Below are 55888 nucleotides of genomic sequence, written 5' to 3'. Positions count from 1 at the left end.
ACCAGCCGAGGTGATGAACGTCGCGCTGACCGGCAACAATGGCGAGCTGCGCAGCGAGACGCCCGGCCAGAAGCAGAACACTGGCGGTGGCGGCCTGTTCGCAGGCCTGTTCGGCGGCACCTCTTCCGGATCGTCGATAAGCTATCTGCCCGAGACGCGCGCGCTTGACTCGGCCCTTGCCAAGCGAGACGCCAAGAAGCCGTTCAAGGTGAAACCGGAATTCGTGCCGCAGGACGTGGAGTTCACCGGTTACGAAGCAGGCACCATCGTCATCGACACCAGCGCCCGCCGTCTCTATCTCGTCGAATCGTCGTCCACCGCCCGTCGCTATGCGATCGCGGTCGGCCGTGAAGGCCTGCAGTTCAAGGGCACGGTCGCGGTCGGGGACAAGCAGGAATGGCCGCGCTGGATCCCGACGCTCGACATGCAGAAGCGCGAGCCCCAGCATTACGGCCAGTACAAGGACGGCATGCCTGGAGGCGGTCAGAACCCGCTCGGCGCGCGCGCCATCTACCTCTATGACGGCAAGAAGGACACGCATCTGCGCATCCACGGAACTATCGCGCCGCAGTCGATCGGAACCAGTGCCTCCAATGGCTGTTTCCGGATGATGAACGAGCACGTCATGGATCTCTACAGCCGCGTCAGAATCGGCACCAAAGTCGTCATCATCTGACGTTTCCACCATCATGCCGAAAGGGCCGGTTCAGCCGGCCCTTTTGTTTTGCCTCCTCCCCGGCGCCTTCTTGAGAAAAATCCTTCGCGGCGGTTTTTCCTCTGGCGGAATCAATCAGGCCGCGTTAAGCGATGAATCCCATGGCGCGATATGTATTCATCACAGGCGGCGTGGTTTCCTCACTTGGAAAAGGCATAGCCGCGGCGGCCCTTGGGGCTCTCCTGCAGGCGCGAGGCTATCGCGCACGCATCAAAAAACTCGACCCTTACCTCAATGTCGACCCCGGCACGATGTCGCCGTATCAGCATGGCGAGGTGTTCGTCACCGATGACGGCGCCGAAACCGATCTCGATCTTGGCCACTACGAGCGCTTCACCGGCCGCTCGGCCAATCAACAGGACAACATCACCACCGGCCGCATCTACAAGAACATCATCGAGCGCGAGCGGCGCGGCGACTATCTCGGCGCCACGGTGCAGGTCATTCCGCACGTTACCGACGAGATCAAGAATTTCGTCCTCAACGGCAATGACGACTATGATTTCGTGCTGTGCGAGATCGGCGGCACGGTCGGCGACATCGAGGCGATGCCTTTCCTCGAGGCCATCCGCCAGCTCGGCAATGATCTGCCGCGCAACAACGCCGTCTATGTGCATCTGACATTGATGCCCTACATCCCGACGGCCGGTGAGCTGAAAACCAAGCCGACTCAACATTCAGTCAAGGAATTGCGCGGCATCGGCATCGCGCCCGATATTCTTTTGGTGCGCGCAGATCGCGCCATTCCCAAGGAAGAGCGTAGAAAGCTCTCGCTGTTCTGTAACGTCCGGGAAAGCGCGGTCATCCAGGCGCTCGACGTGCCGCATATCTACGACGTGCCGATGGCCTACCACAAGGAAGGGCTTGATTCGGAAGTGCTGGCGGCCTTCGGTATCGACCCGGCGCCGAAGCCGCGCATGGAGCCCTGGCAGAAAGTGTCGGACCGGATCCACAATCCGGAAGGCGAGGTGACCATCGCCATCGTCGGCAAATATACCGGCCTCAAGGATGCCTACAAATCGCTGATCGAGGCACTTTCGCATGGCGGGCTGGCCAATCATGTCAAGGTCAAGCTCGACTGGATCGAATCGGAGATCTTCGAAAAGGAGGATCCGACGCCGTGGCTGGAAAAGGTGCACGGTATCCTGGTTCCCGGCGGCTTTGGGGAGCGTGGCTCCGAAGGCAAGATTCTGGCGGCGAAGTTCGCGCGCGAGCGCAAGGTGCCGTATTTCGGCATCTGTTTCGGCATGCAGATGGCCTGCATCGAGGCGGCGCGCTCGCTGGCCGGCGTCGAAGACGCGTCCTCGACCGAATTCGGCCCGACCAGGGAGCCGGTCGTCGGGCTGATGACCGAATGGCTGAAGGGCAACATGCTGGAGAAGCGGCGGGAAACCGGCGATCTTGGTGGCACGATGCGGCTCGGCGCCTATCAGGCTGATCTCGCCAAGGGATCCAAGATTGCCGATATCTATGGCGACACACAGATTTCCGAGCGCCACCGTCACCGCTACGAGGTCAACATCGACTACAAGCAGCGGCTCGAGGATTGCGGCCTGGTGTTTGCCGGCATGTCGCCCGACGGCGTGTTGCCGGAAACGGTCGAATACCCTGACCATCCCTGGTTCATCGGCGTGCAGTATCACCCCGAGCTGAAGAGCCGGCCGCTCGATCCGCACCCGCTTTTCGCCAGCTTCATCGAGGCGGCGGTGGAACAGTCGCGCCTGGTTTGAGCGATAGGCCGGAGGATCTGGCCATGCAAACTTATGTCACGCTGCTCTACAGCATTGGCCTCGGCGAGGGGCGGCGCCTTGTCATGTCCGATCTAAGGGCAATGGCGGAGGACCTGGGCCTCAAGAATGCCCGGACGCTGATTGCGACCGGCAATCTGGTCTTCGAAGCGCGGGCATACAAGATTTCCAGTTTAGAGCAGCGGCTGGAAACAGCCTTCGAAAAGACCTTTGGCCGCCATGTCGATATCATCGTGCGCGGCGCGAAGGACTGGCTAAAGCTTGCTGCCGGCAATCCATTCGCCGATCAGTCCGTAGATGCTGGCGACCAGGTGGCGGTGCGGGTGATGCGGGAGCCGGTGCCCCGGACGCTGCCGCGGCGCTGCAGGCCTATGCCGCCGCAGATGAGAAGGTGCTCTATGTCGGCGGCGACATCTGGGTGGTCTTTTCGCGCGAGCGACCAAGCTCGCGGCTGCTTGCGGCGACCAACCACAAGCGTCTCGGCATAGGCACGTCGCGCAACTGGAACACGGTGTGCAAGCTGGCCGAGATGGTCGCAGATAAGGGAGTAGGGCAGTAAGGCAATAAGGCAATAAGGGGTAGGGACGGTACTGCCCTACTGCCCTACTGCCCTACTGCCCTACTGCCTCATTCCCCTATTCAAGCTTTCGCCATTCTGGCCCCCGCACCCACTGCGGCGGTGCGCAGCACATAATAGATGATGCCGGCGATGGCGACGCCGAAGAACCAGCCATAGACGCCCCACCAGGACGGAAGCCAATTGGTGAAATTCGGCAGGATCGACGAGAAGACCGCGCCGATGCCGGCGGCGATGAAGGCATTGACGTGCCATCCACCTTGGAAGCGGAACTCGCCGTCCTCGCGATAAAGCGCCTCGACATCGACCTCGCCCTTCCGGATGAGGTAGTAGTCGACCATCATGACGCCGAAGATCGGCCCCATCGTCGCGCCGATGATGTTGACGAAGGACGCGGCGCTGCCTTCCCACGGGGCGAAGGGATAGAGCACAAGCGCGATGATAGCCGCGATGTAGCCGCCCTTCTTGAAATCGATCCGACGTGGGAAGACGTTGGAGAAGTCGAATGCCGGCGAGACGAAGTTCGCCACGACGTTGATGCCGAGCGTCGCGACGGCGAAGGTCAAGGCGGCGAGCGCGGCCAGGAACCAGCTGTCGAACTTGGCCGAGATCTGGTCAGGGTGCAGCAGCACTTCATGATAGACGTCATAGGCGGCGATGGTGGTGACGCCGGCGACCAGCGAGAACAGGATCAGGTTGATCGGCAGGCCCCAGATGTTGCCCTTGCGCAGTGACGCCTTGTCCGGCGCGTAGCGGGCGAAATCGCAGAAGTTGAGATAGAGCGCCGAGAAATAGGTCACCCAGATGGCGGCCACCGCGAACAGCGAGGTCCATGAACCCGGTTCGCCCGGCACGCCCGCGTCCTTGGTCTTTTCCTTCAGCACGTCCATCGGGATGTCGCTGGTGAAAGCGAAGGTACCGGATTTGACGCAGAGATAGACTGCCAGGATCAGCATCATCACCCAGACGGCAGGCCCGGCCCAGTCCTGGAAGCGGCGCACCGTTTCCATGCCCTTCTGGATGATCAGCAGTTGCAGCGCCCAGATGACCACGAAGCAGATCACCTCCAGGCCTGAATGGCCGAGGAAATGCGTACTGGCGTTGAAATCGGCGAACCATTGCGAGCGGATCAGCAGGGCGACGATCGCGCCGGAGGCGGCCGCCGTTTGCGCGCCGTACCAGAAGCAGGCGACGATAGCGCGTACCAGCGCCGGTATGTTGGCGCCCCAGATACCGAAGGAAGCGCGGGCAAGAACGGGGTAGGGCACGCCCGTCTTCACGCCCGCATAGCCGACCATGTTCATCAGCGCGTAGATGATCAGCGAGCCGATGCCGATTGCGATAATGAAGTTGACGAAGCCGCCGCAGAACAGAAACAGGCTGGCGGCGAGATAGTAGCCCCAGAGGCTATGAACGTCCGACGTCCAGACGTTGAAGATCGAAAACGGTCCCCAATTGCGGATTTTCGCGGGAGCGAGATCCTCGTTGTATAGGTCAGGCGATGCACCTTGTATTGTCATTGCAACGTCCCCTTTTGCCAAAACGCGCCCTCACGCGTTGACCGCAGAGATTAAGCCTGACGTCAGGGAACCGGCAAGCAATCCATTTGTCGGCTTTGGCCTTAAAGATATTCAATGCGAACCGCGATTATCGTGGGACCGCAATGGTGGGCCGCTGCCGAATCCCCGGTCGGGTGATTCGAATTTCGGCAACGGCGATGCTGTCCAGGCGATGCCCGATCGCAGCGGGAGCACTGCCGTTCGGGCGGCTGGAGGTAAAGGAATATCGGCCCGGCCACAAAGTGGCTTGTCATATCCCGACGATGTAGCCAGCTTCTTCGGTGGCCGCTTTCGACCGGCGGATTTTTTTAAGATTTTACCTTCTGCGTGGAACCAACCGCCAGATGCCGCGTTTCATTGGGTTCGATCGCACGCAATGCGATCGACCGGGAGGAAACTATGGACTACCTGCATTTCTTTTCGCCCGTGCGGATATCGCGCGGGCAGGGACACCCTGTAGAAGAAGTAGATAGTGTCGCCGAAGCGATGGTTTTCCTGCGCAAATGGCCAGCGGGAAGACGTGGGCCTGTGTATCAGTGTGCGCTGAACTGCTGCTCGGCTGCCCTGTCGGGCCAGATGTCGGCCGAAGAAGCAAGGAAAGCGTTCACTGGCTTTGCCCGGATCACGCGGCTTCTCGATGATGACATGGCGATGCCGATAGGCAGCGACAGTATGGCAAGCGTACACGCGCTACGGCGCTAGGTGCCCGCGCCCCTTTGGTGGGTCGCGCCCGTTGCGGGCGCGACGTTGCCGCGTTTGACCCTCAGGGCAGGTCGGCGGGTGCCGAGCCACTTGACCGGGAGTTAATCGGGCCTGCTAACCAGAGCCGGCATATGCGGTGGCAGCATCGCTCCGGTGCCTGCCAATCTGAACACGATCGCACGAGTTCTCACTGAAGTAGCCATTCATTGTGATGACGAGGCGTCAGCGGCCCGGTCGCCGCGTTGGGCGCCGCGTTGCAAGTGTATGCTTGCGGGTGCCATCTCGATCGACGCACTTTAACTCTTTGTCTTGTGCGCCATTACGTCATCTTTCCCTGAACGCCTCCGAAGCGACCTTGGCGAGCGGGGAGAGCAAGTAATCGATGACGCGGCGGCTGTCGGTTTTGATTTCCACGGTCACCGTCATGCCCGAAGCCAGAGGGATCATCCCCCCGTTTATGTTGATAGCCTGTTCCTGAAGCGCGATGGTGACCGGGAAGACGAAGTTCTGGGGCTGACCGGCCTGGCCGGCGGGCGCGGCGCCGGCCGTATTGGCGGCGGCTGCGGCGTTGGCGAAGCCACGCTTGGCCTCCTGCTCCTCGACCGCCGCGGAGGCGACGCGCGTGACCGTGCCGTGCAACACGCCGAAACGGGTGAAGGGGAAGGCGTCGACCTTGATGACCGCGCTCTGGCCGGGCTTGATGAAGCCGATGTCGAGGTTGGCGACGAGCGCCTCAACCTGAAGCGCCCGCGCCGTCGGCGCGACGACCAGGAGCTGCTGCCCGGTGGTCACGACTTGACCGACCGTGGTGACCGCGATCTCCTGTGCGATGCCGTCGATCGGCGAATAGAGCTTGGTATGCGCGAGGCGTGCGCTCGCCTTGATGACGGCCTGTTCGGCTTCGTCCGCTTTGCGCTCGGCGTCGGCGAGTTTGTTCTCGTTGTCGGCTGCGAATTGCGAGAGTGTCACAATCTTCTCGCTCGCGAGCTCTTTCAGCGCGGCATCGGTTTCGATCAGTTGCCCCTGATCCGAGGCGAGCGACGATTGTGATTTTTCCAGCTGCTCCGTTGAGTCGTAGAGATTGACCTTGCTGCCGACCTGGCGATCGAGCGCCTCCTGACGGGTGCCGACAAGCTTTGTCAGCGTTTCGATTAACTTGTTCTGGTAGGCGATGCTCATCCCGAGGCGCTGACGCGTCGCTTCCTTCTGCAGGCTCTGCTTGTCGAGGCTCTGCAAGGCGCCGATGAGCTGGTTGATGTCTGCCGTCAGCACTGAAGCCTCCCGCAGGCGTATCGCCTCCGGCAACTCGGTTCCCCACACGATTTGCGGCTGGGGGTCGGCCGCGGCTTGCGCCAGCTGCGCGACAATGACCTCGCCGGCGTTCGCCTCGTCTGACTTCGCAGGGCCGTCCAGGACGGCGCGCGCCGTCACGATGGCGAGGCGCCGTCGCGCGCTTTCGGCGAGGTTCGCATTAAGCGCGTCCCGCTGCGCGTTTTTCTCAGCCGCAGGTTCCGCGGGATCCATCTCCAAGAGTAAATCTCCCGCCCTCACGGGCTGTCCGTTCTCGACGCGTATTGCGGCGATCTTACCTGGATCGAGCGGTTGAACCACCTTGGCATGGCCGGCCGTGTCGATTTTGCCGGGCGCCACGGCGTGCACGTCGAGCCGCCCGTAGAACGACCAGGCGAGCGCGGCCGCGAAGAAGGCGCAAATCGTCAGCATCGTCACGACGGGCAGCGGCGGTGCCGGCGTTTCCAGGATCTCGATCGCCGCCGGCAGGAATTCGCGATCGCGGCCGGAGATGACCGCAGGTCGGGCGGCCGGCTGTGGCGATGCGGGAGGGGGCGGCTCGGTTCTCTGGTTCATGCCCCGCCCCTCGCCTGATCCGACTGCAGCGCCCAGAGCCGGGCGTAGAGGCCGCCTTTGCGCGCGAGGAGTTCCTCGTGGCTTCCGATTTCGACGATCGCGCCCCTTTCCATTCCGACGATGCGCGTGCATGGGCGCACCGCCGCCAAGCGATGGGCGATGATCAGCACCGTGCGGCCGCGCACGATCGCGCGCATGTTCTCCTGGACGATGCGCTCGCTCTCGTAGTCCAGCGCCGAGGTCGCTTCGTCGAAGATAAGGATGCGCGGATTGGTGGCGAGAGCGCGGGCGATGGCGATGCGTTGGCGCTGCCCCCCGGAGAGATTGGCGCCGCGCTCCTCGATAATCGTGTCGTAGCCCTGCGGCATCTGGGCGATGAACTCGTCGGCGCCGGCGAGCCTGGCCGCCTCAATAACCCACGCCCGCGCCACGGCGGGATCGCCGAGCGCGATGTTTTCGTGAATTGACCGGTTGAACAGGATGTTCTCCTGCAACACGACTCCGATCTGGCGGCGAAGCCAACCCGGATCGAGTTGGGCGATGTCGATGCCGTCGAGCATGATCTGGCCTGCCTGCGGCGAATAGAGCCGTTGCACCACCTTGACCAGCGTCGACTTGCCGGAGCCCGACGCCCCGACAAAGCCGATGACTTCGCCCGGGGCGATCGACAGCGTGACATTGCGCAGCGCCTCGGCCGCGTCGGGCCGATAGCGAAGCGACACGCCGCGCAGGTCGATCCCGCCCCTCGGCGGCGGCAGCGTCAGCAGGTTCTGAGGCATCGGTTCTGGCGGCGTGTTCAGGATGTCGCCGAGCCGCGCCACCGAAACCTGCACCTGCTGGAAGTCCTGCCAGAGCTGAGCGAGGCGAAGAATCGGGGCAACGACCTGGGAGGCGATCATGTTGAACGCGATCAGTTCGCCGACCGTCATCGCGCCGTTGATCACCGCCTGTGCGCCGAAGAGCAGGATCAGCGCCGTCGTCACCTTGCTGACATACTGGATGAGGTTCTGTCCGAGCGCGCCGGTGATACCGGCGTCGAACGAGGTGCGGACATAGGACGCGAGCCGCTCTTCCCATTGCGCCTGCATCATCGGCTCGACGCTCGCCGCCTTCAGCGTCGGCGCTCCGACAATCGATTCGACAAGAAACTGCTGCGACCGCGCGCCGCGGTTGAACTTTTCATTGATCTGCTCGCGAAGAATCGGGCGGATCAGCACCGCAATCAGGAGATAGACGGGGATCGTCCCGAGCACCACCAGCGTCAGTGTGGGCGAATAGATGAACATCACGACGAAGAAGACCAGCGTGAAGACGAGATCGAGCAGCGAGGTCAGGCCCTGTCCGGTCAGGAAGCCGCGGATCGTCTCGAGTTCGCGCACGCGCGCCACCGTCTGGCCGGTCGCGCGCGTCTCGAAATAGGCGAGCGGCAGGCGGAAGAGGTGATGGAACAGGCGCCGGCCGAGCTCGACATCCATTCGGTTCGTTGTATGGCTCAGCGTATAAGCGCGCAGGAATTGCAGGACCGACTCGAACAGTCCCAGCGTCACCAAGCCGACGATCAGCACCGTCAGGGTGGACACCCCCTTATGCACCAGCACCTTGTCGACGATGAGCTGGAAGAACACCGGCGTGATAAGCGCGAACAGCTGCACGAAGAGCGATGCGATCACGACCTGGGCGAGAGGCCGCCGGTAACGCAGGATCGAGGGCAGGAACCAGCGGAATCCGAAAGTTCTGGGATCGGTTCCCGCGCCGCCAAGGCGGCGCGTGACCAGAACCACTTCGCCGGACGACAGCGCGGCAATGTCCTCGATCGGCAATTCCCGGGCAATGCGGACGATCGGATCGAGCAGCCGCGCGAGCCCCTTCGTGGGGGAGGCCGCCAGCACGCCGAAGGTGCCGTCCTTGAGGCCGATCATCGCGGGATAGGGAATGGCGGAGAGGCGCTTCGACTTGACGCCGCGCAGGATGCGCGAGCACAGCTCCAGGATGTTGGCGCCGCGGACGATATCCTCGGCCGCTGCGAAGCGCCCCGTCAGCGCGAGCTGATGGCGCATTTGCGCCGGATCGGCGGCGATGCGGTAGTATCCCGCGATCACCGCCAGCCCGGCCAGGCCGGAGTCGATCGGCGTGAACTGCGGCGGCGCGGGTTCGACCCTTTGCAGCTCGGTCGGCGCGCGCGCTGCTTCGGGCGGCTCGGTCTCCGCGGTCACGCCGGTCATCTCGCTGCTCGCTTGGTCCACTGCCCACCCCCAAAAAAGGGCCGAGCCGGGTTCCCGGCTCGGCCGAAGCATCCCTAGACAGTGGGCGCCGTCAGGTTGATGTTGAGTGTGCCTGTCCCTGCCTCTAGGCCGGTGTTCGGCACGCTGTGGAACGCATCGTAGTCCTGTAGCGCGAGGTTGAAGGCCATGTGGACGTCCGAGCCTGCGACGAAGGTTCCGGCACTCACCGGGCCCACGTCGAACGAGTGATTGGCGTTGTTGTAAGTCGTGTCGACGTTGGTAGCGACCAGGCGGTCGAACCCGTCGGCGGTGCTGGCGAGGATATAGACGCCAGGAATGTATTTGAGGCCCTCCACATCCACGCCCTTGACGTCCCCCGTCGGTGCGAAATTGAACGTCACGGACTCGGTCTTGCCGCCGGAGGTGATCGATTTCGTCCCATCCCCGGTGAAATCGGCGAGGACTGTCTCATTGCCACTGCTGTCAAAGGTCACGAGCTTGACTTCGGTGATCGCGTCCTGACCCGAATCGCTCGGGAACGTCCCTCCTTGGGCGAGCGGGCCCTGAGCGACATCGTAGGCGTCGAGGCGGATGTCGACGGCCGCGTTCGGGCCGCCCGACCCATTGACTTGGGCCAGGGTAAAGCCGCTGTCGTTGACCTCGTAGTGACCGGCATAGCCGAGAGTACCGAGGGACTTCAGGTCGTTCGTGGTGTTGATCGAATGGACGTCGTTGACGAAGTCGATCCGGATGGCGTTGCCGTCCTTGACCGACTGGGCGTCAGTGCCGGTGCCGATCGAACTGGGGTTGACCGTGTCCGTGCCGGCAGTCTTGCCGGTGAAGACCACAGACATGCCCGGGGTAACCGGCTGCTTCGTCGTCGGGTTGAACGGCAGCGAGAACCAGGCGTAGTCACCGGCCGGAACGTCGGCGAAGTCGCTGAAGAGGGTATGCGAGCCGTTGCCGATCGCCTGCAGCATGTCGAACGTGTACTGATTGTTGCCCGGATCGGTCGTGATGGTGAACACGTCGTCCGCAGCGTTCACGCCGGTGGAGTCGGTCGTCGCAGTCAGCGTGCCCGTGCCGAAGCCGAACAGGTAGATGGCCGACCCGTCCGCTGTTGTCAGGGGGGTCCCGGTCGCGCCGCTGTCGAGCTGGCCCGTGAGTTGCGAGCCGTTCGTGCCGGTGAAGGTCAGGGCGCCGAAGCCGTCGGCCCCGGCGTGGTCATCGATGTTCAGGGCGGGGTACGGATCATTCGCACCGCCAGTCAGGTTTTTGGTGGCCGTCGAGCCGGCGGCGTCCTGGATGTTGTCCGCACTGGCGATCGGCACCGGCGTGAAGTTTTCCGGCACGTCGTCGACGACCGTCACCGTCAGCGCCGCGAGGGCGGCGGTGGCCGTACTGCCGTCGGCGTCGGTCGCCTGGACGATCGAGCTGAAGTCAATCGTGGTGACGCTCGAGTCGTCCGCGCCGGGCTCCTGATCAACGGGCGCCAAAAGCGTGAAGGTCCAGACTCCCGTCGCCTCGGTCAGCTCGAGCGTGAATACAGTTGTCGTGCCCGCCTTCGCGGTCAGGGTGTCGACCCCGCCATTGCTCGTCACTGGGTCGTAGGTCACCGCCGTCCCGTCGGATACCAGGTCCGTTGGTAGGCTGGAGGTGTCAGTCGAAAGCCGGTAGGAGAGCGGCGTATCGACGCCCGGATTGAACAGGGTCGTCACCGAGCCGGTCGCCATGTCGCTGCCGTCCTTGTCCGGAAGGAGATTGGTCGACAGCTTGTCCTCGTCGACCGCCCCCGTCACCGTCTTGTCGCTCGCGCTCGGCACGCTGTCCTCGAAGATGATGCGCGAGCCGACTTCCTGGGTCTCGGTGGTGGGCGTCGTCGTCGTCTGCGTTTGCGTGACGTTGAGAATGTCGAAGCCCGGATTGTTGCCCGGGGGCATGATGTTCTCGACCACGAACTGGTCGAATTGCGCGCCGCTCAGGGAGGTGAATCGGACCTTCTCGCCCACGGTGAGGCCGTTGACGATCCCATTGGGGGCGCTGGGGGTGCCGCCGAAGGTGATGCCGTTTTGTGCGCCAGCTATGGCCGAATCGGCGAGTAGGATCGTCCCTCTGTAGACTTGGATGTCGCCGAGCGCGACCAGGTTGGTGGACGTGCTCGTGTCCGTGCTGTTGAACGTTGAGTTGGTCTGGTTCTGGGCGATGATCTGCACGTTCACCGACCTGCCAGTGGGGGTTACCTGGCTGATGTCGAAGCTCGCCCCCGTTCCTTCTGTATAGGCGAGGGTGTTGAGTGACCCGGTGGTGAGGAAGGCCTTGTCCTTCGTCGAGCCGCCCGAGAAACTCGAGACGAAATCGAAGCGCAAGGCCCCGCCGGGAGTGATCGACTGGGTGTTGCTGCCGTCACCGACCGAACTGGTGTTGACGGTGTCGGGACTGGACGTGCTCGCGTCGAGCCCGGTCATGAGGACCTTCGCCGTAACGTCGCTGCTGCTCGTGAACGACAGCCAATAGTTTTGTCCGGGCTTCTTGGTGCCGATGTTGAATGATGTGGTGGTGGTGGAGCTGGACGATCCGCTGACGTAGACATGGTCGGAGAGATTGAGGGTGTTGGCGTCCTCGCCCGCCGCGGGGTTGGTGTTGGTGAGGGCTTCGTACTGCACGACCCAGATCGTCGCGCCGTTGCTCGTTGGCTGCAGCAGGAGGGCGAAGGCGACTGTGCCGGTGCTGTTCAGCTCGCGGCCGAGCACGATGTCGGGGTTGCTCGAGTCGGAGTAGAGGAAGATCTCCTTGCCGTCGATAGCCTTGAAGCCGGTGTCGACGCCGTTCAACGCCAATCCGCTGCTGTCGGTGAACTTCAAATTCTGGTCGGTCGTGCTGACGATCGTCGTGTCCTCGGAGATGCCGATCGCCTTGGTCGTACCGCTGGCGGTGGTCGTATCGGGATAAATGCCGAGCGCCGTCAGCCTGTCCCCGAGCGAGGATGAAATATTGGTCTGGAAAGTGGATAGCGTGACGTTGTCGTCGGAATCGGTGGCGTCGCTGTCCGTCGCAAGAGTTGTCAGTCCTAGGTTTTCGTCCTCAATGACTTTGCCGAAGATGGTAATTGACATGGTGTACCTCCCTGCTCAGCGGCCAATGCGCTGGAGCGTTCCTGTTTGCAGTTGATTTCCGATGATCACCCGAACCCATCCAAGCGGATGGGGCGGCGACGGCGCTGATGGTTTCCGCCACGTTTGCCGTGGCCTGCACGAAGTCGGCCTGAAAGATGACCTCCGGTGAGGTCAGTCCGCCCAGACCGTAGCGACTTGGAAGATATTGCGGTGTGGTGTTGGCGCTGTCCGGCGCAATGGACGGATCGACATCGTCGTCCGTTAGGTCGGTGGGCTCGTCGACTAGGATGTCCTGGGACGGGATGTCGAGCGACATCGAGATTCTCCCTGGTTTAATGCGGCAGGTGCAAATCGGCCCCAACGCCGGCAACCGGCCGCATGGGCGCGCATCCGCCGGCAAGGCCGGCGCTACGCGTCCTCGTTAAAGAAACTGGAGTAATGCAATGGATCGGGGGTAGGGCGTCGAGGGCATTCCAGGCCCTTCGCTCATGCCCCGATCAGGCATTTCTGCGAGGACGCATCCCGCGCGCGTGGATCATCCGCAGTCGGCGAATGCTATTAGGCAACAAATAGGCCATGATGATGACCCCCTCCGTGGCACGCCCCCAATGTGGATGCCTGCCTCCCTTTATTAGCAATAGCTAAAAAGCTACTCCAATTTGTGGATAATTCAATATGCCTCTTGCATTTTGAAATAAATTGTGACTCTAAACCGATTCAAACGAGCGGCAAACAAACCGCAGAGTCGCGGCATTGCTCGCCCGGCAAGCGTTTGAAAAGCAAAGACAAGATCATAGGCTTGGGCCGCAGTTCATTGGGTCAACACTGACCGGCCTTGCCAGAAACGAATACATGCTGGAAGCAAAACTCGCAATCGCCCCGATGATGGACTGGACGGACCGCCATTGCCGGTTCTTCCATCGCCAGCTGACGGGCCATGCGCTGCTTTATACAGAAATGGTGGTCGCCGACGCAGTTATCCAAGGTGCGCGCGAAAGGCTGCTCGGCTTCGATGCGGCGGAACATCCCATCGCCTTGCAGCTCGGCGGCTCTGATCCCGCAAAACTTGCCGAGGCGGCGCGCATCGGCGAGGCCTTCGGGTATGACGAGATCAATCTCAATGTCGGCTGCCCGTCCGACCGCGTTCAGTCAGGTATGTTCGGCGCCTGTCTGATGAAAGTGCCCGACCTCGTCGCCGACTGCGTCGCGGCGATGAAGGCGGCGGTAGCAATACCCGTCACGGTCAAGTGCCGGATCGGCGTCGACGAACAGGATCCGGAGCCGGCACTGGATGCGCTGGCCGACCAGGTGTTCGCTGCCGGCGCCGACGCTTTGTGGGTGCATGCACGCAAAGCGTGGCTCGAGGGATTGAGCCCCAAGGAAAACCGGGACATCCCGCCGCTCGACTATAACAGGGTCTATCGGCTGAAGGCTGGAAAACCGAACAAATTCATCGGCATCAATGGCGGTATTCAGTCGCTTGAAGAAGCGCGCGTGCATCTCGACCATGTCGACGGCGCCATGCTTGGCCGCGCCGCCTACCACACGCCCGGCATTCTGGCCGGCGTCGATGCCGCCTTCTACGGCGCGAAGCCCGAAGCGTTCGATTTCGCCGCGCTGATCGATGCGATGGCGGACTATGCGGCACACCACATCGAGCAGGGCGGGCGGCTGGGCCATGTCACCCGCCATATGGTCGGGCTGTTCCATGGGCTGCCCGGTGCGCGGCGCTACCGCCAAATTCTGTCGACGGACGCGACGCGGCCCGGTGCCGGGCCTGCCGTGCTGAAGAAGGCCTTCGAGGCTGTCGAGTTCGGCGGAGCCGCAGCCGAGGCGGCCTGACCTCAATCCCTGAGGATCATACGATCGCCGCGCACGTCGAAACCCGACAGCGAGCCGATGAAATTCATGCCGAGCAGGCTTTGGCTCAGCATGCCGGGCGCGGCGACCATCACCGACATGTCCTTGCGCACGATGCCGCCGATCGCCACTTGGTCGGTTTTGACCGCCGCGGCGCGTGCCATGCCGTTGGCTGTCGAAACCGGGATCGTGTAGTTGAGCGCGGCCGGATTGAAGCCGGCGGCTTGCGCATCCTCCGAAGTCAACACGGTGCTGGTCGCGCCGGTGTCGACAACGGCCCTTACCGGATTGCCATTGACCAGGATGCGCGCTTCGAAATGACCGTTGTCGGCCTTGTCAAGGGTCACCGTGGCATGGCCGTCTTCGACGCCGAGCGCCAGCGGGCTGCCGGGAACGAGGCCGGCAGTGACCCGGCTGGCGATATCTTGCAGTTCGTAGCGATACTGATAGCCTGCGACCAGCGCGAGCACGATGGCCACCCAAGCGCCGAGGTTGCGGGCCATGGCGCCCAAGGGGCGGCCGGAGCGAAGCAGGCCGGCGCCGATGAGGGCGCCGAAGGCACCAAGCCAGATCAGCCGGCCGAAATCATAATTCTCGATGCCGAGCGTGCTGCCGGCGGAATCGTTGATCATGAGCAGGACCACTCCTACCCCGATCACGGCCATCACTATCCAGAATAACCGGCCCATCAACGCCTAATCAAAGTGCGTCGCGTTCGCGCGCGATGCGGGTGCGGCGCGTTTCCCGGCGAGGCCGGCGCTCGACCGTTTCCAGCCGAGCCGGCAGTTCAGCCATCACATTGCGGCGTGCTTCCTGCGTCATGCTCATCCAGGCGCCGATTTCATCGCGCGTGCGGCCGCAACCGAAGCAGAAGCCGGTTTTCATATCGATCGAACAGACCAGGATGCAGGGAGATTCGATGGCCGTCATGACTTTCTCTCGAGGGATCCGTGCGGAATCCGCTCTTCCACTCCCACATGGTGCAACGGCAAAGCCAATGCAAGCCCTCGCGATCACGCCTTCCGCGGCCGCCTTTGCGGCAACCAGGGACAATGATCAGGGAAGGTTGTGCCAATCGCGCAACGCGGCTATGCCGCTCACCAACTCCAGGAATGATTGCTCACGACATGACCAGCGCGCTGCCTTTCGACGATTTTCGCAACCTGCTCGACAACCTGCCGGCTGCCGACCTCAAAGCTGAAGCGCGGGTGCGCGCGCTGTTTGCCAAGGCCGACAAGCCACGCAATTCGCTCGGCCGCATCGAGGACATCGCCGCGTGGCTTGCCGCATGGAGCGGCCGGGCTCCGCCCGCCGTGATAAGGCCGTTGATGGCTGTCTTTGCCGGCAATCATGGCGTTGTCAGGCACGGCATTTCGCCACGGCCGGTGGCGACTACCGCCAACGCGGTGGAGCTTTGCGCGGCCGGGGGTGCGGCTATCAACCAGATCTGCATTGCCAACGATCTCGGACTGAAGGTGTTCGATCTTGCCCTGCACATCCCGACCGGCGACATCATCGAGGATGCTGCACTCGACGAGCGTGGCTGTGCCGCCACGATGGCCTTTGGCATGGAGGCGATCGCCGGCGGCACCGACCTGCTTTGCCTTGGCGACCTCGGCGTCGGCAATTCCACTGTCGCCGCCGCCCTGCTCGCAGCGCTGTTTGGAGGTAGGGGTGCCGACTGGATTGGTCCGGGATCCGGCGCCGATGCGGCCATGCAGGCCCGCAAGGCGGAGGTGGTCGATGCGGCCCTGGCATTTCATGGCGGCCATCTCGAAGCCCCGTTCGAAGTGCTGCGCAGGGTCGGCGGCCGCGAGTTCGCGGCGATAGCCGGCGCCATCCTCGCCGCGCGGATGCAGAACGTCCCGGTGGTGCTCGACGGCTTTGCGGCAACCGCGGCCGCGGCGGTGCTGTATGCCGCGAACGCCGCAGCCCTCGACCATTGTGTTCTCGCCAGCCTGTCGCCGGAGCCCGCGCATGCAAGGGCCGCCGAGTTGCTTGGCTTGCGGCCGCTGCTCGACCTGGGTATCAGCCACGGCGAAGGGGCAGGGGCAGCGCTTGCCGCGGGCCTGGTCAAGGCGGCGGCGCTGACCAGTTCGGGAATGGCAGCAGCAGTGCGGTTATAGCCACCCGCGCACCGATGAAATCCTCTACCGCCTGCGCGCCGCCACCGCCGCGGTCGGCAGCGCCGGCAGTTCTTCCATCACTCGGCTCAGCGGGAAAATGGCGATCGCCTCTGTGCCTTCGCGCAGCTTGGAGTGCAACTCGAACTCGCCGCCATGCATGGCGAGCAAGCCTTGCACGATGGGCAGGCCAAGGCCGGTGCCCTGTTCGGCGCTCTTGATGGCGATCGAGCCCTGGCCGAAGGCCGAAAGCACGACAGGAATCTCGTCCTCGGGAATGCCCGGGCCATTGTCCTTGATCGAAATGTATTGCCCACCCCCAGCCGTCCAGCCGACGCGGACGCGGATTTCGCCGCCGGTGGCGGTGAACTTGATGGCATTGGACAGGAGGTTGAGTGTGATCTGGCGCACGGCACGCTCGTCGGCGAACAGCCGTGGCAATGTCGGTTCGAAATCCTGGACGACGCGGATGTCCTTGTTGCGTGCCTTCAACTCCATCATATGGCAGCAATCCTCGACGATGTTGAGCAACATCACCGGTTCCTCGTTGAGCTGGTAGCGGCCGGCCTCGATGCGGGACAGATCGAGGATCTCGTTGATCAGATCGAGCAGATGCTGGCCGGAATCATGCACGTCGTGGGCGTAGTCGCGATAGGTGGGATTGCTCATCGGCCCCAGCACTTCGTTCGCCATCACTTCGGAAAAGCCGAGAATGGCATTGAGCGGCGTGCGCAATTCGTGGCTCATCGAAGCGAGGAAGCGCGACTTTGCCAAGTTGGCATCCTCGGCCCGCCGGCGTGCTTCGTCCGACATCGATTTCGCTGTTTCCAGCTCAGCGATCAGCGCGTCCTTTTCGGAGCGGAACGACAACAGCATCAAGGAGGAGCGATTGATGTGACGGGCGACATAGGCGAAGAAAGGCAACGACAGGGCAAGCAGCGCCGCCATGATCGCCTCGACCGGCATCCACAGCTTGGCCCCGGTATAGGCATAGAGCGCCACCGGTACGGCGAAGGTTGCCAACAGTGCGCCGCTGAGGGACGAGGCCATGACCGCCGTCCCGGCCATGGCAAGCAGCAGCACCACCGCCTTGACCACCTGGAACTGGTCGAGGGCGCAGGCGCCGCAGCCGAGCCAGACGAACCAGGCCCAGCCGAGACCGCAAAGGAAATGGCCGGCCAGGAACTCCCTTCGCGCCTGCGAGGGATTGATCTCGGAAGCCTCCGTCCGCTCAATGCGCCGCGCCATTAAGGCGACGATCGTGTAGCAGGTGAGCGTGAACAGCGCCCAGAGCCCGATCTCGTTGCCGACGCCGGCGAACCGTCCCGTCGCGGCGATCGCCAGCACGAGTAGCGGGATGACCACGGCGCCGCTCGTCATGGCGCGGGCGTGGAGTTTCAGGAGTTCGCGGTCGAAATCGGGATTGCCCGCCTGCTGCGAAAGACGGTCGCGCGTCTTGCGCACCGCGCGCGCCACATCGCTGTTGCGATGCGGTTTCCTGCGGTCCACAATGAACTTGTCCGCTGTGTTCGAGCGTTGCAGGGGCATCAAAGACTTCAATTTATGCGCGCAGCGATTTCAAGGCGTTAAGCTACGTTCGAATGATTAACCAACCGTTTGCCATATGAGCCGTTCCTGGTCACCAAGGCCGCGCCGGCGGTATGCGGTGCCGCGCCCGAGAAGCCTGCGGCGTAAAATGCTGGACTACGGGCTGACCGTGATCATTCTCGGCCTGCTGATCCTGTTGGCGGCGCGCCTCGACCGGGTGGAGACACGCAAGACGCAAGGTGCAGCCGTCGTCAATGATGGCGATTCGATTACGCTCGGCACCGAACGCATCCGGATGCGCGGCATCGACGCCCCGGAATACACCCAAACCTGCCGCAAGAACGGCGCCGATTATCCCTGTGGTACGCTTGCGCGCCAATCGCTGGTGCGCCTGATCGCCAGCCGGCCGGTCACCTGCAGCGGCTGGCAACGCGATCGCTATGGCCGGTTACTCGGCCACTGCATGGCCGGCGGTACCGATCTTAACCGCGCTCAGGTCGAGGCCGGCTGGGCCGTCGCCTATGGTGACTTCGAAAACGAGCAAGCGATTGCGCGCGCGACAAAGGTTGGTATCTGGGCGGGTACCTTCGACCAGCCGCAGGACTGGCGCGCCAGCCATCGCGGCGAGCTTGTCGAGCGCAAGCACGGCACGCTGGCGTCGATCGGTGACGCCGTGCGAGAGATCTTTCGCTTCTGGTGAAGCGTATCTGGTGGAAGGGAAGGAGGATCGAATGAAACTCTTCGACGGCGGCCGGGCGCCCAACCCGCGGCGGGTTCGCATTTTCCTCGCCGAGAAGGGGATCTCGGTTCCGCTGGTATCCATCGACATGGGCGCGCTGGAGCACAAGAACGAAGCGGTGAGTTCGCGCAACCCTTTGCAACGCCTGCCAGTGCTGGAGCTTGACGACGGCACCGTCATCACCGAATCCGTCGCCATCTGCCGCTATTTCGAGGAGTTGCACCCGGAGCCAGCCCTGTTCGGACGTGGCGCGCTCGGCAAGGCACAGGTCGAGATGTGGCAAAGACGAATGGAGTTCAATTTGCTCAGTTGCGTCGCCCAGGCCTTTCGCCATATCCATCCGGCGATGAAGGAATGGGAAATCCCACAGATCCCCGAATGGGGCGAGGCCAACAAGCCGAAGGCGGTCGCGTTCCTGAAACTCCTCGACGGAGAGTTGGCCAATCGGGAGTTCGCCGCCGGCGACAGCTATTCGATTGCCGACATCACCGGCCTGATCGCGATCGACTTCATGAAGCCGGCACGGATCAAGGTGCCGGAGGAATGCAGCAATGTGCTGCGTTGGTATCAGGCGATCTCCAGCCGGCCGAGTGCCGCCGCTTGAGCGTGGAACTGGACAGATTCGCCGCGACGGTCCGCACCTGCCGCATCTGCGTCGAAAATCCCATCGGCAAGCCACTGCGGCATGAGCCGCGACCGGTGCTGCGGCCATCGTCCAGCGCCCGCATTCTGATCGCCAGCCAGGCGCCGGGAACCAAGGTGCACCTGTCGGGCATGCCGTTCACCGACGCTTCCGGCGACCGCCTGCGTAACTGGCTTGGTGTGACCAGCGACGAGTTCTACGACATCGAGAAATTCGCCATCGTGCCGATGGGCTTCTGCTTCCCTGGCCAGGACGCCAAGGGCGGTGACCTGCCGCCAAGGCGCGAATGCGCGCCGGCCTGGCGCGCGCCTTTGATGGCCTTGATGCCGAAGATCGACCTGGTGCTGACGATCGGCATCTATGCTCAGTCGTGGCATATGGGCGCCGCGCGCCGTCCCTCGGTGACGGAAACGGTGATGGACTGGCGGGCCATATGGGACAATTCTGTCGGCCCGAAAGTGCTGCCGCTGCCACATCCGTCCTGGCGAAACACCGGCTGGTTGAAGCAGAATCCATGGTTCGAAATGGATTTGCTGCCTTTCCTGCGGTCGGAAATCCGCTATCGCATCGGCTGAGCGTTCAGCAAGAAATCACCTGCTTTCAAGCCAGCCGGCAGAATTTCTTTCTTGTGAATGGCCTGAATAAAAGGGAATATAGCGAAACTATTCCTCAGGAGCCCCCGATGGACCGCCTTGACCGAAAAATTCTCCGCCTCCTGCAGGAGGACGCGACGCTCGCTGTCGCCGATGTCGCCAAGAAAGTCGGCCTGTCGACCACGCCATGCTGGCGCCGCATCCAAAAACTCGAGGAGGAGGGTGTCATCAAGCGGCGCGTCGCCATTCTCGACCACGAGAAGGTCAATGTGCGCGTCACCGTTTTCGTGTCGATCCGCACCAATTCGCACAGCCATGAATGGCTGCGGCGGTTTTCCGAAGTCATCCAGGAATTTCCCGAGGTCGTCGAGTTCTACCGCATGAGCGGCGACGTCGACTATCTGCTGCGCGTCGTGGTGCCCGACATCGCCGCTTACGACGCGTTCTACAAGCGGCTGATCGCCAAGATCGAGATTCGGGACGTGTCCTCGTCGTTCGCCATGGAGCAGATCAAATACACGACCGAAATCCCGCTCGACTACATGGTGCTGGACAAGGAATCGGGCGCGAACGCCGCCTGAGCTTTCGGTCGATCAGTTCTTCTTCTTGTTGAGGAATGTCCAGGGCGAGTTCACCGGCAGGGTGATGGTGTCAGACACAGTGTCGACCCCGACCACTTCCGCCTTGCGGACGGTGTAACCGGACTGAATGACGCTGACGCCATCGAGAATGAACAGCTGGCTTTTCTCCATGCCCGGCTTCAGGGCACCTGTGACGGCGACCGGCTGGTAAGCTTCCGACATCTTGTAGGGATGGGCTGGTGTGACCAGTACGATCTGGTTGGGCGGCGGCGTCGGCATGTGGCTGCATGCGCCCGTCCACGGTACCAACAGGAACTGATAGACGAGGTCGCCGTCGCGATCGACCGGCAATGCATAGCCGGCTAATTGTATGATCTTGTCCTGCAGGCCAACGGACAGCGTCTCGCCATGGTCGGGCAATTTTGCCGCGATCATCGGCAGGCCGGCATCTTCGGTAAGCGCCTGGGTGGCCGGGCGCAAATCCTTCCAGAAGATGTGCATGGTCGCGGCCGAGGCGCCGGCAACGGAGAGAGACAGCGCCGCCGCGAGCGCTATGATCGACTTGAAACAGTTCATGGCCGCTTCCCTTGCTGGGGAGTAAAGACTTCGAGCCCAATGGCGTCAATGCTCGAGCCTCATGTCGGCGAGAGCCGGCCATCCCGGTCTCGTTGAAACCGCGAGCAGCAAACATGTCGCGAAAGCCCATGAAACGGTAGCTCGGTGACGCCTCGTCCACCGGATAGGCCTCTGACGCGCGCCCCCTTGGTGAAGGCGTGCTCGATGGCCGCATCGAGCAATGCCGAAGCAAGCCCGCCGCCGCGCAAAGCCCTTGGCACGTAGAAGCAGACGATCGACCAGACGCCCGTCTCGGCGTCATCCTGCTGCCTTGAAAGCTTGCGATAGGTCTCGCGCGGCGCGACCGAGCACCAGGCGACGGCCTTTCCGTCGATATGGGCGAGGATGCCGACCGGCGTGCCGGCGTCGATGAGCGCCGTCATCCGACGTTTCTTCTCGTCGTTCTGGATATGCTCGCGACCGGCGTGTCGCCAGGCCATGCACCAGCAATATTTCGGCGCACCGGGCTGCTCGAACAAGGTCTCGAAGCTGACGCGTGTTGCCGGTGTCACCTCGGTGAAACGGATATCGGCGTATTCAGATTTTTCTGGCGGCGAGGCGTTCGAGCGTCTTGGCATCTGACAGTTCCTTCGCGGCATCTTTGCCGACCCAACGCCTGGTCTTGTCGCTGGAAACCGCAAATTTCTGCGCCAGGGCGAGGGCAGGAGCATGCAACGTCACCGATCGCTTACCGATCTGCCGCAGCGCCCAATTGACCGCTTTCCTGACGAAATTGCGTTCATCACCGGCATGGGCGTCGATCAATCGCAGATAAGGCAGGAACGTCGCGTCAGGTTCCTTCTTCAGATGCACCGCCGCCCATGCCAGCATCGCAAAGGCCGTGCGGCGGACGAATTCGCGCTCGTCGGCCGCGAACTCTTCGATCAGTTCACGCCAGAACGGCGTGTCCACGAACAAGTCCGACACAGTGTCGACAACTTCCCAGGAATCGAAATCGCCGGCCCAGCGGCGGCATTCCTCAATGGTGATCTCCTTTGGCTCACCAGTGAAAGCCGCGATCAGCCTCGCTTCGCGAATGCCGCTGTCCCACAGCGCCAGGGACCGTTCGTGGTTGCGCTTCAGCTTGCGCGCCAAGGGCCGCAAATCCACATTGCCAACACCGAGCGCGGTCGCGGTGTTGATGCCGAACCGCGCCATGCCGCGGCGATTCTCCTCGGTGCCGATCGAGCGCAGATGCGCGACGACCTCCTGCGCGGTCCAGCCTGGAGCGGGCAGGGACATGGGCGCCTACTTCTCCAGCCGCGCCAGCAGCGAGGACGTGTCCCAACGCTTGCCGCCCATGGCCTGCACGTCCTTGTAGAACTGGTCGACAAGCGCGGTCACCGGCAGCTTGGCGCCGTTGCGGTCGGCTTCCGCCAGGCAGATGCCGAGGTCCTTGCGCATCCAGTCGACGGCGAAACCGAAATCATATTTACCGGCATTCATGGTCTTGTGCCGGTTCTCCATCTGCCAGGAGCCGGCCGCGCCCTTGGAGATCACCTCGATCACCTTCTCGATGTCGAGACCGGCCTTCTTGCCGAAATGGATGCCTTCCGACAGTCCCTGCACCAGCCCGGCGATGCAGATCTGGTTGATCATCTTGGTGAGCTGGCCGGCGCCTGCCGACCCCATCAGTCCGACCATACGGGCGTAGGCGTCGATGACCGGCCTGGCTTTGTCGAAGGCAGCCTGGTCGCCACCGACCATGACCGTCAGCACGCCGTTCTCGGCACCAGCCTGGCCGCCGGAAACCGGCGCGTCGAGAAATGAGAATCCGCTCGATTGCGCGGCTTGTGCCAGTTCGCGCGCGACTTCTGCCGAAGCCGTCGTGTTGTCGATGAAGATGGAGCCTTTCTTCATCGCCTTGAAGGCGCCTTCGGGACCAGTCGTCACCGACCGCAGATCGTCATCATTGCCGACACAGGAGAAGACGAAATCCTTGCCCTCGGCAGCCTGCGCCGGCGTCGCGGCAAAGCTGCCGCCATGTTGAGCGACCCATTGTTCGGCTTTCGCGCGGGTGCGGTTGTAGACGGTGACGTCGTGGCCGCCCTTGTTCTTCAGGTGCCCGGCCATGGGGTAGCCCATGACGCCAAGACCGAGAAATGCCACCGATGCCATGCCTTTTCCTTCCGACGGAATAGAGATTTCAGTTGCGGAAGCTCTAGGCCATACGGCGAATTCGTCAAGGCGCGCGCCACCGCATCGACTGGTGCAGACTGATGACAGATCGCTTAAACGCGTGGCGTCGCACGCATCAGCGGTGTAGGTGGACCGTGATCCGCCGTTCGATCCATTCGACCCCGTGGCGCAGGATCTCGACCATCACCAGATAGACGATGGCGACCCAGACATAGGCCTGGAAGTCGAAGGATTTGGCGTAGGCGAGCTTCGCGTTGCCCATCAGGTCGTAGACTGTGATGATGGCGACGATGGCCGAGGCCTTGATCATCAGAACCAGTTCATTGCCGTAGGGTCGCAATGCCACGATGATCGCCTGTGGCAGGATGACCTTGCGCAATGTCTGCAGCTTGTGCAGACCAAGCGAGGCGGCGCCCTCCCACTGGCCCCTGGGCACGCTTTCGATGGCACCGCGCAGGATTTCGGCCTGATAGGCGGCGGTGTTGAGCGCGAAGGCAAACACACCGCAGTTGAAGGCGTCGCGGAAGAACCACCACAGTCCGACGGATTCGAGCTGCACCCGGAAAGAGCCCACGCCGTAATAGACCAGATAGACCTGTACGAGCAGCGGCGTGCCGCGGAAGAAATAGACGTAATAGTAGGCGATGCCGGACAGGATCCGGTTCTTCGACATGCGGCCAAAGGTGACGGGCAATGAAAGGATCGCGCCGACCACCATCGAAATCGACACGAGCGCCAGCGTGGTTCCCAGCCCTTGCAGATAGGCCGGCGCATACTTGGCGAAGAATTCGCCGTTCCAGGAATAGAAAAGATAGGCAACGATACCGAGGCCGAAGAGAATCCACAGGCCGACAAGCGCATATCCCACGATGCGGGTGCGCGGCCAGCCGCGAGCCGGCGGTGGAGGCCGTTCGACCGCGATCGCTTCCGTGATGCTCATCGCGCCTCCCTCCGCCCCAGCGAGCGCAAGATAAACCCGGTGGCGATCGACGACAGGATCGCCAGGACGAGGAAGACCAGCGCGGCGAAGCTATAGAAGAGGAACGAATGCTTGGTGACGCGCGCCGCCACGCCGGCGTTGCGCAAGGTCTCGGCGAGGTTGACCACAGAAACCAGGGCGGTGTCCTTGAGCAGGCTCAGCCAGCAATTCTCGAGACCGGGGAAGGCGATGCGTAGCAACTGGGGCAAGATCACCTTGCGCATGGTCAGCCACTTCGACAGCCCGATCGCATAGCCACCCTCATACTGGCCCTTTGGAATGGCGCGAAAGGCCGAAAGGAATACCTCGCTGGCATAGGACGAAAAGATCAACGAAAGCACGATCATGCCGGCGACGAAGCTGTCCACATCGATCGTCGCCTCGGGCTTGAAGAAGCGGATGATGTATTGCAGCAAGATGGGCATGCCGAAGAAGAACAGGAACAGCGTCACCAATTCCGGCAGGCCGCGAAACACGGTGGTGTATATGTTGGCCGCCAGCCGCAGCGACGGTTCTTCGGACTGCTTGGCCCAGGCGACGAAAAAGCCGATCGTCAGGCCGATCGGCAGTGTTGCAAGGGCGAGCGCGATGGTGACCATCGCGCCATAGGCAATATCGTCACTCCAGCCATCGGGGCCCCAACTGAGAAGTGTCCAAATGCTTTGGGCCGGCATTTACGAGTCTTGTCTCCGTGGCGATCCCGGGATGATTGAAGGGTGGCGAGGAATTCCTCACCGCCCTCCGCGCAATTATCAGGACTCGGCGCCGTAGACGTCGAACTTGAAATACTTGTCGTTGATTTCCTTGTATTTTCCATTGGCGCGGATGGCGTCGATGGCGGCATTGAGCTTGTTGACCAGGTCGGTCTCGCCCTTGCGTACCGCAATGCCGGCGCCCGGTCCAAAAATCTCGACCGGCTGCGGCTTCGGTTGACCGAGGATCTTGCAGCAGGCGCCGTCAGGCGAATCCAGCCATTGCTGCAGGACCACGATGTCGTCCTCGATGGCGTCAAGGCGTCCATTGGCGAGATCGGCCTGCTCCTCGGGGCTGCTCGGATAGCCCTTGACGGTGCTGTCGGTGTAGGTCTTCGAGGCATAGTTGAAGTGCGTGGTCGTGGTGGCGACGCCGATCGTCTTGCCGGCGAGGTCTTCCTTGGTCACGCCTTTCAACGTGCTGTCCTTCGGCACTGCGAGCGCCGATGGCGTGTTGTAGTATTTGTGCGAGAAGTCGACCTTCTGCTGGCGCTCCGGGGTGATCGACATCGAGGCGACGATGGCATCGAACTTGCCGGCCTGAAGCGCCGGGATGATACCGTCCCAATCCTGGGCGACGAAGGTGCACTTGACCTTCATTTCATCGCAAAGCGCTTTGGCGATGTCGATGTCGAAGCCGACGAGTTGGCCATCAGCGGTGAGATTGTTGAATGGAGGGTAGGCGCCTTCGGTGCCGATCCTCAGGGTCTTTTCCTGGGCCTGGGCTACGCCGAGCGTCAGCAGCGCAGCCGATGCGGCGAGCGCGATACGCAGTGCAATACGCATGATAGTCCTCTCTTTATGGTCCCGGCCGTCGTTCCGAAACGGCTCTGTGGGGCGGTGCTTTTGACCGCCCGCTGAAGCGATACTCCCATTCTTTCCAAGAAAAAAGCAACTGCAAAACCACCCAAATCGGTCATGAGGTTCTGCCGTTACGTTACATCTGAAGCAACGAGACCGGTCGTGCGTTCGATGAAGTCGACTATCGATTTTACGTCATCGAGGTCGAATACCGGCAGGCTCTTGTCCGCAACGACGAAATCCGCGGCGACCGCGATAACATTGGGATCACCCGCCGAAAGCGGGGTCCGGTCCTTCGCTTCCAGTCGCCTGGTTTCGATCTTGCAGTGGGATTCGCGCTTGTAGCCTTCGACCAGCACGATGTCGCATGGGGCAAGCCGTGCCAGAATATCGGTCAAGGAAGGTTCATTCTCGCCACGCAATTCGTGCATCAGCGCCCAGCGATTGCCGGACACGATCGCCACCTCGGAGGCGCCGGCCTGCCGATGACGGAAGCTGTCCGCGCCGGGCTTGTCGATGTCGAAATCATGATGGGCATGCTTGACCGTCGAGACCTTCCAGCCGCGCCGCACAAGCTCCGCGACCAGCTTTTCGGTCAGTGTGGTCTTGCCGGAGTTTTTCCAGCCGGTGATGCCGAAGACGCGTCTGTTCATGACATCATGCTCTGCAACAGACGCACGGCATGGGCAAGGTCGTCCGGTACATTGATGTTGAAGAAAGGGTCGAGCGGCTGGCCGGCGGATTGGAGGACCGGAAAGGCCACCTCGACATGGCCGTGCCGCTCGACAAAAGCCGAAACCCGCCGGTTGTCCTCATCGACCAGGAAATGCCGCAAGGCGTCGCGGCATCCGGTCGGCCACAGCGCGAAGGTCGGGTGTCGCCGGCCGGCCGAAGAGGCGACGGCGATCTTCCCGGGATACTTACCGGCTGCCGCGGCCAGGCGATCGACGAGATCGAGCGGCAGGAAAGGTGTATCGCCGGCAGCGGTGACGATCGCCTTGCAGGGCGTGCTGGCAACCGCCCATTCAAGGCCAGCGAGGATTCCGGCAAGCGGTCCGGCAAAGCCTTCGACCGTGTCGGCAAGCACCGGCAGTCCGAACCGGGCAAAGCGCGCCGGGTCGCCATTGGCGCTCAGCACCAGGCTTTCCATCTGCGGACCAAAGCGCGACAGGACATGATCAAGCACGCGGCCACTGCCAAGCGGCAACAGGCTCTTGTCGCCGCCTCCCATCCGCCTCGATTGGCCGCCAGCCAGAATGATCCCCGCGACATCTCGCTTCATGCCACCCAGCCTGTACGCCAGCCGCCGGAAATCGCAAGCAACTTCGAGGGCTAGATTCCATCCGGCGCCATGGCCGGTCCCGTGCTTTCAGCGACGATCCTTCGCCGGCCGACCACCCGCTCACGATAAAGCGCATAGAGGCCCGAGCCGACGACGATTGTAGCGCCGGCGGTCATCGGCATGTCCGGTATGTCGCCGAAGACGATCATGCCCAGCAGGATGGACCAGAGGAGCGCCGTATAGCGGAATGGCGCGATGAAGGAGATTTCGCCCGAACGCATCGCCATGATGATGAATTGATAGCCGATGAGCACAAGAACGGCCGCCAGCGCCAGCAGCGCCGTGCTTTTGCCGGTCATCGGCGTCCACCCGCCCATCGGCGACAGCAGCACCGCGCCGACGACGGTCATTGCGAGTGCGGTGGCGGTCGAGACCAGCATCGTCGGCACGGTTTGAGGAATGCGCTTGGTGGCGAGATCGCGCACGGTGCAGCATGCGACGCTGGCCAGCGCCACAAGGGAATAGACGCTGAAGCCATCGAAACCCGGCCGCACGATGACCAGCACGCCGGCAAACCCCGTGGCGATCGCCAGCCAGCGTCGCCAGCCGACCGCTTCGCCGAAGAATAGCGCGGCACCCATCGTCACCGCCAGCGGCAGCGCCTGAAGAACGGCCGAAACGCTGCCGATCGGCAGATGGGCGAGCGCCACGAGAAACGACACGGTGGCGCCCGCTTCGCCAAGCACGCGGATTGCCACCAGCGGCTGCAGCATCAGACGCGGCTGCGAAAGCGCGCCCCGTTGCCAGGCCAGCAGGCCGACGAAAAGCGAGGCGAATGCGCCTCTGATCAGCATGACCTGCGCCATGTTCATCGATTGCGAAGAATATTTGGTGATGGCGTCGTTGAGCGTGAAGCCAACCATCGCCACCATCATGAACAACGCGCCGCGAAGATTTGGAGAAAGAGGCAAGACATCTACCGGTTGCTTTGGCAGCAAGCCTGTAACAGTTCGCCAGGAAAGAGCAACGGCAAAGGACTGTACCAGGACAGGGGCATCCACGATCGCCGGCATGGAATCATATTCTGGATTGGCCGTGGTCGGGAGGCGGCTTCGCCTCCCGCAAGCTGTCCAGCCACGACGATGCTATTTCTTCGGCGTCAGCACCTCGGTGCCGTTACCTTCCTTACCGGCGATCGTCCACAGGCCATGCAGCGAGCCATCCTCCTCGACCTTGTAGACGACGAGGCCGATATCCTTGTCCATGACATAGCCGGCGGAGAATGCATTGTCGTTGCGCATGCAGATGCCGTCGGAAGAAGAACCGCCGGTCTCCCAATGGATGGTGCAGGTGGTCCCGCTGGTGAGCGTGATGGTGGCTTCGCCGCCATAGGACGAGCCGTCGAAATTGGTGCCGGCGACGGTGTAGGTCCCACCGATCGACTGGGCAGCCGCCGGCAGGGCGGCGAGGCCGAGCATTGCGAACGAAACAAGAATTTGGCGTCTCATGTAATCCCCCAAGAGCGATAACCGCTACAAGAGCGACGCTAGGCGGGAAAACACCGCCGGTAAATCAGACGGACATTCGCGAACAAAAATTTGTTTGCGGTGTGGCTAAAATGCTCTTGGTCTCGGCAGCGTTAATGGCCCCTTGAGACTGCTGGCAATGGCACCGACTATCGGGTCATATTTCGAGTTCAGGGCCGGTGGATAGTCGATCCAGACTGTGCGGATGACGCCATCGCGGCCGAACAGCCGCCGCTCATAAAAGATCTTACCATCCTTCCGGCCCGACAGCACCGCCCAGTCCTTGCCGGTCTTGCTGTAGGCGATTGTGTAGCTTTGCTCCTTGCTGGCTTTCTCGGCCGCAATGAAACCCTTCGGCGTGTCATTGTCGATGTTGAGAATGCCGGAGCACGTCAAGCTGGCGCCGTCCGCGCTCAGCCATACCTGCCCGTCGCCATTTTCCGGCTCGGGCTGACGATCGGTGAATATGTCGTCGGGAAAGGTGCAAACCGTGCCGAAGCGCTCGTTCACATAGGTGAAGGGGGCGGCAGTTGCGCTGCCTACTGTAATTGCCGCGAAACCCGCCATAATTGAGGAAAGCCGCCGCATGCATTGCCCAAAGCCGATGACCGAAAGGCGATCCTTGCAAAAAACGGCGCTGGTCAGCCGCCCGTCACGCTCATATGCCGTGACACCGATGGGCGGCTGGTGCGGCGGTCGATGATGAAATCATGGCCTTTCGGCTTGCGGCCGATGGCTTCGTCTATTGCGTCGGCGACAAGTTCATTGCCCTCGGACGCGCGCAACGGCGCGCGCAAGTCGGCCGCGTCTTCCTGGCCGAGGCACATATAGAGCGTGCCCGTGCAGGTCAGCCTGACGCGGTTGCAGCTTTCGCAGAAATTATGCGTCATCGGCGTGATGAAGCCGAGTTTCCCGCCGGTCTCGGCGACTTGGACGTAGCGGGCGGGGCCGCCGGTCTTGAAGGGAATATCGGTCAGCGTGAACTGTCGCTCGAGCGAAGCGCGCAGCAGCGACAGCGGCAGGTACTGGTCGGTGCGGTCGGCGTCGATCTCGCCCATCGGCATGGTCTCGATGACAGTCAGGTCCATGCCACGGCCATGCGCCCACCGCATCATGTCAGGCAGTTCGGCGTCGTTGAAATCCTTCAGCGCCACCGCGTTGAGCTTGACCTTCAGCCCGGCCGCCTGAGCGGCGTCGATGCCCGCCATGACCTTGCCGAGGTGCCCCCACCGGGTGATCTGGTGGAACTTGTCGGCGTCAAGGGTATCGAGCGAGACGTTGATGCGCTTGACGCCGCAATCGGCAAGCTCAGCGGCGAAGCGCGACAGTTGCGAGCCGTTGGTGGTCAGCGTCAGTTCTTCCAACGCGCCGCTGTCAAGATGGCGCGACAGCTGACGCACCAGATGCATGATGTTCTTGCGCACCAGCGGCTCGCCGCCAGTGAGGCGCAGCCTTTTGACGCCCTTTTGGATGAACACAGTGCAGAGCCGGTCCAGCTCTTCCAGCGACAGCAGGTCCTTCTTTGGCAGGAAGGCCATGTCCTCGGCCATGCAATAGGTGCAACGAAAATCGCAGCGGTCGGTGACCGACACTCTGAGATAACTGATCGTGCGACCGAAGGGGTCGATCATGTCCATGTTCGAACGTTCCGTGGCCGTTACCGCCGTCGTTATATATGGCTATGTGATACGATCCAACCCGCCATTCAAGATAGCCGGGCTTGATCTTTGGTAACATTCCCCGACCGACATCGCGCGTCGGCACCCTCCAAGCCTTTTCGCAGGGCGCGAAGCAGCGTAGGGAAGGGGCAATTCAAGCAGGACCGATCATGACGGCGCCAAAAGAACTGAGGGTCTCCAAGGACCGCAAGCTGCTCACCGTGACGTTTCCCGACCATCAGCCGTTCGAGCTGCCGGCGGAATTCCTGCGTGTGGTATCGCCGTCGGCGGAGGTGCAGGGCCATTCACCGGATCAACGGGTGACGGTTCCCGGCAAGCGCAATGTGGCCATCCTGAAGATCGAGCCGGTCGGCAATTATGCGGTGCGCATCACTTTCGACGATTTCCATGACACAGGCATCTTCACCTGGAACTACCTGCACACGCTCGGGCACGAGAAAGACGAGCGCTGGAGTGCTTACCTCACCGAACTTGCGGAAAAGGGCTTGAGCCGGGACCGCTGACCTCAGCGCCGAAATCAACTTCGGCGACCGGCTGTCGTCAAATCGTCATGGACGTAGCGTAGCGCCGGCAAAGGTTCGCGGGAGGGAAGAAGATGTCGGTCATTACGTCGGTCGAGCAGTTGGAGGCGCTCTACGGACTGCCCGGCGAAGCCTCGCTGGTCAAGGAACTCGACCATCTCATCCCGGAATACGCCGCCTTCATCAACGCCTCGCCGTTCGTTGCCCTCTCGACCAGTGGGCCGGAGGGGCTGGACTGCTCGCCACGCGGCGATCTCGCCGGCTTCGTGCGTATCGTTGATACGAAAACGCTGATGATGCCGGACCGGCGCGGCAACAACCGTGCGGATTCGCTGAGGAACATCATCAGGGATGCGCGCGTCGGCCTGCTGTTCCTGGTGCCGGGCTCCGGTACGACGCTGCGCATCAACGGCCGGGCGCATATCACCACCGACGCAGCACTTTGCGCGTCATTCACCGTCGACGGCAAGCCGGCGCGCTCGGTGACCGTCATCGATGTCGATGCGGTCTACTTCCAGTGCGCCCGCGCCATCGTGCGGTCGGAATTGTGGAACCCGGCCAGGCATGTCGACCCGAAGTCGCTGCCGACGCCCGGACAGATCCTGGAAATCACCAGCCGCAGGAATATCGACGGCGAAACCTATGACAAGGAATGGCCGGAGCGGGCGAAAAAATCGATGTGGTAAGTGGATGCGTGGCCAAGAGACGGTCAGGCTTCCTTCAGCACCTCGGTGATCTTGCGCATCTGCTCGCCGATCATGTCGCATTGTTCCGGCGTCGACTGGCTCATCGCCTTTTCGATCAGCGCCATATGCACTTTCAGCGCCTGCATCAGCAGCGCTTCGCCGGCTTCGGTCAGGGCTAGGCGCAGGATGCGCTTGTCCTTCTCATCGCCCTCGCGGCGTAGCAAGCCACGTGTCTCCAGTTGCGGCAACAGCATTGTGATGTTGGAGCGACCGACGAGCAGCTTGCGGGCAAGGTCGTGCTGCGACATGCCGGGATGGCGGTAAAGGTTCATCAGCACGTCGAGCTGCGCCGGCTTCAGGTCGAGCGGCGCGAGTTTCACCGCCAGCGTGCGCTCCAGCACATGACAGGCGCGCGCCACCGCGACCCAGTTGCGAAAACGCGGGTTGTCCCAGGGTAGCTCTTGTCTATTGTTCATCTTTGAACTATTATGTTCATGCTTGAACGTATGGATGGATTCTCACTATGGCATCATTCGGGCTGAAGGTCATCCGAGGTGTGTTTGGTGCGGCCGAACATATCGCGCCGCGTATCACCGGGCGCGCGGCTTTCGAACTGTTCTGCCGTACGCCAAGCACCAGGGCGCTCACCGACGGCGAGCGCCGCGCCATCGACCGGGCTGCCGGGTTCATGGCCGAAGCGCGCCATCACCGGCTGAAGACCGCGACCGGTTGCGTCATGGTGCATGAATTCCGGCCGGAGCCGGGCAGGGCTGCCGCCGGCACGGTGCTTGTCGTCCACGGCTGGCGATCGCGCACCGAATATATGCGTGCATTGATCGAGGGCTATCGCGCGGCCGGCTACAGGGTGGTTTCGCTTGACCTGCCTGGCCATGGCCAGTCGCAGGGCCGCAGACTGAACATGGTCAACGCGGTGGACGCGGTGCGGGTTGCCGGCGAGTGGTTTGGCCCCTTTGCCGCGGCGGTCGGTCATTCCTTCGGCGGTGCCATCGCCGCCAATGCCATTGCCGGGTCCGTCAAGAACATCCAGCCGCTGGCGGCCGGGCGTCTTGTGCTGATCGCGGCACCAAGCTCCTTGCCGGCGATCTTCGCCGACTTCAGTCGCATGCTCAATGTCGGCCCCCGCTCGCAGGTTGCCATGGCGGACCGCGTCGAACACCTTTCCGGCCGGCCCCTGCATGAATTCACAGGCGACCGCCAGCTCGCCCGGGCGCCCGTGCCGACCCTGGTCATCCACGCGCCTGACGACCGCGAGCTGCCGGCCGAACATGCAAGACGTTATGCCGGCGCCGGCCGCCATGTGCGGCTCCAGTGGGCCGAAGGGCTCGGCCATCGCCGCATTCTTGCGGATAAGGGCGTGGTTGAACACGCCGTCGCCTTCGTGGCCCGGGAACCGTCGCGGCTCCACTGAGCAGCCTCGGATTATTTCTTCTTTTCGCCAGGCTCCACAGGCAGTCCAGCCGCCTTCCAGGCGGTGTAACCGCCAAGAATATGCTTGACCGGCGTGAGCCCCATGTCCTGCGCGGTCTTGGTGGCCAGTGCGGAGCGCCAGCCGCCGGCGCAGAAGAAGACGAAGCTTTTCCCCGACGCGAAGAACGGCTTGTGGTAGGGACTTTCCGGATCGATCCAGAATTCCAACATGCCACGGGTGACATGCTTGGCGCCAGGGATCCTGCCGTCGCGTTCGATCTCGCGATGGTCGCGCAGATCGACGAAGATGGTGCCTTCGTCCTCGAGCAATCCTGCCGCCTCCTCCGGCGAAACCACTTCGATCTCGGCGTTCGCCTCGTCGAGCAGTTCGCGATACCCTTTTTTCACGGTCGTCCCTCTCTTGCTGGCAGGTTCGAATTTCGAGCACAACAGCCAGCGTTTGTCACGCGGCGTTGGTTGCCAGCCATCGCCTTCCACGCGGCCATCGCCCCGGCCTCGGCCGCCAGCAGGGCGGTGCACGAAGCGTGAAGGCGCCTGGATCCCGCGGCTGGAGCGGAAACATCTCCGCTCCGGCCGTCACGACGTTGTGAAACCGTTCTGCAACAACCCCGCCGAAATTTATGAAAGCTTAACGAAATCGGTATGAATCGGTATAGTCGCGCCTTACATCCGCCATGCGGTGAGCGAGACGGTTTAGCGTGCGGAACGGGAACCGGTTGCGGCCGGAGCGGGTGATTCATGAAAGTCCTTGGTAACAAAGCAACCGTGTTGTCGCTGATGGCGATGACGGCGACGCTTGCTTTCGGCGCGCCTCAGGCAGGCGCGCAAGGGCTCTTCGAGATGCTGTTCGGCGGCGGCATAAAGCACCAGCCGCAGGGCGAGTTTCCGCCGCCGCCGAAGCACAAGCCGAAAGCGCCGGGGGGCGGCGGCGATGGCGGGGTAAAAATCAGCAGCCCGTCCTACTACACATACAAGGCCGACAAGCTGGTGCGCGTCGACTTCTCGAAACTGTCCTCAGCGCCGCAGCCCGCGATGCCGCAGGATGCCGCGTTCGTTTCATCCACCACGGAGGCCGCTTTTCACGATGCCGTTGCCGGTCTCGGCGACTACGAACTCTATGCCGAACCCGACGTCGCCAAGGCGCTGATCGCGTACTATTCGGCCAACCCGGACTTCATCTGGGTGAGTGGAACCGGCCCCAACAACCGCGCCCAGGATGCGGTGCGGGTGCTCGGCGAGGCTGCAAGCTACGGCCTCACGCCCGCCGACTATACTGTTGACGTGCCTGCCGCGAGTTCGTCCTCGGCGGATGACGCGGCCAAGTTGAAGGAACTCGTCCGCTTCGAGATGGCGCTGTCGGCGCGCGTATTGCGCTACGCGCATGACGCCCAGAGCGGCCGTGTCGAACCCAACCGGATGACCGGCTACTATGATTTCCCGGCCAAGCCGCTCGACATGGTCGGCGTGCTGAAGACGCTGGCGCATACGCAGGAAGTTCGCACGTACCTGGAATCGCGGCATCCGCAGAATGCCGAATATCAGGCGCTGCGTGTCGAACTGGAGTCCCTGCAGGCAAGTGAGGAAAACGAGATCGTCGTCGATCCAAAGCTGCTGCTGAAGCCGGGCGAAACCAGCCCCGAGCTGCCGAAGCTCCTGTCGCTGATCGCGCGCAATCTCGATGACGAGATGGGCGGCACCTATGGAGAGCTGCTGTCGCGACTGGCGACCAGCGAGGTCTACGTTCCCGAACTGGTGCCGCTGATCAAGGCGGTGCAGCAGAAGAAGGGCATGAAGGGCGACGGCGTTATCGGTCCGCGTACCGTCGCCTTGCTGGCGGGCACGTCGAAGGCCGACAGATTGCTCAAGGTGCAGGTGGCGCTGGAAGAACTGCGCTGGCTGCCGTCCGATCTCGGCAGCCCGCGCGTCTTCATCAACCAGCCAGCGTTCACCGCCAGCTACATCGACAATGGCGAAGAGAAGCTGAAGACACGTGCCGTCGTCGGCCGGGTCACCAACCAGACGGCATTCTTCTACGACCAGATCAAGCAGGTCGACTTCCATCCCTATTGGGGTGTGCCGCAGTCGATTATCGTCAACGAAATGCTGCCCAGGTTGCGCAGCGATCCCGGCTACCTCGACCGCGCCGGCTATGAGGTGACCGATGCGCGCGGCAAGCACATTCCGTCCTCGGCGGTCGACTGGGGCGCTTACGGCGCGAACATTCCCTACAATGTGCGCCAGCAGCCAAGCGAGGCCAATGCGCTGGGGGAACTGAAGATCCTGTTCCCCAACAAGCATGCGATCTACATGCACGACACGCCGCAGAAATCGTTCTTCAAGCAGGATATGCGCGCGCTCAGCCATGGCTGCGTGCGCCTGCAGGATCCGCGCGGCATGGCGGCGGCGGTGCTCGGCACCTCGGTCGACTATGTCGCCGAGAAGCTGAAGCATGGGCACTCGACCGAGGATGTGATGCGCAAGATTCCGGTCTATGTCGCCTACTTCACCGCCTGGCCCGACATGTCCGGCAAGGTCGAGTATTTCAACGATGTCTACGACCGCGATTCCCGGCTGAAGCAGGCCCTGGACGCGACCGAGGCGGTGCGGTCGCCCTCGAGCTGACCAAAGCGTATTGCGCTTTGAGTTCTTGTTTTTGTGCATGTCGTTGTCCCAAAACCGTTGCGCACTTTTGGGCGACATGCGCTATCGCTCCGACAGCGGGCGCCGGAAGTCGGCGTCTCGGCCGGCGGAAAGGCCGGCATCATATTCCAAGGATGGACATTTCGTGGCGCGTCCGGGGATCCTCCACGGGCGCCCCGAGAACCGGGTATATCCATCCAATCCGAGGATATCTGCAGGCGGCCCTATTTGGGCTCGGCCGTCACCGGATCGTAGGTGATTTCGACCTTGGCCTTGTCCGAGGTGTAATAGGTGACGGTGTAGGCGCCACTGTCCCAGTCGACTTCCTTCACGTAGCGAAACCCATCGCGCTGCTCGACCTTGGCGATGATCTCCGACAGTTTCTTGGCATTGGCCGGCGGCAGCGGCTTTTCATCCGCGGCCAGAGCCGGAGCGGCAGCGAGAAGAACGGCGACGCTGGTCGCCAGAAGAAATCTGGACATGGTTTTCCCTCAAGTTTCGACGGAAGGAAACTCGCTGGGGTTGTGGTTGGTTCCAGACGGATGCGGTACGCGCCTGGCTATGGCCGCGCAGGCTGCAATTTGTCTCGCTTCGGCGCGAAAATAGAGCCGGATAACCATTTGGGAAAAATGGTGGGCGATGCAGGGATTGAACCTGCGACCCCACCCGTGTGAAGGGTGTGCTCTCCCGCTGAGCTAATCGCCCGCTCGTTGCCCGAAGGCCAAAGCGAGCCGCGATATAAGGGAGGGCAGCCGGTTAAGTCAAGGCGGTGTCTGGCGTTCTCACAGGGATCGGTTTTTTCGCCCTTTCGGGTCTGTCCTGGTGGGTGCCGACACCTATCCGCTCAGTGCCCTGCGGCGGCGATAAGCCTTTGCGCCAGATCGAGCGTCAGCGCGTCGAAATGCGAGATGACCGCCGAGGGTTCGAATTCGCGCACATGGCGGTCGGTATAGCCGAAATCGACAGCGACGACGGGAATGCCGGCGGCCTTGGCGGTGTCGATATCGGTTTGCGAATCGCCGACCATCAGGGCGCGGTGTGGATCGCCGCCCGCCAGCCGAATGGTTTCGGTCAGATGGCGCGGGTCGGGTTTGCGGAACGCGAACGTATCCTGTCCGGCGATTGCCGCGAAATGTCTGGTCAAGCCGAGCGCCTCGATCAATGCACGCGAATTGGCTTCGTATTTGTTGGTGCAGATGGCCAGCAGATAGCCTGCGTTCTCGAAGCGTGCGATCGCATCGATGACACCGGGGTAGGGACGGGATTTGCCGGGAATGTTGTCGGTGTAGTGATCAAGGAACAGTTTCAGGAGCCGGTCATGCTCCGCGACATCAAGCGATCGCCGCTGCGCGGCGTGTGCCCGCTCTATCATGACGCGGCCGCCATGGCCGACAAAGCGCCTGAAGCCGGCCTCATCGACGGCCGCGAGTTCACTGGCAGCCAGGCTGTGGTTGAGGCTGTCGAGCAGGTCCGGCGCCGTGTCAATCAGCGTTCCGTCGAGATCGAACACGATGATCGGGCGACTCATGATCCATCCTGCGCAGGGTTGTACATCGGCAGGCGATAGCGGCTGCGACGCGTCAAGGCAAGCAGACCGGTGGACAGCCGCCAAGGGCTTTGACCGCGCCTGCAAAAATGCTAGGAGCCCAAAACACCAAAGCGCGTGGCGTCCAATGGGCCATGCGGCGCGCTTTGGTTCTTTGTTTTATGCATGTCGCTTTCCCAAAACCGAGATCACTTTTGGACGGCATGCATCAGGTTCCGGGGCAGCAAAGCGCATGGATGCGAGGCAATTGAAGGTCGAGGCCGCGCGGGCGGCCCTTGCCCATGTCACGGACGGCATGCGGCTCGGCATTGGCACCGGCACTACAGCCGAGGAGTTCGTACGGCTGCTTGCCGACAAGGTCGCCACCGGAATGGCGATAACAGGTGTACCGACTTCGGAGCGCACCGCTTTGCTATGCCGCGAGCTTGGCGTGCCATTGTCGACGCTCGAGGAAACGCCCGAGCTCGATCTCACCGTCGACGGCGCCGACGAGGTCGACCCGGAACTGACCCTGATCAAGGGCGGTGGCGGCGCGCTGTTGCGTGAGAAAATCGTGGCCGCGGCCTCGCGGCGCATGATCGTGATTGCCGACCGATCGAAAATGGTCGAGACGCTCGGCCGGTTTCCCCTGCCTATCGAAGTCAACCAGTTCGGCCTGCGCGCCACCGAGATCGCGGTGGCCGCCACGGCTGGAAATCTGGGCCTTTCCGGTCCGGTTACATTGAGGATGACGGGAGGCCAGCCTTTTGTTACAGACGGCGGCCATTTTATCCTCGATGCATCTTTTGGCCGCATTCCGGATACAAGAGCGCTTTCGAATGCTCTCCACGCCATTCCGGGCGTGGTCGAGCATGGTCTTTTCATCGGGCTGGCGTCAGCGGCCATCATCGCCGGCGGCGACGGCATCCAAACCGTCCATGCCGCCCGAAAACCAGGGAGTTCTACCGACCATGATGTTGCATAACCGGGTTCGCGGCCTTTGCGCCGTTCTGGCGGCTTCGGCCGTCTTGGCCTTCTCCTCGCCGGCGTTTTCGCAGGATGTCACGGAATCGCACCTGAAGGCTGCCCGGGCAGCAGTCGCGGCGATCCATGCGACCGACTCCTTCGACAACATCCTGCCGCAAGCGGCGGCCGCCCTCGAATCGCAGCTCATCCAGAAGAATCCGGATATGCAGGAACTGATCGGCAAGACGGTCAACGAGAAGGCGATGGCACTCGCCTCGCGCCGCGCCGACCTCGAGAAGGAAGCGGCTCTTGCCTATGCGAAGGTGTTTTCCGAAAAGGAACTCAATGATATCGCGGCCTTCTACAGTTCCGAGTCCGGCAAGAAGCTGCTCGACAGCGGCCCAACCGTGACGCGTGATTTGGTCAAGGCTGCCGACATCTGGCAAAACGGCCTCGCCCGCGATCTCGCCCAGCAGGTCGGCGAGACCCTGGCAGCGGCTGCCAAGGCCAAGGCACCAGCCGCGCCCGCGCCTGCAGATGGAGCCGCACCTGCCGACAATGCAGCCCCGACAGATGGCGCGGCACCCGCCGACGGTTCGGCTCCTGCCGACGACACGCAGAATTGACCCTGCGTTTTCAAATGCGGCCTCCGCCGCCGTCTGTGAAGCCCGGCTTGCCCGGGCTTTTCTTTTGGCCGTTTGCGGCCTACCTGTCACTGACGTTTTCCGACGTTCAAGGAGCCGTCTATGGCCGGTTATGACTACGATCTCTTCGTTATCGGCGGCGGCTCGGGCGGGGTGCGGGCGGCGCGCGTCGCCGCGGCACTTGGCAAGCGCGTCGGCATCGCCGAGGAATACCGTTTCGGCGGCACCTGCGTCATTCGCGGCTGTGTGCCGAAAAAACTCTATGTCTATGCTTCGCAATTCCCGGAGCATTTTGCCGACGCGGCCGGCTATGGCTGGACAGTGCCGGAAGCCAGTTTCGACTGGCAGACGCTGGTCGCCAACAAGGATCGCGAGATCGGCCGGCTGGAAGCGATCTACAAGAAGAATGTGCAAGGCGCCGGCGGCGAGCCCTTCCATTCACGGGCTATGATCGTCGATCCGCACGTGGTGCATCTTCTGGGCGAGGACCGCACCGTCACCGCCGACCAGATTCTGATCGCCACGGGCGGCCGCCCGGCGGCGCATCCGGCGCTGCCCGGCCACGAGCACTGCATCTTCTCCAACGAGGCTTTCGACCTCACGGCGTTGCCAAAGGCGATCATGATCGAAGGCGGCGGTTATATCGCGGTCGAGTTCGCCAACATCTTCCACGGCCTCGGCGTCGACACCACGCTGGTCTATCGCGGCAAGGAGATTCTCAGCCGCTTCGACATGGACCTGCGGCGCATGCTGCACGAGACGATGGAAAAAAAGGGGATAAGGATACTGTGCCATTCGGTGACAGAGTGGGTGCGCAAGCGGCCGGACGGCCGGCTCGACGCTCTTCTCACCAGCGGCAAGGTGCTAACGGTCGACCAGGTCATGCTGGCCATCGGGCGCGTCCCCAACACCGAGAATATGGGCCTGGAAGGCATTGGCCTCGAGATGACCGCGGTCGGCGCGATCAAGGTTGATGACTATTCCCGCACCAATATCGACAACATCTGGGCGATCGGCGATGTCACCAACCGCGTGCAACTGACCCCGGTGGCGATCCACGAGGCGATGTGCTTCGTCGAGACGGCATTCAAGGACAACCCGACCGCGCCCGACCACGACACGATCGCCACGGCCGTCTTCTCGCAACCCGAAATCGGTACTGTGGGCCTGTCGGAAGACGAAGCCGTCAAGCGTTTCGCCGAGATCGAGATCTATCGCGCCAGCTTCCGGCCGATGCGCCATACGCTGTCGGGCCGTGACGAGAAGATGATGATCAAGCTGGTGGTCGATGGCGCCTCGCGCAAAGTGCTCGGCGCCCACATATTGGGGCCGGATGCGGGAGAGATGGCGCAACTGCTCGGCATTCCGCTGAAGGCAGGACTGACCAAGGATGATTTCGACCGGACCATGGCGGTACATCCGACCGCCGCGGAAGAACTCGTCACCATGTACAAGCCGACATACCGCGTGAAAGACGGCCAGCGCGTCTGATCTTTCTTCTGCCGCCAGCGCTTGCCTCAGAGGGGAGCAATCAGCACCGCTTGCTCGTGACTTCGGCGGCCGCATCGACCAGGCCTCGAGGAGGAGCGCACGTCGGCGCGCCTCCTTTTCGCTCGACGGGGCGAAGCTCTCTTCAGCCGCGCCGCCAGCCTTGCCGGCGGCGGAGACAGTTGTCGTGCTACAGCAGCGTGCCGCGCAAGATGACCAGCGCCACCGAGAAATAGATCACCAGCCCGGCGACATCGACCAGCGTGGCGACGAACGGGGCCGATGCGCTGGCGGGGTCGAAGCCGATCCTTTTCAGGGCGAACGGCAGCATCGACCCGGACAGGGAGCCAAAGGTGACGATACCGACCAGTGCCGCGCCGACCGTCGCGGCAATCAGCGGCCAATGCGGGCCGTAATCGTAGAAACCCATATACTGCCAGAGTGCGATGCGGCAGATGCCGACCACACCCAGCATCGAGCCGAGCACCAGTCCGGTCGGCAGTTCGCGCAAGGCGACGCGCCACCAGTCGCGCAGCCCGATCTCACGCAGCGCCAGTGCGCGGATGACCAGCGAGGTCGCCTGCGAGCCGGAATTGCCGCCGGAGCTCATGATCAGCGGAATGAACAGCGTCAGCACGATCGCCTTTTCCAGCTCTCCCTCATAGCTTTGCATGGCGTTGGCCGTCAGCATCTCGCTGATGAACAAGGCGCAGAGCCAGCCGCCGCGCTTCTGGATCATGGCGAGGAAGCTCATCTTCATGTAGGGCTCGTCAAGTGCTTCCATGCCGCCGAAGCGATGCACGTCCTCCGTCGTCTCTTCGATCATCGTGTCGATGATGTCATCGATCGTGACGATGCCGAGGATCTTGCCGTGATCGACGACGGGGACCGCGAGCAAATCGTATTTCGAGATCGTCTGCGCCAGATTTTCACGATCGGTCAGCGGGGTGACCGTCACCGGCACGCGGTCCGGCGCCACGGACATGATGGAGTCGTCCGGCTCACCGGTGATGAGCCGGCGCAAACCGGTCGACCGCACCAGGAGATGCGTTTCCGGATCGACGATGTAGATCGCGTAGACGGTCTCGCGCGTCCGCTCGACCTTGCGGATGTAATCGAGCGTGCGCCCAACGGTCCAATCCGAGGGAACGCTGACGAATTCGGTCGTCATGATCGATGCGGCGCTGCCTTCGGGATAGCCCAGAATGGAAAGAAGGGTCGCGCGCAGGGGCGGCGCCAGCGCACCGAGCAGCTCGGATCGAGCCGGTTCGTCGAGCTCGCGCAGGATGTCGGCAGCCCGGTCGACCGACATGGCGGTGAGCAGCTTGCTTGCCTTGGGGCGGGGCAAGGCCTCCACGAGTTCGGGCGCGCCTTCGAGCTCAGGCTGATCGAATATTTCGACCAGCCGCTCGAAAGGCACGGCGCAAAGCAGATCCGTCGCCGTTTCGCGCGGTTCATGGTTGAGCGCCTCGACGACGTCGGCGACGTGGTCGTTTGCAAGGATGCGGGCGATGGCGACGGCCTCGTCGTCCGCTACGGGAGAAAAATCGTTCATGGCTCACTCCTTGCCGTCCGGCAGGACATGAACCACTCAGGTCACGTCTGGGCGGACGGCGGTTGCGTTCGACTAATACTGTCGCCAGGCATGGCGCGGTGACCTTTCCGCTTGCGGGTTCGGATTTGACTATCAGCAAGCCGGCGCAACATAGGAGCGCGCCTTGCCGAGTCAATCGCGGTGAGGAAGGAAAACGGTGCCTGATGGCCCCCGATCGCGAGACTGTGATCGCCGACTGCCGTATTGTCCGGCAAGTCGCGGTGAACTCATCGTTATTTCTGCTTGAGCCGGCGCGAGAAGCGCAGCCATTTGTCCTCGACTGGCTGTGGCTGAACCAGAATTGTGGTGAGTTCGACCGGCAGCGCCGGGGTCAGAGGCTTCTTGGTGGCGACGCCGTCTGCGATCAAGACCATGCTGTGGTAGAACTCGGTGCCGGCGACAGATCTCGGCGCCACGGCTTCGTGCATGACGCTGATCACGGTCACGTCGGGGCAATTGTCCTTGATAGCCTGGTGGAAGGCAATCTTGCCATCCGGGTCGAGCGCACCGGTCGCTTCATCGAGGAACAGCAGTCCTGGCTGTTGCAGTATGATGCGGGCCACCACCAGTTTCTGCTTCTGGCCGCCCGATAGCACCTGATCCCAGCTTTTGCCCTCACGGCTTTCATAGGCCATATGCTCGATGAAGTCGCCAAGGCCAGCCTTGTGCAGCGCCGCGGCCACTTGCGCATCGCCATGATCGTGTTCGGAGCCAGGTAGGCAAACGAGCTGTTTCAGCGAGACCTGCTGCAGCTTGACCTCCTGGGCGGCATAGAAGCTCTTCACCCCTTCGGGGAAGACGATGGTGCCGCGACCATAGGGCCACAGACCATTGATCGCCTTGATCAGCGAGGTCTTGCCGCAACCGGATTCGCCTTTCAGGAACGTCCACTCGCCGCGACGGAAGCGCAGGTTGGCAGCACTGAGGAACGGGGTCGCGTCCTCACCCTGATGCGCCAGTTCGAGTTTCTGGATGGTCAGGCCGAAGACCGGATTCTGGGAGGCATAGTGGAAGTCGCAACGGCCGCTCTGGCTGTAGAACTCCTGCGGGTACTGAACATTTTCGATCGCATTGGCGAGTTCCGTCACACGTTGGCTGTTGGCGCGCAGCGTGGCTATGGCCGGCATGACATGGATGAACCACGAGCATTGGCCGATCAGCGAATTGACCAGTTCGGAGCCGGTTATGTAGCCCTTGAGATCAAGACCATTGTGGATGAATGGTACGAGGCCGGGCCCATAGGCAACGATGCGGGCGCCGATGAAATTGTAGATCAGCTCGAACGACATATAGACGGTGTTGACGACGTTCAGCCGCGACCAGGTCCCGTCGATATCGACATAAAGTCGGCGATGCATGGTCTTCTGCACGCCTTCGCCATGGGAAGCCGCGACGTGGAAACTGCGGCGCAGGAAGGTGGTCAGTTCGCCGCGGTAGCTGCCCTCGGCCTGCTGCATCCGGACATTGAGGCGCTCGAGCAGGCCGCCGAGCTTGACCGCGATCCATGTGTTCAGCGGCACATAGGTGGCGACCGCCAGGAAGGCCAGGACGGCGCTGCCATAACTGCCTAGGAATCCCAGCCCCTTCACCTCGACGGAAGTCTCGAGCAGCTTCTGGCCGACGAAATAGAGTGAGGTCGCGACACCGAGCACGCCCATGGCGAGGCCGATGGCGCCGCCTGTCATGTCCTTGATCGATTCCTGGATGCGCTGGTCAATGTTGTCGGGAGCGGGCGTGCTGCCGCCTGGCGAAGCATGCTGGGCATGGAAATGGGTGTGGTTGCCATCCAGCAGGGCCTCGTTGAAGCGGCTGTCGAGCCAACCGCGCCATTTGCGGTGCAGCGTCACCGAGACAAGATTGCGGATCCCGGTAAAGCCGGCATCCTTGAGAACAACCAGCAAGGCAAGAATGCCGGCATTGATCAAGAGCGTCCGCAGCGGCGTGGTGTTTGCGGCATCGTGGAAGAAGGCGATCGAGTTGACCAGTTCACCGGAGGCTTCGGCGAACCATACCCCCGCCTTGCTGGAGAGAGCCGTGAGCAGCGCTATCACCAGCGTCAGCGTCCAGGCTTCCTTCCACCGGTCCGAAATCCAGTAGGCTCGCATGAGCCCCCAGAAACTGCGCATCGAGGATACCGGCGTCAAATGCGACTGCCCCGTGGCGTCGCTGCGTAGTCCATCCGGTACTGACTCTTGCGATCGTCTTCCGATCCGAATCACGATCCCGCCCAAACCTTTTTTGTTTTGTTACGGATGGTAACACCAATTGATCATTTTCTATTAATTTTTGTAGAGGGGCAGCGGGATTGAAGTTCCGGGCGTGTCGGCAATGCAACAGCACCGCCCTTCCAAATGTCGCGCCGAAGCTGACAAAAAGGCTGTTTAATATAATGATATCAGCTAGTTGTGAAATTACGCGGCAGGGCGCGCCTACTTTCCCTTGGGGAAGGCATTCACACGAATTCGTGACTCATTTGCTTGCCCGACCAGCCGATTTTTCATTGCGGGCCCACCAGAATTTCCGAAACAGCCGTCCTTAATGGCTGGTTCCTTGCCGGCATCATCCTTGCCGGCAGCCGAGAAATGGCGCGCGACCGTGTTGGCGGAGCGCCATGCTTGTGGATCACCTCACCGCGCCTTGAACCACATGCCTGACCATGGCGCCGGAATCGAGGATGTTGAAGTTACCGCCATTGGGCCGGAAATCCGTCGCCGAACGGGTAGATGCCGACGACTCGCCAAGTCGCCGTGCGAGGCATTGCCTGCTGTCCGATCCCTATGGGCCGTCCTTTGCTTGAGGGTGAAAACCTGGCCCGGAGGGCGTCAGCCGACTGCGTCCAACTCGCCGCGCGCCTTGGCCGCCGCGACCTGGCGAATGGCATCAGCCAGGGTGTCGACGTCCTGTGCGCCCATAACGGCATATTTGCCTTCGAGCAGGAAACAGGGCACGCCCGTTATGCCCATGCGCGAGGCTGTGGCGATCTCGGTGCGCACAGCTTCGACATCTGCGTCGGTCGGCAAGAGTGTAGCCACCACGGACGCGTCCATGCCGGCTTCGCGGGCGGCTTCGATCAACACGGCATGGTCGCCGATGTTGACGCCTTCCTCGAAATTCAACTGGAAGAGGCGACGCACCAGCCTGTTCTGTACCGCTTCGCCGGCAGCGCCAGCCCAGCGGATCAGGCGGTGCGCATCCAGTGTGTTTGGCGCCACCTTGATGGCATCGAAAGCAAAGGAAATGCCTTCTGCTTCGCCGAGCGGTTCGATACGGCCATGAATCTCGCGAATGCGCTCGTCGCTGCCGAATTTGGCCAACATATACTCCCGGCGGTCCTTGCCTTGCGGCGGAATGGTCGGATCGAGCTGGAATGGCCGCCAGCGTATATGCACGTCCACATCGCCAGCCGCGGCGACCGCCCTGTCCAGCCGCTTCTGGCCGATGAAGCACCAGGGGCAGACGACGTCGGAGACCACATCGACGGTTATGGCGTTCGCTTGCCTCATCTCGATCTCCGGATTTTCAGTTCGGTTTGCGCCACCAGCTTGGCAGCTGATAACCGAATATGGGCGTCTTCCGCGGATGTTCCAGATAATTCCAGTAAGCAAGCCACTGCTGTGTGTTGTACTGCATTGGCACGATGTAGTTGCCGGAGATCAGCAGCCGGTCGAGAACCCGGACGGCCGCGACATAATCCTCCTTCGAGCGGGCGCGCAGCATGGCGTCGATCGCCATATCGACGGCAGGATCAGCAACACCGGCGAGATTGAAGGAGCCCTCACGTTTAGCCTCCGTAGATGCCCAGCGTCCGATTTGCTCGCTACCGGGCGAGAGCGAGTTGGACGAACCACTTGCCCCCACCAGCACCTCGAAATCGAAACGTTGCTTGCGCGATTGGATCTGATCGCCATCGAGGCTGCGAATGCTGACGTTGATGCCGATCTTCTCCAGCGTGCGCTGATAGATGGCGGCAAGGCGCTCGTCGTCTTGTGAGGCGGTCAGGATTTCGAAACCGAAGGGTTTTCCCTCTGGATCGAGCATCACTCCGTCCTGCACTTTGTAGCCGGCATCTTTCAACATTTCGAAGGCGACTTTCAGCACCTTGCGATCATTGCCCGTACCGTCGGTAACCGGGGGCCGCCAGGTACCGTCCATCACATCGGCCGGCACACGGCCGGGGTAGGGTGCCAGCAGTGCTTTCTCCCGATCGTCAGCCGGATGGCCAAGTGCGGAAAGTTCGGAGTTCTGCCAAAAACTCATGGTGCGGCTATACCTGCCTCCATAAAGGTTCTTGTTGGCCCATTCGAAATCGTAAAGCATCCCAAGCGCGCGCCGCACCACGGGGTTCGAGAATTTCTGCAACCGCGTGTTGAACAGGAAACCTGTCACGACAGGCGGAATTCCGATGTCGAAGGTTTCGGCGATCACCTCGCCCTTATGGAATGCCGGAAAATCGATGTCGCGCTCGCGTTTGACCGGATCACCTTCGTCATCGATGGCGCACAGGCCCTTTTTGAAAGCTTCAATTTTGGCATTGGCGTTGAGAAAATATTCGATGGTGATCTGATCGTAATTGTCGAAGCCGCGCTTGGATGGAAGGTCCTTGCCCCAATAGTCCGGGTTGCGCTTGAAGACGATGCGCTGGCCGGGCTGTACCTTGTCGACCGTGTAGGGTCCGCTGCCGATCAACGGCTTTAGCGTCGTCTTGTCGAAAGTCTCCTTGTCGAAGGCATGTTTCGGGATGATCGGCGTCAGCGCGATGATTAGCGGAAATTCCCGGTTAGCCTTGTCGTTGAAGGTGAAGCGCACACTGTGGTCGCCAGTCTTCTCGAGCCTAGCGATCATGCTCATGCGATCACTATAGGGTGGACGCCCCTTCTCGGCGAAGACATCGTAAGTGAACAACACATCCTCCGGCGTCACCGGCTCGCCGTCCGACCACTTGGCTTTCGGATTTAGATGGAATTCGATGCTCTTGCGCTCGGGGTCTATGTCCGCGCTGTCGGCAAGCAGGCCATAAAGGCTGAACGCCTCATCGTAATTGCGCTGCATCAATGGCTCGAAGACGAGGTTGCCGTAGTCCTGGTCAATCATGCCCCGGGCAGTTGTGCGCAGGCTCTTGAGGATAAAAGGATTGAGGTTGTCGAAGCTTCCGACCCTGCAATAGGTGATGCTGCCGCCCTTTGGCGCGTCCGGATTGACGTAGCTAAAATGCGTGTAGTCCGGCGGCAGAGCCGGCTCCCCCTGCATCGCAATAGCGTATTTCGGCTCCGACTGCGCCGGCACCAGTAATAGGGCGAGAAATGATGTCGCGGTGATCAGCCAAACGAGAACGCGGCTCATGACCGTCTCCTTAACAGATCGGCTCGATGATTCGGTGCGCACCCTAGCATGGGGCAACTGTGTGCCGGCCAATGGTGTCATCAAGAATTACAAGTGGGCGGGCTGGATTCAGCACCGCTTGCAGTGTAACACGCCGTCCGAAGTCATTCTGTTGCCTCATTTCGGCAACAGGTAGCTGGACCACACGGCACGAAGAAGCCGGTCCCAGGATCATTTGAGAGGAAGTGCACGACATGACGAGCCTGAACAGCAATGCGTACCGCCTTTCGGTCATGGCCGCAGGCGTGGCCGGCTTTCTGGGCGCAGGACTTCCCTCTGCTTCCGCACAGCAGCAGCCGCAAATCCCGCAGGGCTGGTTCAAGGCCTGCACCAAGCAGGAGGACGTCGACATCTGCAACGTCCAGAACATCGTCACCGCCGGCAATGGCCAGCTCGTCACTGGTGTGAGCTTGATCGAGCTGAAGGGAAAAGTGAACCGTAAGGTGTTTCAGGTGACGGTCCCGACCGGCCGTCTGGTGCCTCCCGGCATCGGCCTGCAGATCGACACCGGCAAGGCGCAGAAGCTCGACTATGTCATCTGCTTCCCGGATCGTTGCGTTGCGGAAGTACCGCTGACCGACCAGCTCGTCGGAGCCTTCAAGAAGGGCCAGGCGATTACGCTGACCTCCGTCAATTTCCAGAACCAGCCGAACCCGATCAAGATCGCGCTGCAGGGTTTCAGCGGCGCTTATGACGGCCCGCCGCTGCAGCAGTCTGATATCGAAGACCGGCAGAAGAAACTTCAGGACTTCGTGGCCAAGAACAACCAGGACTTCGCCAAGAAGCTCAAGGACGAGCAGGACAAGGCGAAGACCGCCAACTGATCACCGGCATCGGGTCATTCCCGGGTCAAAAAGCGGGGTCATGCCCCGCTTTTTTCGTTCCCGGCCTTCCCTGGATTTGCCGGCGGATCAGTGCCGCGACTGGCGTTTCGGCTCGTATCGCCCGTCGGGCTTCTTGTCGAACATCTCCTTGATCTGCGGGTGGCGGACCGGCTCCCCGGACTGATCCTCGAGCAGGTTCTGCTCGGATACATAGGCGACATATTCGGTTTCCGAATTCTCGGCGAGCAGGTGATAGAATGGCTGGTCCTTGCGCGGCCGCACATCGGCGGGGATCGCCTCGTACCATTCCTCGGTGTTGGCGAATTGCGGGTCGACGTCGAAAATGATGCCTCGAAACGGAAACAGGCGGTGGCGAACCACCTGTCCGATTGCGAATTTGGCCGTTTTCATCGTACTCACCGCTGAATTCCTTGACTTTATTTGGCGTAGACTCCGACTCAATTCAATCCCGGAGCGTTTGAGCGTCCTCAATCTACGCGGATCGCGGCGCAAAGGTTTTGATCGACGTGATCAATCTCGACGCGCTCCGGCGTCGTGGGTCGCAGGGATGTCCGCAAAATTGCTACCGGCGCATTGGCTTTCGCAGGCCGCCCGCAAGCGCCGCGAAGCCGCTGCCGGGACGAAGCCCTTCGCGCATGAAAAACGCGCGGAGCGGCGCAAACCCGCCAAGCACGCCGAGACCGGCGCCACGTGCCATCTGCGCGGGCAGCATGTCGGAAAGCAGCGACATGTTGAGCAGATTGACGGCGCTGCTGCGTGCCAGAATATCGGGGCGGCGTTTGAAATCGTAGGCGGCAAGGGCCCGGGCCGCACCTGGATCTCGGCGATTTTCGTTCGCAATTCCAACCAGATCGTCGATATCCCTGATGCCAAGGTTGAGACCTTGCGCACCGATCGGCGGGAATACGTGGGCGGCCTCGCCGACAAGCGCCACACGCTGTCGCGCGAAGCGCAGAGGGGTCACGGTTGAAAGCGGATAAATCTGCCGGCCCGGCTCCACCGTCACCCGACCCAGCATCGACTGCATCCGCTGCTCGACCCGCAAGGAGAGCGCTGCATCATCCAATGCGGCAAGGTCCTTGGCGGTCTCGGGCTTCACCACCCAGACGAGGCTTGAGCGGTTGCCGGGCAACGGAACCTGCGTGAACGGACCGGTCTCGGTATGGAACTCCGTCGAAGCGAAGGCATGGTCGCGGCTGTGGCCGAAATTGAGCACCAGCGCTGCTTGCGGGTAGGAGCGCGCGGCGGTCGAAATGCCTGCCGCTTCGCGAGCCGGCGACTGGCGTCCATCGGCCGCGACTGCCAGCGATGCGTCAACCTCGCTGCCATCCGCCAGTTCGGCATGGGCCTTGCCGGTACCAAGATGCCAGGTCTTGACCATGGACCTCAGCCATTCGATCCCGGAATGATTGGCCACCTTGCTAGCAAGCGCCGGAGCAAAGACGCTGTTGGGCAGGTTCAGGCCGAACTGCTCCTCGTTGATCTCGCTGGCGCGGAAGGTGACGACGGGGCTGCGGATCAGCCGGCTGGTCGCATCGACGATGCGCATCACTTTCAAGGGTGCGGCTTTGGACTTGATCGCTTCGAGGACATCAAGTCGCTCCAGTACCTTCAGGGCAGGGCTCATCAGCGCCGTGGTGCGGCCATCGGGGGCTGAAGCCTCTGGCCCGACAAGCGTCACCGGGAAGCCGGCACCGGCGAAAGCGAGCGCCGCGATCAGCCCCGCCGGCCCGGTGCCGGCAATCAGTATGCGCGCTGTTTCCTGATGCTCCAAGATCGGCTTTCCGGCTTGCTGTGCGAGGCGGCCCAACCAGACCTGCCAGTGGAGGAGCATATAGGTCAGATCATGCGGCTTGATCAACGCGGCGATTCGGCCCATTCGGTTGTCATGACCGGCCACCAGCACGATTTCAGCCATCTCGACCGCGCCGGCCGCGCCATGGCGAATGTCGCGCGCAAGCCGCGCCTGACGGTCAACATCGTTGTCGGTGCCAGCATTCTGCTCGCTTGGCTGTCGCTGGCCGCGATGGCGATCCGCGGCGCCGAGGCTCGGGGCGGCGCGCCGGGCGATGCTCTCCTGCGTGGCCTGCCGCAACTGCCGCTGCCCGATTTTCTGGAACGGTTCTTCGCGCTCTGCCTTTCTCCGGCGCCGCTGAATGGAAGCGTCGGCCTGAGTGCCATGGCACTCATCCTCATGTGGTTCCTGATGGCGATCGCCGCGATGCTGCCGTCCGCTGCGCCGATGGTCCGCACCTATTGCGAGATCGCCGATACAGCCCGGATCAAGGGCGAGCCGGTCGTTCATCCGCTGGTGCTGGTCGCCGGTTATCTTGGCGTCTGGTTCGCCGCCTCGATGCTGTTCGCGGCACTCACGCTCGCGGTGCATACATTCGCCGCATCCGACGAACTGTTCGAGCCGCTGCTTGGCGTTGCCGGCGCAATCGCATTGCTGATTGCCGGTCTTTACCAGTTCAGCGGCCTCAAGGAGGCCTGTCTGAAGAAGTGCCGCAATCCGTTCTCGATCCTGTTTTCGAACTGGAGTGCCAAAGCGGGCCGCGTCTTCAGGCTGGGTATCGCCCAAGGCTTCTGGTGCCTCGGCTGCTGCTGGGCGCTGATGCTGGTGATGTTCGCCGTGGGCGTGATGAACGTCTTCTGGATGGCGCTAATCGGCCTGTTCACCCTGATTGAAAAACAAACGACGGGCAGTCTTCCAACCCGGCTGGGCGGTGCGATACTGCTTGTCTGGGCAGCCGCGCTGCTAGTAATCTCGCTGTGACTGGGGGAAATTCGATGACAGATCAGGGCTGGGCGATGAAAGGAGAGCTCGTACTCTCCTGCAATTGCACGGTTTTCTGCCCTTGCGTGCTGTCGCTTGGGAGTCACCCTCCGACCGAGGGCTATTGCCAGACCTGGGCTGGTTTCCGTATCGATTCCGGACATTTCGGCGAGGTCGATCTTTCCGGCCTCAACCTTGGACTGATCATGGAAATCCCCGGTTACATGAGCCGCGGCAACTGGACCGCGGGCCTGTTCATCGACAAACGCGCCTCGATCTATGCGGTCAAGGCATTGACGAAGATCTTCACCGGCGCGGCGGGCGGGACCACATCGCTGCTGTCGATCCTCGTCGGAAAATTCCTGGGTGTCGAACAGGTGCCGATCACCTATGAGACGCGGGACAAGACGCGTATCTTCCAGATACCGAAGATCATAGACGGGGCGGTCACGCCAATTCCGGGCAAGGATCGCGAGAAGGATACGGTGATCAGCAATTCGGAATACTGGATCGCGCCGGAGATCATCGTGGCCAGGTCCGACAAGAGCAAGATGCGGGCCTTCGGCCGCAACTGGAATTTTGCAGGCCGCTCGGCCGAAATCTGCAAGCTGGATTGGCGGGGCCCGTGAGCAAGAACACAACGGCCAGGAAAGCCGCTAAGAAGATCGCCGACCGGATTCCGCGACCCAAAAAGAAAGTCACCTGGCCGCAGGCGAGGGCGTTCTCCGTCCATCTGCTCACGGCATCAGGCTCGTTCCTTGCGTTCCTGTCGCTGGTGGCGGCGAGCGAGGAGCGCTGGACGGCAATGTTCTGGTGGCTTGGTCTGGCGCTGTTCGTCGACGGTATCGACGGGCCGATCGCCCGAAGACTCGAGGTCAAGGAAATCCTGCCGACATGGTCGGGCGAACTCCTCGACAACATCATCGACTACGTGACCTACGTGCTGATCCCGGCCTTCGCGCTCTACCAGCGCGGCTTCATGGGCGAGGGCCTGTCGTTTCTGTCGGCGGCGATCATCGTCGTCTCCAGCGCGATCTACTATGCCGACACCGGCATGAAGACGAAGGAGAATTTCTTCAAGGGATTCCCCGTCGTCTGGAACATGGTGGTGTTCACGCTGTTCGTCATCGAGCCGGGACAATGGGTTTCGTTCGCCGTGGTGGTGGTGGCCGGCATCCTGACGTTCATCCCGATCAACTTCATTCATCCGGTGCGGGTGGTGCGGCTGCGCCGCATCAATCTCACGATCACCCTTTTGTGGTGCGCCTTCGGCGCGCTTGCCCTTGCACAGGCGGCTCTCGCAGCCTTCTACGACCAGATCGGCGTGCTCGGCGAACAGGTCAGCACTTTCACCAAGATCGGCATCACCGTTACCGGGCTTTATCTGGCCTGCATCGGTGGCATCATGCAGTTCTTTCCAAATCTCGGTGCCAAGAAGACCTGATCGGCAGCTCCCAGAGGAAGCTCAATCCATGTCCAAAGCAATCCGCATCCACGCCCATGGCGGCCCGGAGGTTCTGACCTATGAGGACGCCGATCCCGGCCGGCCGGGAGCGGGGCAGATCCTGGTCAGGCATACGGCAATCGGCCTTAACTTCATCGATGTCTATCATCGCTCGGGCCTTTACCCGCCGCCCGGCGGGTTCCCGCTCATTCCGGGCAGCGAGGCCGCCGGCCTGGTGCTGGAGGTCGGGCAGGACGTCGACTGGCTGAAGCCGGGGGACCGGATCGCCTATGCCGTAACAACGGGCGCCTACGCGCAAGAACGCGTCATCGACGCCAGCCGGGTCGTCAAGGTTCCGGACGGCATCAGCGACGAGCAGGCCGCCGCCATGATGCTGAAAGGCATGACCGCCGAGTATTTGCTGCGCCGGACCTTCAAGGTCAAGACGGGCGACACGATCCTGTTTCATGCCGCCGCTGGCGGCGTCGGGTTGATTCTCGGCCAATGGGCGAAACATCTGGGCGCGACCGTCATCGGCACGGCAAGCTCGAGCGACAAGATCGAACTCGCCAAGGCGCACGGCTTCGACCATGTCATCAACTACAAGGAGCAGGATTTCGTTGCCGGCGTCGCCGCCATCACCGACGGCAGGAAATGCGACGTCGTCTACGATTCTGTCGGCAACGATACTTTTCCGGCCTCGCTCGACTGCCTGAAGCCGCTCGGCATGTTCGTCAGCTTCGGCCAGTCCTCGGGGCCGATCCCGCCGTTCTCCATGTCCCTGCTGGCCCAGAAAGGTTCGTTGTTCGCGACCAGGCCAACGCTCTTCGTCTACAACGCAAGACGCGAGGACCTCGACGCCTCGGCGGCCGCGCTGTTCGAGGTGGTGCTCAGCGGCGCCGTCGAGATCAAGATCAACCAGCGCTATGCACTGAAAGACGCCGGCAAGGCACATCAGGATCTTGAAGGCCGACGGACGACGGGGACGACCATCCTGGTTCCCTGAGGGGGGCTGCCTTGGTTTTCACCGTATTGCCGCGGTCGCGGGCACCGTTTGCACGAAAAGCCGGCCTGCTGCATGTTGAGGCAAGGAAGGCTGATCTTTACCCTTGAGTTTCCGCTGAAATTCTTGAAGCTCTTTCAAGTCGGGTGCTGCTTTCGCACAAGAGCTGGCCACGCATACGATGCTTGCGGGAACACAGAACATATCCGGCAATCCGGATGGGAGGCACTTGTGAGTGCAAATCATGATGGGGCGAACCTGCTTGAGGTTCGTGGCCTGACCAAGATATTCGGCACGCTGACCGCGTGCGATCATGTCGACCTCAACATTGCCAAAGGTGAGATCCACGCGCTGCTCGGTGAGAACGGCGCCGGCAAATCGACGCTGGTCAAGATGCTGTTCGGCTCGCTGGAGCCGAATTCCGGCGAGATTTTCTGGAACGGCCAGGCGGTGCGGATCACCAGCCCCGGCGCCGCGAAAAAACTCGGCATCGGTATGGTGTTCCAGCATTTTTCGTTGTTCGAGGCGCTGACCGCGGCCGAGAACATCGCGCTGTCGCTGGATGACGGCTCGCCGATCAGCAGCATCGCGGCGAAGGCAAGGGCGCTTTCCTACAGCTATGGCCTGCCGCTCGATCCGGAATCGCTGGTCGGCGACCTGTCAGTCGGCGAGCGCCAGCGCATCGAGATCATTCGCTGCCTGCTGCAGACGCCTCAGCTCATCATCCTCGACGAGCCGACCTCGGTGCTGACGCCGCAGGAAGCGGACAAGCTGTTCGAGACGCTGGAGCGGCTGCGCGCGGAAGGCAAATCGATCCTCTACATTTCGCACCGGCTGGAGGAGGTCAAACGCATCTGCGACCGCGCCACCGTCTTGCGGCATGGCAAGGTGGTCGGTCACTGCAACCCGCGCCAAGAGACTGCCGCTTCGCTCGCCCGCATGATGGTCGGCAACGAGGTGCAGGCCGTGGTGAGGGCGCCGGTAGAGGGGATCGAAACCGCGCAGCCACTGCTCGAAATCCGCAGCCTCAGCCGCAAGCCCGCGACGCCGTTCTCCATTCCGCTCAAGACCATCAGCCTCAACGTCCGTGCCGGCGAGGTGATCGGTATCGCCGGTGTCGCCGGCAATGGCCAGGGCGAATTCTTCGAATCCGTCTCCGGCGAAGTCTTGCAGCAGGATGCCGCCTCGGTGCGCATCCGCGGCAAGGATGCCGGTGGCCTCACCATCACCGGACGGCGTCTGCTAGGGGCAGCCTTCGTGCCTGAGGAGCGTCTCGGTCATGGCGCGGCACCACGCATGAAGCTCTCCGAAAACCTGCTGCTGTCGCGCCATGCCACCGACGGCAAGGCCTTTGTCGGCACTGGCGGGATGGTCAAGAGCGGGGCCGTCTACGCCGCCTCCCAACGCATCATCGAGGCAATGGATGTGCGCAAGAGCGCGCCGGATCCCGAAGCTGCAGCGCTTTCGGGCGGCAATCTGCAGAAATTCATCGTCGGCCGCGAACTCGATCGCCGGCCAAGCGTGATGGTGGTGAACCAGCCGACTTGGGGCGTCGACGCCGGTGCCGCCGCCCATATCCGGCAGGCGCTGATCGAGCTTTCGCGCGGCGGATCGGCGGTGCTGGTTATCAGCCAGGATCTCGACGAACTGTTCGAAATATCCGACGCGATCGCGGTCATGCACAATGGCGAGCTTTCCAAGCCGATGCCGATCGCCGAAGCAACCTTTGAGAAGGTCGGTCTGCTGATGGGTGGCGCCGAGCCCGGCCACGCCGAACACACGCTGGAGACGGCATGATGCGCCTCGAACTCGTCAAACGCCCGCAGCGCTCCGCGCTGTTTTCGATGCTGTCACCATTCATCGCCTTCGCGCTGACGATCATCGCCGGCGCCATTATGTTCGCGCTGCTCGGGGTCAATCCGCTGACGGCGTTCCGGATCTACTTCATCGAGCCGATCAGCCAAGTCTGGCAACTGCACGAACTGGCGATCAAGGCGGCGCCACTGATCCTGATCGCGGTCGGCCTGTCTGTCTGCTACAAGGCCAACATCTGGAATATCGGCGCCGAAGGCCAGTTCATTTTCGGCGCTATCTTCGGCTCCATCATTCCGGTGCTGTTTCCACAATTCGAAGGCCCGCTGGTGCTGCCGCTGATGCTTCTGCTCGGCATGGTCGGTGGCGCGGCCTATGCGGCGATCCCGGCCTTGCTGAAGACCCGGTTCAATACCAACGAGATCCTGACCAGCCTGATGCTGGTCTACGTCGCCCAGCTCTTCCTCGACTGGCTGGTGCGCGGTCCATGGCGCGATCCGCAAGGCCACGGCTTCCCGCAGACAATCCAATTCGGCGATGCGGCTACCTTGCCGCAGCTGATGCCGGATGCCGGGCGCGCCAATTGGGGCTTCGTCTTCGCACTCGTTGCCGCGGTGCTGATCTGGATCCTGATGGGCCGCATGCTCAAGGGCTTCGAGGTCCGCGTGCTGGGTTCCAGCCCAAGGGCAGGGCGCTTCGCCGGTTTCGGCCTCAACCGCATGGTGTTCTTCGCCTTCCTGCTGTCTGGCGCGCT

54 protein-coding genes, 1 tRNA gene and 1 pseudogene (2 of these 56 only partly in view) are annotated in these 55888 nt (G+C 62.1%); 24 read left to right on the top strand and 32 right to left on the bottom strand.

Annotated features, from left to right (window positions below):
* The 3 genes and pseudogenes from FJ934_RS01885 to FJ934_RS01875 form a co-directional block, all read left to right on the top strand.
* Window positions 1-676 carry the 3' portion of a L,D-transpeptidase gene (locus FJ934_RS01885; RefSeq protein WP_140606958.1) on the top strand. It extends 452 nt beyond the left edge of the window, so 676 of the gene's 1128 nt are visible here — the last part of the coding sequence; its start codon lies beyond the left edge, outside the window; the stop codon is at window positions 674-676.
* Between the two features lie 131 nt (window positions 677-807).
* Window positions 808-2445: a CTP synthase gene (locus tag FJ934_RS01880; RefSeq protein WP_140606957.1), complete on the top strand. Its 1638-nt coding sequence runs from the start codon at window positions 808-810 to the stop codon at window positions 2443-2445.
* Window positions 2446-2468: 23 nt separating this feature from the next.
* Window positions 2469-3022, top strand: a pseudogene (locus FJ934_RS01875) (DUF1697 domain-containing protein).
* A gap of 80 nt (window positions 3023-3102) precedes the next feature.
* Here the strand turns inward: FJ934_RS01875 and FJ934_RS01870 are convergent.
* Window positions 3103-4560 carry an NCS1 family nucleobase:cation symporter-1 gene (locus FJ934_RS01870; protein ID WP_140606956.1) on the bottom strand — a complete coding sequence of 486 codons (1458 nt, stop codon included), beginning with the start codon at window positions 4558-4560 and terminating at the stop codon, window positions 3103-3105.
* A gap of 438 nt (window positions 4561-4998) precedes the next feature.
* Here FJ934_RS01870 and FJ934_RS01865 point away from each other — a divergent pair, with 438 nt between their 5' ends.
* Entirely contained in the window at window positions 4999-5301 is a 303-nt protein-coding gene (locus tag FJ934_RS01865) for a DUF982 domain-containing protein (protein WP_140606955.1), read from the top strand.
* Between the two features lie 324 nt (window positions 5302-5625).
* Here the strand turns inward: FJ934_RS01865 and FJ934_RS01860 are convergent, their stop codons facing one another.
* From FJ934_RS01860 to FJ934_RS01845, 4 genes are all read right to left on the bottom strand, one after another.
* Window positions 5626-7167 (bottom strand): HlyD family type I secretion periplasmic adaptor subunit, encoded by a 1542-nt coding sequence (locus tag FJ934_RS01860; RefSeq protein WP_140606954.1) that lies wholly within the window; start codon window positions 7165-7167, stop codon window positions 5626-5628.
* The gene (locus FJ934_RS01855) at window positions 7164-9389 is read right to left on the bottom strand and encodes a type I secretion system permease/ATPase (RefSeq protein WP_140606953.1); all 2226 of its coding nucleotides are present in this window, start codon (window positions 9387-9389) and stop codon (window positions 7164-7166) included. The genes FJ934_RS01860 and FJ934_RS01855 overlap by 4 nt, the downstream gene beginning before the upstream one ends.
* A gap of 74 nt (window positions 9390-9463) precedes the next feature.
* Entirely contained in the window at window positions 9464-12502 is a 3039-nt protein-coding gene (locus tag FJ934_RS01850) for a hypothetical protein (RefSeq protein WP_140606952.1), read from the bottom strand.
* Complete coding sequence (locus tag FJ934_RS01845) at window positions 12471-12818, bottom strand: hypothetical protein (protein ID WP_140606951.1); 348 nt, start codon at window positions 12816-12818, stop codon at window positions 12471-12473. The genes FJ934_RS01850 and FJ934_RS01845 overlap by 32 nt, the downstream gene beginning before the upstream one ends.
* Before the next feature lie 536 nt (window positions 12819-13354).
* Between FJ934_RS01845 and dusA the strand changes: the two genes are divergently transcribed.
* A complete protein-coding gene (gene dusA, locus FJ934_RS01840) occupies window positions 13355-14344 on the top strand; it encodes a tRNA dihydrouridine(20/20a) synthase DusA (protein ID WP_140606950.1) in 990 nt (329 codons plus the stop codon).
* 2 nt (window positions 14345-14346) lie between these two features.
* On the opposite strand, the gene FJ934_RS01835 is transcribed toward dusA, so the two are convergent.
* Window positions 14347-15051, bottom strand: coding sequence for a TIGR02281 family clan AA aspartic protease (locus FJ934_RS01835; RefSeq protein WP_140606949.1), 705 nt, complete (start codon window positions 15049-15051; stop codon window positions 14347-14349).
* A gap of 10 nt (window positions 15052-15061) precedes the next feature.
* Entirely contained in the window at window positions 15062-15292 is a 231-nt protein-coding gene (locus FJ934_RS01830; protein ID WP_140606948.1) for a DUF1289 domain-containing protein, read from the bottom strand.
* A gap of 197 nt (window positions 15293-15489) precedes the next feature.
* On the opposite strand from FJ934_RS01830, the gene FJ934_RS01825 reads away from it, so the two are divergent.
* On the top strand, window positions 15490-16488 hold the full coding sequence (locus FJ934_RS01825; protein ID WP_140606947.1) for a nicotinate-nucleotide--dimethylbenzimidazole phosphoribosyltransferase: 999 nt from the start codon (window positions 15490-15492) through the stop codon (window positions 16486-16488).
* 24 nt (window positions 16489-16512) lie between these two features.
* Here FJ934_RS01825 and FJ934_RS01820 read toward each other — a convergent pair whose 3' ends face one another.
* Window positions 16513-18033, bottom strand: coding sequence for an ATP-binding protein (locus FJ934_RS01820; protein WP_140606946.1), 1521 nt, complete (start codon window positions 18031-18033; stop codon window positions 16513-16515).
* A 76-nt stretch (window positions 18034-18109) separates the two neighbouring features.
* Here FJ934_RS01820 and FJ934_RS01815 point away from each other — a divergent pair, with 76 nt between their 5' ends.
* The 4 genes from FJ934_RS01815 to FJ934_RS01800 all read left to right on the top strand — a co-directional run bounded on the left by FJ934_RS01815 (window position 18110) and on the right by FJ934_RS01800 (window position 20589).
* Window positions 18110-18733, top strand: coding sequence for a thermonuclease family protein (locus FJ934_RS01815; protein ID WP_140606945.1), 624 nt, complete (start codon window positions 18110-18112; stop codon window positions 18731-18733).
* Window positions 18734-18764: 31 nt separating this feature from the next.
* Complete coding sequence (locus tag FJ934_RS01810) at window positions 18765-19376, top strand: glutathione S-transferase (protein ID WP_140606944.1); 612 nt, start codon at window positions 18765-18767, stop codon at window positions 19374-19376.
* Window positions 19316-19990 (top strand): uracil-DNA glycosylase family protein, encoded by a 675-nt coding sequence (locus tag FJ934_RS01805; protein WP_140606943.1) that lies wholly within the window; start codon window positions 19316-19318, stop codon window positions 19988-19990. Before FJ934_RS01810 ends, FJ934_RS01805 begins: the two co-directional genes overlap by 61 nt.
* A 107-nt stretch (window positions 19991-20097) precedes the next feature.
* Complete coding sequence (locus tag FJ934_RS01800) at window positions 20098-20589, top strand: Lrp/AsnC family transcriptional regulator (protein ID WP_006205209.1); 492 nt, start codon at window positions 20098-20100, stop codon at window positions 20587-20589.
* Between the two features lie 12 nt (window positions 20590-20601).
* Here FJ934_RS01800 and FJ934_RS01795 read toward each other — a convergent pair whose 3' ends face one another.
* The 13 genes from FJ934_RS01795 to moaA form a co-directional block, all read right to left on the bottom strand.
* Entirely contained in the window at window positions 20602-21165 is a 564-nt protein-coding gene (locus FJ934_RS01795; RefSeq protein WP_140606942.1) for a DUF3299 domain-containing protein, read from the bottom strand.
* Between the two features lie 59 nt (window positions 21166-21224).
* Window positions 21225-21782, bottom strand: a complete 558-nt coding sequence (locus FJ934_RS01790; RefSeq protein ID WP_246671410.1) for a GNAT family N-acetyltransferase — start codon at window positions 21780-21782, stop codon at window positions 21225-21227.
* Window positions 21742-22446 carry a DNA alkylation repair protein gene (locus tag FJ934_RS01785; RefSeq protein WP_140606941.1) on the bottom strand — a complete coding sequence of 235 codons (705 nt, stop codon included), beginning with the start codon at window positions 22444-22446 and terminating at the stop codon, window positions 21742-21744. Before FJ934_RS01785 ends, FJ934_RS01790 begins: the two co-directional genes overlap by 41 nt.
* A 6-nt stretch (window positions 22447-22452) precedes the next feature.
* On the bottom strand, window positions 22453-23322 hold the full coding sequence (locus FJ934_RS01780) for an NAD(P)-dependent oxidoreductase (protein ID WP_140606940.1): 870 nt from the start codon (window positions 23320-23322) through the stop codon (window positions 22453-22455).
* A gap of 136 nt (window positions 23323-23458) precedes the next feature.
* Window positions 23459-24283 carry an ABC transporter permease gene (locus FJ934_RS01775; RefSeq protein ID WP_140606939.1) on the bottom strand — a complete coding sequence of 275 codons (825 nt, stop codon included), beginning with the start codon at window positions 24281-24283 and terminating at the stop codon, window positions 23459-23461.
* Window positions 24280-24996: an ABC transporter permease gene (locus FJ934_RS01770; protein WP_140606938.1), complete on the bottom strand. Its 717-nt coding sequence runs from the start codon at window positions 24994-24996 to the stop codon at window positions 24280-24282. The genes FJ934_RS01775 and FJ934_RS01770 overlap by 4 nt, the downstream gene beginning before the upstream one ends.
* 78 nt (window positions 24997-25074) lie before the next feature.
* Window positions 25075-25860 (bottom strand): ABC transporter substrate-binding protein, encoded by a 786-nt coding sequence (locus FJ934_RS01765; RefSeq protein WP_140606937.1) that lies wholly within the window; start codon window positions 25858-25860, stop codon window positions 25075-25077.
* 146 nt (window positions 25861-26006) lie between these two features.
* Entirely contained in the window at window positions 26007-26528 is a 522-nt protein-coding gene (gene mobB / locus FJ934_RS01760) for a molybdopterin-guanine dinucleotide biosynthesis protein B (protein ID WP_140606936.1), read from the bottom strand.
* On the bottom strand, window positions 26525-27157 hold the full coding sequence (mobA, locus tag FJ934_RS01755) for a molybdenum cofactor guanylyltransferase MobA (RefSeq protein WP_140606935.1): 633 nt from the start codon (window positions 27155-27157) through the stop codon (window positions 26525-26527). Before mobA ends, mobB begins: the two co-directional genes overlap by 4 nt.
* Window positions 27158-27207: 50 nt before the next feature.
* Window positions 27208-28128 (bottom strand): DMT family transporter, encoded by a 921-nt coding sequence (locus FJ934_RS01750; RefSeq protein WP_140606934.1) that lies wholly within the window; start codon window positions 28126-28128, stop codon window positions 27208-27210.
* Between the two features lie 174 nt (window positions 28129-28302).
* Window positions 28303-28665, bottom strand: a complete 363-nt coding sequence (locus FJ934_RS01745; RefSeq protein ID WP_140606933.1) for a hypothetical protein — start codon at window positions 28663-28665, stop codon at window positions 28303-28305.
* 105 nt (window positions 28666-28770) lie between these two features.
* Window positions 28771-29271, bottom strand: coding sequence for a hypothetical protein (locus FJ934_RS01740; protein WP_140606932.1), 501 nt, complete (start codon window positions 29269-29271; stop codon window positions 28771-28773).
* A 53-nt stretch (window positions 29272-29324) separates the two neighbouring features.
* On the bottom strand, window positions 29325-30320 hold the full coding sequence (gene moaA, locus FJ934_RS01735) for a GTP 3',8-cyclase MoaA (RefSeq protein ID WP_140606931.1): 996 nt from the start codon (window positions 30318-30320) through the stop codon (window positions 29325-29327).
* 191 nt (window positions 30321-30511) lie between these two features.
* Here moaA and FJ934_RS01730 point away from each other — a divergent pair, with 191 nt between their 5' ends.
* Together FJ934_RS01730 and FJ934_RS01725 are read left to right on the top strand one after the other, a co-directional pair.
* Window positions 30512-30865 (top strand): DUF971 domain-containing protein, encoded by a 354-nt coding sequence (locus FJ934_RS01730; RefSeq protein WP_140606930.1) that lies wholly within the window; start codon window positions 30512-30514, stop codon window positions 30863-30865.
* A 92-nt stretch (window positions 30866-30957) separates the two neighbouring features.
* On the top strand, window positions 30958-31569 hold the full coding sequence (locus FJ934_RS01725; RefSeq protein ID WP_140606929.1) for a pyridoxamine 5'-phosphate oxidase family protein: 612 nt from the start codon (window positions 30958-30960) through the stop codon (window positions 31567-31569).
* 23 nt (window positions 31570-31592) lie between these two features.
* On the opposite strand, the gene FJ934_RS01720 is transcribed toward FJ934_RS01725, so the two are convergent.
* Window positions 31593-32045, bottom strand: a complete 453-nt coding sequence (locus FJ934_RS01720; protein WP_140606928.1) for a MarR family transcriptional regulator — start codon at window positions 32043-32045, stop codon at window positions 31593-31595.
* Window positions 32046-32092: 47 nt separating this feature from the next.
* Here FJ934_RS01720 and FJ934_RS01715 point away from each other — a divergent pair, with 47 nt between their 5' ends.
* Window positions 32093-32998, top strand: coding sequence for an alpha/beta hydrolase (locus tag FJ934_RS01715; protein ID WP_140606927.1), 906 nt, complete (start codon window positions 32093-32095; stop codon window positions 32996-32998).
* A gap of 11 nt (window positions 32999-33009) precedes the next feature.
* Here the strand turns inward: FJ934_RS01715 and FJ934_RS01710 are convergent, their stop codons facing one another.
* Entirely contained in the window at window positions 33010-33405 is a 396-nt protein-coding gene (locus FJ934_RS01710) for a rhodanese-like domain-containing protein (RefSeq protein ID WP_140606926.1), read from the bottom strand.
* Window positions 33406-33756: 351 nt separating this feature from the next.
* Here FJ934_RS01710 and FJ934_RS01705 point away from each other — a divergent pair, with 351 nt between their 5' ends.
* Window positions 33757-35640: a murein L,D-transpeptidase gene (locus tag FJ934_RS01705; protein ID WP_140606925.1), complete on the top strand. Its 1884-nt coding sequence runs from the start codon at window positions 33757-33759 to the stop codon at window positions 35638-35640.
* A 242-nt stretch (window positions 35641-35882) separates the two neighbouring features.
* On the opposite strand, the gene FJ934_RS01695 is transcribed toward FJ934_RS01705, so the two are convergent.
* The 3 genes from FJ934_RS01695 to FJ934_RS01685 all read right to left on the bottom strand — a co-directional run bounded on the left by FJ934_RS01695 (window position 35883) and on the right by FJ934_RS01685 (window position 37186).
* Window positions 35883-36140, bottom strand: a complete 258-nt coding sequence (locus FJ934_RS01695; RefSeq protein ID WP_140606924.1) for a PepSY domain-containing protein — start codon at window positions 36138-36140, stop codon at window positions 35883-35885.
* 148 nt (window positions 36141-36288) lie between these two features.
* Window positions 36289-36363 (bottom strand) — tRNA-Val (locus FJ934_RS01690).
* Between the two features lie 139 nt (window positions 36364-36502).
* Window positions 36503-37186, bottom strand: coding sequence for a phosphoglycolate phosphatase (locus FJ934_RS01685; protein WP_140606923.1), 684 nt, complete (start codon window positions 37184-37186; stop codon window positions 36503-36505).
* 250 nt (window positions 37187-37436) lie between these two features.
* On the opposite strand from FJ934_RS01685, the gene rpiA reads away from it, so the two are divergent.
* From rpiA to gor, 3 genes are all read left to right on the top strand, one after another.
* The gene (gene rpiA, locus FJ934_RS01680; protein WP_140606922.1) at window positions 37437-38168 is read left to right on the top strand and encodes a ribose-5-phosphate isomerase RpiA; all 732 of its coding nucleotides are present in this window, start codon (window positions 37437-37439) and stop codon (window positions 38166-38168) included.
* Window positions 38155-38775, top strand: coding sequence for a DUF2059 domain-containing protein (locus FJ934_RS01675; RefSeq protein ID WP_140606921.1), 621 nt, complete (start codon window positions 38155-38157; stop codon window positions 38773-38775). Before rpiA ends, FJ934_RS01675 begins: the two co-directional genes overlap by 14 nt.
* A 120-nt stretch (window positions 38776-38895) precedes the next feature.
* Window positions 38896-40284: a glutathione-disulfide reductase gene (gor, locus tag FJ934_RS01670; protein WP_140606920.1), complete on the top strand. Its 1389-nt coding sequence runs from the start codon at window positions 38896-38898 to the stop codon at window positions 40282-40284.
* 187 nt (window positions 40285-40471) lie between these two features.
* Here the strand turns inward: gor and mgtE are convergent, their stop codons facing one another.
* The 4 genes from mgtE to FJ934_RS01650 all read right to left on the bottom strand — a co-directional run bounded on the left by mgtE (window position 40472) and on the right by FJ934_RS01650 (window position 47215).
* Window positions 40472-41836: a magnesium transporter gene (gene mgtE, locus FJ934_RS01665; protein WP_140606919.1), complete on the bottom strand. Its 1365-nt coding sequence runs from the start codon at window positions 41834-41836 to the stop codon at window positions 40472-40474.
* Between the two features lie 272 nt (window positions 41837-42108).
* Entirely contained in the window at window positions 42109-44001 is a 1893-nt protein-coding gene (locus FJ934_RS01660) for an ABC transporter ATP-binding protein/permease (protein WP_181165477.1), read from the bottom strand.
* A 696-nt stretch (window positions 44002-44697) separates the two neighbouring features.
* On the bottom strand, window positions 44698-45378 hold the full coding sequence (locus FJ934_RS01655) for a DsbA family protein (RefSeq protein ID WP_140606917.1): 681 nt from the start codon (window positions 45376-45378) through the stop codon (window positions 44698-44700).
* Between the two features lie 16 nt (window positions 45379-45394).
* A complete protein-coding gene (locus FJ934_RS01650) occupies window positions 45395-47215 on the bottom strand; it encodes an extracellular solute-binding protein (RefSeq protein ID WP_140607080.1) in 1821 nt (606 codons plus the stop codon).
* Between the two features lie 233 nt (window positions 47216-47448).
* Between FJ934_RS01650 and FJ934_RS01645 the strand changes: the two genes are divergently transcribed.
* A complete protein-coding gene (locus FJ934_RS01645) occupies window positions 47449-48078 on the top strand; it encodes an invasion associated locus B family protein (protein ID WP_140606916.1) in 630 nt (209 codons plus the stop codon).
* A gap of 87 nt (window positions 48079-48165) precedes the next feature.
* Here the strand turns inward: FJ934_RS01645 and hspQ are convergent, their stop codons facing one another.
* Both hspQ and FJ934_RS01635 read right to left on the bottom strand, forming a co-directional pair.
* Window positions 48166-48489 (bottom strand): heat shock protein HspQ, encoded by a 324-nt coding sequence (hspQ, locus tag FJ934_RS01640; RefSeq protein ID WP_140607079.1) that lies wholly within the window; start codon window positions 48487-48489, stop codon window positions 48166-48168.
* Between the two features lie 172 nt (window positions 48490-48661).
* A complete protein-coding gene (locus FJ934_RS01635) occupies window positions 48662-49873 on the bottom strand; it encodes a UbiH/UbiF family hydroxylase (protein ID WP_140607078.1) in 1212 nt (403 codons plus the stop codon).
* A gap of 72 nt (window positions 49874-49945) precedes the next feature.
* On the opposite strand from FJ934_RS01635, the gene FJ934_RS01630 reads away from it, so the two are divergent.
* The 6 genes from FJ934_RS01630 to FJ934_RS01605 all read left to right on the top strand — a co-directional run.
* Window positions 49946-50875 carry a DUF2182 domain-containing protein gene (locus FJ934_RS01630; RefSeq protein WP_140606915.1) on the top strand — a complete coding sequence of 310 codons (930 nt, stop codon included), beginning with the start codon at window positions 49946-49948 and terminating at the stop codon, window positions 50873-50875.
* A 14-nt stretch (window positions 50876-50889) separates the two neighbouring features.
* The gene (locus tag FJ934_RS01625; RefSeq protein WP_140606914.1) at window positions 50890-51504 is read left to right on the top strand and encodes a DUF1326 domain-containing protein; all 615 of its coding nucleotides are present in this window, start codon (window positions 50890-50892) and stop codon (window positions 51502-51504) included.
* Window positions 51501-52319: a phosphatidylcholine synthase gene (gene pcsA, locus FJ934_RS01620; RefSeq protein WP_140606913.1), complete on the top strand. Its 819-nt coding sequence runs from the start codon at window positions 51501-51503 to the stop codon at window positions 52317-52319. The genes FJ934_RS01625 and pcsA overlap by 4 nt, the downstream gene beginning before the upstream one ends.
* A 28-nt stretch (window positions 52320-52347) precedes the next feature.
* Window positions 52348-53325 (top strand): quinone oxidoreductase, encoded by a 978-nt coding sequence (locus FJ934_RS01615; RefSeq protein ID WP_140606912.1) that lies wholly within the window; start codon window positions 52348-52350, stop codon window positions 53323-53325.
* A gap of 228 nt (window positions 53326-53553) precedes the next feature.
* Entirely contained in the window at window positions 53554-55119 is a 1566-nt protein-coding gene (locus FJ934_RS01610; RefSeq protein ID WP_140606911.1) for an ABC transporter ATP-binding protein, read from the top strand.
* Window positions 55116-55888, top strand: the 5' portion of a protein-coding gene (locus FJ934_RS01605) for an ABC transporter permease (RefSeq protein ID WP_140606910.1). 358 nt of this gene lie beyond the right edge of the window; the window shows 773 of its 1131 coding nt (coding positions 1-773); its start codon is at window positions 55116-55118; the stop codon falls past the right edge of the window. Before FJ934_RS01610 ends, FJ934_RS01605 begins: the two co-directional genes overlap by 4 nt.

This window comes from Mesorhizobium sp. B2-4-12, assembly GCF_006441575.1.
In the GTDB taxonomy this organism is placed as follows: domain Bacteria; phylum Pseudomonadota; class Alphaproteobacteria; order Rhizobiales; family Rhizobiaceae; genus Mesorhizobium.
This window is presented reverse-complemented; position numbering and strand designations above follow the sequence as displayed.

What these genes read in the sequence shown, in the direction of transcription:
- FJ934_RS01880 (WP_140606957.1), top strand. Translation starts at nt 808, where the DNA reads ATGAATCCCATGGCGCGATATGTATTCATCACAGGCGGCGTGGTTTCC.
- FJ934_RS01870 (WP_140606956.1), bottom strand. Translation starts at nt 4,560, where the DNA reads ATGACAATACAAGGTGCATCGCCTGACCTATACAACGAGGATCTCGCT.
- FJ934_RS01865 (WP_140606955.1), top strand. Translation starts at nt 4,999, where the DNA reads ATGGACTACCTGCATTTCTTTTCGCCCGTGCGGATATCGCGCGGGCAG.
- FJ934_RS01860 (WP_140606954.1), bottom strand. Translation starts at nt 7,167, where the DNA reads ATGAACCAGAGAACCGAGCCGCCCCCTCCCGCATCGCCACAGCCGGCC.
- FJ934_RS01855 (WP_140606953.1), bottom strand. Translation starts at nt 9,389, where the DNA reads ATGACCGGCGTGACCGCGGAGACCGAGCCGCCCGAAGCAGCGCGCGCG.
- FJ934_RS01850 (WP_140606952.1), bottom strand. Translation starts at nt 12,502, where the DNA reads ATGTCAATTACCATCTTCGGCAAAGTCATTGAGGACGAAAACCTAGGA.
- FJ934_RS01845 (WP_140606951.1), bottom strand. Translation starts at nt 12,818, where the DNA reads ATGTCGCTCGACATCCCGTCCCAGGACATCCTAGTCGACGAGCCCACC.
- dusA (WP_140606950.1), top strand. Translation starts at nt 13,355, where the DNA reads ATGCTGGAAGCAAAACTCGCAATCGCCCCGATGATGGACTGGACGGAC.
- FJ934_RS01835 (WP_140606949.1), bottom strand. Translation starts at nt 15,051, where the DNA reads ATGGGCCGGTTATTCTGGATAGTGATGGCCGTGATCGGGGTAGGAGTG.
- FJ934_RS01830 (WP_140606948.1), bottom strand. Translation starts at nt 15,292, where the DNA reads ATGACGGCCATCGAATCTCCCTGCATCCTGGTCTGTTCGATCGATATG.
- FJ934_RS01825 (WP_140606947.1), top strand. Translation starts at nt 15,490, where the DNA reads ATGACCAGCGCGCTGCCTTTCGACGATTTTCGCAACCTGCTCGACAAC.
- FJ934_RS01820 (WP_140606946.1), bottom strand. Translation starts at nt 18,033, where the DNA reads ATGCCCCTGCAACGCTCGAACACAGCGGACAAGTTCATTGTGGACCGC.
- FJ934_RS01815 (WP_140606945.1), top strand. Translation starts at nt 18,110, where the DNA reads ATGAGCCGTTCCTGGTCACCAAGGCCGCGCCGGCGGTATGCGGTGCCG.
- FJ934_RS01810 (WP_140606944.1), top strand. Translation starts at nt 18,765, where the DNA reads ATGAAACTCTTCGACGGCGGCCGGGCGCCCAACCCGCGGCGGGTTCGC.
- FJ934_RS01805 (WP_140606943.1), top strand. Translation starts at nt 19,316, where the DNA reads ATGCAGCAATGTGCTGCGTTGGTATCAGGCGATCTCCAGCCGGCCGAG.
- FJ934_RS01800 (WP_006205209.1), top strand. Translation starts at nt 20,098, where the DNA reads ATGGACCGCCTTGACCGAAAAATTCTCCGCCTCCTGCAGGAGGACGCG.
- FJ934_RS01795 (WP_140606942.1), bottom strand. Translation starts at nt 21,165, where the DNA reads ATGAACTGTTTCAAGTCGATCATAGCGCTCGCGGCGGCGCTGTCTCTC.
- FJ934_RS01790 (WP_246671410.1), bottom strand. Translation starts at nt 21,782, where the DNA reads ATGCCAAGACGCTCGAACGCCTCGCCGCCAGAAAAATCTGAATACGCC.
- FJ934_RS01785 (WP_140606941.1), bottom strand. Translation starts at nt 22,446, where the DNA reads ATGTCCCTGCCCGCTCCAGGCTGGACCGCGCAGGAGGTCGTCGCGCAT.
- FJ934_RS01780 (WP_140606940.1), bottom strand. Translation starts at nt 23,322, where the DNA reads ATGGCATCGGTGGCATTTCTCGGTCTTGGCGTCATGGGCTACCCCATG.
- FJ934_RS01775 (WP_140606939.1), bottom strand. Translation starts at nt 24,283, where the DNA reads ATGAGCATCACGGAAGCGATCGCGGTCGAACGGCCTCCACCGCCGGCT.
- FJ934_RS01770 (WP_140606938.1), bottom strand. Translation starts at nt 24,996, where the DNA reads ATGCCGGCCCAAAGCATTTGGACACTTCTCAGTTGGGGCCCCGATGGC.
- FJ934_RS01765 (WP_140606937.1), bottom strand. Translation starts at nt 25,860, where the DNA reads ATGCGTATTGCACTGCGTATCGCGCTCGCCGCATCGGCTGCGCTGCTG.
- mobB (WP_140606936.1), bottom strand. Translation starts at nt 26,528, where the DNA reads ATGAACAGACGCGTCTTCGGCATCACCGGCTGGAAAAACTCCGGCAAG.
- mobA (WP_140606935.1), bottom strand. Translation starts at nt 27,157, where the DNA reads ATGAAGCGAGATGTCGCGGGGATCATTCTGGCTGGCGGCCAATCGAGG.
- FJ934_RS01745 (WP_140606933.1), bottom strand. Translation starts at nt 28,665, where the DNA reads ATGAGACGCCAAATTCTTGTTTCGTTCGCAATGCTCGGCCTCGCCGCC.
- FJ934_RS01740 (WP_140606932.1), bottom strand. Translation starts at nt 29,271, where the DNA reads ATGCGGCGGCTTTCCTCAATTATGGCGGGTTTCGCGGCAATTACAGTA.
- moaA (WP_140606931.1), bottom strand. Translation starts at nt 30,320, where the DNA reads ATGGACATGATCGACCCCTTCGGTCGCACGATCAGTTATCTCAGAGTG.
- FJ934_RS01730 (WP_140606930.1), top strand. Translation starts at nt 30,512, where the DNA reads ATGACGGCGCCAAAAGAACTGAGGGTCTCCAAGGACCGCAAGCTGCTC.
- FJ934_RS01725 (WP_140606929.1), top strand. Translation starts at nt 30,958, where the DNA reads ATGTCGGTCATTACGTCGGTCGAGCAGTTGGAGGCGCTCTACGGACTG.
- FJ934_RS01720 (WP_140606928.1), bottom strand. Translation starts at nt 32,045, where the DNA reads ATGAACAATAGACAAGAGCTACCCTGGGACAACCCGCGTTTTCGCAAC.
- FJ934_RS01715 (WP_140606927.1), top strand. Translation starts at nt 32,093, where the DNA reads ATGGCATCATTCGGGCTGAAGGTCATCCGAGGTGTGTTTGGTGCGGCC.
- FJ934_RS01705 (WP_140606925.1), top strand. Translation starts at nt 33,757, where the DNA reads ATGAAAGTCCTTGGTAACAAAGCAACCGTGTTGTCGCTGATGGCGATG.
- FJ934_RS01695 (WP_140606924.1), bottom strand. Translation starts at nt 36,140, where the DNA reads ATGTCCAGATTTCTTCTGGCGACCAGCGTCGCCGTTCTTCTCGCTGCC.
- FJ934_RS01685 (WP_140606923.1), bottom strand. Translation starts at nt 37,186, where the DNA reads ATGAGTCGCCCGATCATCGTGTTCGATCTCGACGGAACGCTGATTGAC.
- rpiA (WP_140606922.1), top strand. Translation starts at nt 37,437, where the DNA reads ATGGATGCGAGGCAATTGAAGGTCGAGGCCGCGCGGGCGGCCCTTGCC.
- FJ934_RS01675 (WP_140606921.1), top strand. Translation starts at nt 38,155, where the DNA reads ATGATGTTGCATAACCGGGTTCGCGGCCTTTGCGCCGTTCTGGCGGCT.
- gor (WP_140606920.1), top strand. Translation starts at nt 38,896, where the DNA reads ATGGCCGGTTATGACTACGATCTCTTCGTTATCGGCGGCGGCTCGGGC.
- mgtE (WP_140606919.1), bottom strand. Translation starts at nt 41,836, where the DNA reads ATGAACGATTTTTCTCCCGTAGCGGACGACGAGGCCGTCGCCATCGCC.
- FJ934_RS01660 (WP_181165477.1), bottom strand. Translation starts at nt 44,001, where the DNA reads ATGCGCAGTTTCTGGGGGCTCATGCGAGCCTACTGGATTTCGGACCGG.
- FJ934_RS01655 (WP_140606917.1), bottom strand. Translation starts at nt 45,378, where the DNA reads ATGAGGCAAGCGAACGCCATAACCGTCGATGTGGTCTCCGACGTCGTC.
- FJ934_RS01650 (WP_140607080.1), bottom strand. Translation starts at nt 47,215, where the DNA reads ATGAGCCGCGTTCTCGTTTGGCTGATCACCGCGACATCATTTCTCGCC.
- FJ934_RS01645 (WP_140606916.1), top strand. Translation starts at nt 47,449, where the DNA reads ATGACGAGCCTGAACAGCAATGCGTACCGCCTTTCGGTCATGGCCGCA.
- hspQ (WP_140607079.1), bottom strand. Translation starts at nt 48,489, where the DNA reads ATGAAAACGGCCAAATTCGCAATCGGACAGGTGGTTCGCCACCGCCTG.
- FJ934_RS01630 (WP_140606915.1), top strand. Translation starts at nt 49,946, where the DNA reads ATGCGGCTTGATCAACGCGGCGATTCGGCCCATTCGGTTGTCATGACC.
- FJ934_RS01625 (WP_140606914.1), top strand. Translation starts at nt 50,890, where the DNA reads ATGACAGATCAGGGCTGGGCGATGAAAGGAGAGCTCGTACTCTCCTGC.
- FJ934_RS01615 (WP_140606912.1), top strand. Translation starts at nt 52,348, where the DNA reads ATGTCCAAAGCAATCCGCATCCACGCCCATGGCGGCCCGGAGGTTCTG.